The organism is Microbacterium sp. MM2322 (assembly GCF_964186585.1).
Classification (GTDB): Bacteria; Actinomycetota; Actinomycetes; order Actinomycetales; family Microbacteriaceae; genus Microbacterium.
On record NZ_OZ075067.1, the window covers coordinates 2943590 to 2998414 of the forward strand.

The 54825-nt window shown below is 70.0% G+C and carries 61 protein-coding genes (2 of these 61 only partly in view); 23 read left to right on the top strand and 38 right to left on the bottom strand.

Translation table 11 applies throughout. The features are described from left to right. The 7 genes in view from ABQ271_RS14270 to ABQ271_RS14300 are tightly spaced (at most 37 nt apart) and all read right to left on the bottom strand, a layout consistent with a single transcriptional unit that may run on beyond the window. Positions 1-1222, bottom strand: the 5' portion of a protein-coding gene (locus ABQ271_RS14270; RefSeq protein ID WP_349309390.1) for a hypothetical protein. The gene continues 167 nt to the left of window position 1, outside the view; the window shows 1222 of its 1389 coding nt (coding positions 1-1222); the start codon lies at positions 1220-1222; its stop codon lies off the left edge, out of view. Further along, entirely contained in the window at positions 1212-1973 is a 762-nt protein-coding gene (locus tag ABQ271_RS14275; protein WP_349310913.1) for a TIGR03943 family putative permease subunit, read from the bottom strand. The genes ABQ271_RS14270 and ABQ271_RS14275 overlap by 11 nt, the downstream gene beginning before the upstream one ends. Before the next feature lie 4 nt (positions 1974-1977). Next, positions 1978-2961: a permease gene (locus ABQ271_RS14280; RefSeq protein ID WP_349309391.1), complete on the bottom strand. Its 984-nt coding sequence runs from the start codon at positions 2959-2961 to the stop codon at positions 1978-1980. A gap of 37 nt (positions 2962-2998) precedes the next feature. Beyond that, positions 2999-3439, bottom strand: a complete 441-nt coding sequence (locus ABQ271_RS14285) for a Fur family transcriptional regulator (RefSeq protein WP_060916212.1) — start codon at positions 3437-3439, stop codon at positions 2999-3001. Positions 3440-3448: 9 nt separating this feature from the next. Further along, positions 3449-4348, bottom strand: coding sequence for a metal ABC transporter permease (locus ABQ271_RS14290; protein WP_060916213.1), 900 nt, complete (start codon positions 4346-4348; stop codon positions 3449-3451). Next, entirely contained in the window at positions 4345-5157 is an 813-nt protein-coding gene (locus ABQ271_RS14295) for a metal ABC transporter ATP-binding protein (RefSeq protein WP_060916214.1), read from the bottom strand. The genes ABQ271_RS14290 and ABQ271_RS14295 overlap by 4 nt, the downstream gene beginning before the upstream one ends. Further along, a complete protein-coding gene (locus ABQ271_RS14300) occupies positions 5154-6104 on the bottom strand; it encodes a metal ABC transporter solute-binding protein, Zn/Mn family (protein ID WP_349309392.1) in 951 nt (316 codons plus the stop codon). The genes ABQ271_RS14295 and ABQ271_RS14300 overlap by 4 nt, the downstream gene beginning before the upstream one ends. A 190-nt stretch (positions 6105-6294) precedes the next feature. Here ABQ271_RS14300 and ABQ271_RS14305 point away from each other — a divergent pair, with 190 nt between their 5' ends. Then, the gene (locus ABQ271_RS14305) at positions 6295-6723 is read left to right on the top strand and encodes a BLUF domain-containing protein (protein ID WP_349309393.1); all 429 of its coding nucleotides are present in this window, start codon (positions 6295-6297) and stop codon (positions 6721-6723) included. 16 nt (positions 6724-6739) lie between these two features. Here the strand turns inward: ABQ271_RS14305 and ABQ271_RS14310 are convergent, their stop codons facing one another. The 3 genes from ABQ271_RS14310 to ABQ271_RS14320 are packed head-to-tail and all read right to left on the bottom strand — an operon-like array spanning position 6740 to position 10219. After that, positions 6740-8074 (bottom strand): dihydrolipoamide acetyltransferase family protein, encoded by a 1335-nt coding sequence (locus ABQ271_RS14310; RefSeq protein ID WP_349309394.1) that lies wholly within the window; start codon positions 8072-8074, stop codon positions 6740-6742. 25 nt (positions 8075-8099) lie between these two features. Continuing rightward, complete coding sequence (locus ABQ271_RS14315; protein WP_349309395.1) at positions 8100-9083, bottom strand: alpha-ketoacid dehydrogenase subunit beta; 984 nt, start codon at positions 9081-9083, stop codon at positions 8100-8102. Beyond that, positions 9080-10219 (bottom strand): thiamine pyrophosphate-dependent dehydrogenase E1 component subunit alpha, encoded by a 1140-nt coding sequence (locus ABQ271_RS14320; RefSeq protein WP_349309396.1) that lies wholly within the window; start codon positions 10217-10219, stop codon positions 9080-9082. Before ABQ271_RS14320 ends, ABQ271_RS14315 begins: the two co-directional genes overlap by 4 nt. A 177-nt stretch (positions 10220-10396) precedes the next feature. On the opposite strand from ABQ271_RS14320, the gene ABQ271_RS14325 reads away from it, so the two are divergent. From ABQ271_RS14325 to ABQ271_RS14335, 3 genes are all read left to right on the top strand, one after another. Next, the gene (locus ABQ271_RS14325; RefSeq protein ID WP_349309397.1) at positions 10397-11074 is read left to right on the top strand and encodes a response regulator transcription factor; all 678 of its coding nucleotides are present in this window, start codon (positions 10397-10399) and stop codon (positions 11072-11074) included. 4 nt (positions 11075-11078) lie between these two features. Then, the gene (locus ABQ271_RS14330; RefSeq protein WP_349309398.1) at positions 11079-12383 is read left to right on the top strand and encodes an ATP-binding protein; all 1305 of its coding nucleotides are present in this window, start codon (positions 11079-11081) and stop codon (positions 12381-12383) included. 62 nt (positions 12384-12445) lie between these two features. Beyond that, on the top strand, positions 12446-13189 hold the full coding sequence (locus ABQ271_RS14335) for a hypothetical protein (RefSeq protein WP_349309399.1): 744 nt from the start codon (positions 12446-12448) through the stop codon (positions 13187-13189). 250 nt (positions 13190-13439) lie between these two features. Here the strand turns inward: ABQ271_RS14335 and ABQ271_RS14340 are convergent, their stop codons facing one another. Further along, positions 13440-13712: a hypothetical protein gene (locus ABQ271_RS14340; RefSeq protein WP_349309400.1), complete on the bottom strand. Its 273-nt coding sequence runs from the start codon at positions 13710-13712 to the stop codon at positions 13440-13442. 354 nt (positions 13713-14066) lie between these two features. On the opposite strand from ABQ271_RS14340, the gene ABQ271_RS14345 reads away from it, so the two are divergent. Further along, complete coding sequence (locus ABQ271_RS14345) at positions 14067-15476, top strand: carboxylesterase family protein (protein WP_349309401.1); 1410 nt, start codon at positions 14067-14069, stop codon at positions 15474-15476. 18 nt (positions 15477-15494) lie between these two features. On the opposite strand, the gene ABQ271_RS14350 is transcribed toward ABQ271_RS14345, so the two are convergent. Next, the gene (locus ABQ271_RS14350) at positions 15495-16073 is read right to left on the bottom strand and encodes an NAD(P)H-dependent oxidoreductase (RefSeq protein WP_349309402.1); all 579 of its coding nucleotides are present in this window, start codon (positions 16071-16073) and stop codon (positions 15495-15497) included. Positions 16074-16525: 452 nt separating this feature from the next. Here ABQ271_RS14350 and ABQ271_RS14355 point away from each other — a divergent pair, with 452 nt between their 5' ends. Next, positions 16526-16957: a GIY-YIG nuclease family protein gene (locus ABQ271_RS14355; protein WP_349309403.1), complete on the top strand. Its 432-nt coding sequence runs from the start codon at positions 16526-16528 to the stop codon at positions 16955-16957. Positions 16958-16964: 7 nt separating this feature from the next. Here the strand turns inward: ABQ271_RS14355 and ABQ271_RS14360 are convergent, their stop codons facing one another. After that, positions 16965-17720, bottom strand: a complete 756-nt coding sequence (locus ABQ271_RS14360) for a hypothetical protein (protein ID WP_349309404.1) — start codon at positions 17718-17720, stop codon at positions 16965-16967. Between the two features lie 125 nt (positions 17721-17845). On the opposite strand from ABQ271_RS14360, the gene ABQ271_RS14365 reads away from it, so the two are divergent. Then, positions 17846-19306, top strand: coding sequence for a sugar porter family MFS transporter (locus ABQ271_RS14365; RefSeq protein ID WP_349309405.1), 1461 nt, complete (start codon positions 17846-17848; stop codon positions 19304-19306). A gap of 106 nt (positions 19307-19412) precedes the next feature. Here ABQ271_RS14365 and ABQ271_RS14370 read toward each other — a convergent pair whose 3' ends face one another. Further along, entirely contained in the window at positions 19413-20477 is a 1065-nt protein-coding gene (locus ABQ271_RS14370) for a histidinol-phosphate transaminase (protein WP_349309406.1), read from the bottom strand. A gap of 1412 nt (positions 20478-21889) precedes the next feature. Here ABQ271_RS14370 and ABQ271_RS14375 point away from each other — a divergent pair. Next, positions 21890-22282 carry a phage holin family protein gene (locus ABQ271_RS14375; RefSeq protein WP_349309407.1) on the top strand — a complete coding sequence of 131 codons (393 nt, stop codon included), beginning with the start codon at positions 21890-21892 and terminating at the stop codon, positions 22280-22282. Here ABQ271_RS14375 and ABQ271_RS14380 read toward each other — a convergent pair. Beyond that, complete coding sequence (locus ABQ271_RS14380) at positions 22254-23546, bottom strand: hypothetical protein (RefSeq protein ID WP_349309408.1); 1293 nt, start codon at positions 23544-23546, stop codon at positions 22254-22256. The two genes, ABQ271_RS14375 and ABQ271_RS14380, sit on opposite strands and share 29 nt — an antisense overlap. Continuing rightward, positions 23547-23840, bottom strand: coding sequence for a hypothetical protein (locus ABQ271_RS14385; protein WP_349309409.1), 294 nt, complete (start codon positions 23838-23840; stop codon positions 23547-23549). It lies immediately after the preceding gene. Positions 23841-23980: 140 nt separating this feature from the next. Here ABQ271_RS14385 and ABQ271_RS14390 point away from each other — a divergent pair, with 140 nt between their 5' ends. Beyond that, the gene (locus ABQ271_RS14390) at positions 23981-24454 is read left to right on the top strand and encodes a low molecular weight protein-tyrosine-phosphatase (protein WP_349309410.1); all 474 of its coding nucleotides are present in this window, start codon (positions 23981-23983) and stop codon (positions 24452-24454) included. 26 nt (positions 24455-24480) lie between these two features. Continuing rightward, on the top strand, positions 24481-25863 hold the full coding sequence (purB, locus tag ABQ271_RS14395) for an adenylosuccinate lyase (protein WP_349309411.1): 1383 nt from the start codon (positions 24481-24483) through the stop codon (positions 25861-25863). Between the two features lie 72 nt (positions 25864-25935). Here the strand turns inward: purB and ABQ271_RS14400 are convergent, their stop codons facing one another. Next, positions 25936-26298, bottom strand: coding sequence for a hypothetical protein (locus ABQ271_RS14400; RefSeq protein ID WP_349309412.1), 363 nt, complete (start codon positions 26296-26298; stop codon positions 25936-25938). Further along, entirely contained in the window at positions 26295-26936 is a 642-nt protein-coding gene (locus ABQ271_RS14405) for an acyl-CoA synthetase (RefSeq protein ID WP_349309413.1), read from the bottom strand. Before ABQ271_RS14405 ends, ABQ271_RS14400 begins: the two co-directional genes overlap by 4 nt. Before the next feature lie 96 nt (positions 26937-27032). Here ABQ271_RS14405 and ABQ271_RS14410 point away from each other — a divergent pair, with 96 nt between their 5' ends. Continuing rightward, a complete protein-coding gene (locus tag ABQ271_RS14410; protein ID WP_349309414.1) occupies positions 27033-28169 on the top strand; it encodes a PQQ-dependent sugar dehydrogenase in 1137 nt (378 codons plus the stop codon). Here ABQ271_RS14410 and ABQ271_RS14415 read toward each other — a convergent pair. The 4 genes from ABQ271_RS14415 to ABQ271_RS14430 all read right to left on the bottom strand — a co-directional run bounded on the left by ABQ271_RS14415 (position 28144) and on the right by ABQ271_RS14430 (position 31391). Next, positions 28144-28596, bottom strand: coding sequence for a hypothetical protein (locus tag ABQ271_RS14415; protein WP_349309415.1), 453 nt, complete (start codon positions 28594-28596; stop codon positions 28144-28146). The two genes, ABQ271_RS14410 and ABQ271_RS14415, sit on opposite strands and share 26 nt — an antisense overlap. A gap of 209 nt (positions 28597-28805) precedes the next feature. Further along, positions 28806-29798: a DUF2332 domain-containing protein gene (locus tag ABQ271_RS14420; RefSeq protein ID WP_349309416.1), complete on the bottom strand. Its 993-nt coding sequence runs from the start codon at positions 29796-29798 to the stop codon at positions 28806-28808. Positions 29799-29949: 151 nt separating this feature from the next. Then, positions 29950-30747 (bottom strand): alpha/beta hydrolase, encoded by a 798-nt coding sequence (locus ABQ271_RS14425; protein ID WP_349309417.1) that lies wholly within the window; start codon positions 30745-30747, stop codon positions 29950-29952. Positions 30748-30776: 29 nt separating this feature from the next. Beyond that, positions 30777-31391, bottom strand: coding sequence for a MerR family transcriptional regulator (locus tag ABQ271_RS14430; protein WP_349309418.1), 615 nt, complete (start codon positions 31389-31391; stop codon positions 30777-30779). A gap of 68 nt (positions 31392-31459) precedes the next feature. Between ABQ271_RS14430 and ABQ271_RS14435 the strand changes: the two genes are divergently transcribed. Beyond that, entirely contained in the window at positions 31460-31927 is a 468-nt protein-coding gene (locus tag ABQ271_RS14435) for a DUF4188 domain-containing protein (protein WP_349309419.1), read from the top strand. 153 nt (positions 31928-32080) lie between these two features. On the opposite strand, the gene ABQ271_RS14440 is transcribed toward ABQ271_RS14435, so the two are convergent. Continuing rightward, positions 32081-33592 (bottom strand): MATE family efflux transporter, encoded by a 1512-nt coding sequence (locus tag ABQ271_RS14440; protein ID WP_349309420.1) that lies wholly within the window; start codon positions 33590-33592, stop codon positions 32081-32083. 129 nt (positions 33593-33721) lie between these two features. Then, a complete protein-coding gene (locus ABQ271_RS14445; RefSeq protein ID WP_036311430.1) occupies positions 33722-34552 on the bottom strand; it encodes an aldo/keto reductase in 831 nt (276 codons plus the stop codon). A gap of 128 nt (positions 34553-34680) precedes the next feature. Here ABQ271_RS14445 and ABQ271_RS14450 point away from each other — a divergent pair, with 128 nt between their 5' ends. The 3 genes from ABQ271_RS14450 to ABQ271_RS14460 all read left to right on the top strand — a co-directional run bounded on the left by ABQ271_RS14450 (position 34681) and on the right by ABQ271_RS14460 (position 36551). Continuing rightward, complete coding sequence (locus ABQ271_RS14450; RefSeq protein ID WP_060916227.1) at positions 34681-34926, top strand: hypothetical protein; 246 nt, start codon at positions 34681-34683, stop codon at positions 34924-34926. Further along, the gene (locus ABQ271_RS14455) at positions 34923-35861 is read left to right on the top strand and encodes a Clp protease N-terminal domain-containing protein (RefSeq protein ID WP_349309421.1); all 939 of its coding nucleotides are present in this window, start codon (positions 34923-34925) and stop codon (positions 35859-35861) included. The genes ABQ271_RS14450 and ABQ271_RS14455 overlap by 4 nt, the downstream gene beginning before the upstream one ends. Before the next feature lie 99 nt (positions 35862-35960). Further along, positions 35961-36551, top strand: coding sequence for a sigma-70 family RNA polymerase sigma factor (locus ABQ271_RS14460; RefSeq protein WP_349309422.1), 591 nt, complete (start codon positions 35961-35963; stop codon positions 36549-36551). A 94-nt stretch (positions 36552-36645) separates the two neighbouring features. Here the strand turns inward: ABQ271_RS14460 and ABQ271_RS14465 are convergent, their stop codons facing one another. The 5 genes from ABQ271_RS14465 to ABQ271_RS14485 all read right to left on the bottom strand — a co-directional run bounded on the left by ABQ271_RS14465 (position 36646) and on the right by ABQ271_RS14485 (position 41884). Next, positions 36646-38298 carry an FAD-binding dehydrogenase gene (locus ABQ271_RS14465; protein WP_349309423.1) on the bottom strand — a complete coding sequence of 551 codons (1653 nt, stop codon included), beginning with the start codon at positions 38296-38298 and terminating at the stop codon, positions 36646-36648. 174 nt (positions 38299-38472) lie between these two features. Beyond that, positions 38473-39333, bottom strand: a complete 861-nt coding sequence (locus tag ABQ271_RS14470; RefSeq protein ID WP_349309424.1) for an SDR family oxidoreductase — start codon at positions 39331-39333, stop codon at positions 38473-38475. Beyond that, positions 39330-40124, bottom strand: a complete 795-nt coding sequence (locus tag ABQ271_RS14475) for a thioesterase family protein (protein WP_349309425.1) — start codon at positions 40122-40124, stop codon at positions 39330-39332. The genes ABQ271_RS14470 and ABQ271_RS14475 overlap by 4 nt, the downstream gene beginning before the upstream one ends. 57 nt (positions 40125-40181) lie before the next feature. After that, the gene (locus ABQ271_RS14480) at positions 40182-41189 is read right to left on the bottom strand and encodes an SDR family oxidoreductase (RefSeq protein ID WP_349309426.1); all 1008 of its coding nucleotides are present in this window, start codon (positions 41187-41189) and stop codon (positions 40182-40184) included. A gap of 170 nt (positions 41190-41359) precedes the next feature. Then, positions 41360-41884, bottom strand: a complete 525-nt coding sequence (locus tag ABQ271_RS14485) for an RES family NAD+ phosphorylase (RefSeq protein ID WP_349309427.1) — start codon at positions 41882-41884, stop codon at positions 41360-41362. A 233-nt stretch (positions 41885-42117) separates the two neighbouring features. Here ABQ271_RS14485 and ABQ271_RS14490 point away from each other — a divergent pair, with 233 nt between their 5' ends. Continuing rightward, on the top strand, positions 42118-43446 hold the full coding sequence (locus ABQ271_RS14490) for a DUF222 domain-containing protein (protein ID WP_349309428.1): 1329 nt from the start codon (positions 42118-42120) through the stop codon (positions 43444-43446). A 103-nt stretch (positions 43447-43549) separates the two neighbouring features. On the opposite strand, the gene ABQ271_RS14495 is transcribed toward ABQ271_RS14490, so the two are convergent. Next, a complete protein-coding gene (locus tag ABQ271_RS14495; protein ID WP_349309429.1) occupies positions 43550-44800 on the bottom strand; it encodes an FAD-binding protein in 1251 nt (416 codons plus the stop codon). A gap of 41 nt (positions 44801-44841) precedes the next feature. Then, positions 44842-45423 carry a M15 family metallopeptidase gene (locus ABQ271_RS14500; protein WP_349309430.1) on the bottom strand — a complete coding sequence of 194 codons (582 nt, stop codon included), beginning with the start codon at positions 45421-45423 and terminating at the stop codon, positions 44842-44844. Positions 45424-45509: 86 nt separating this feature from the next. Between ABQ271_RS14500 and ABQ271_RS14505 the strand changes: the two genes are divergently transcribed. Then, on the top strand, positions 45510-46175 hold the full coding sequence (locus ABQ271_RS14505; RefSeq protein WP_349309431.1) for a response regulator transcription factor: 666 nt from the start codon (positions 45510-45512) through the stop codon (positions 46173-46175). Continuing rightward, entirely contained in the window at positions 46172-47254 is a 1083-nt protein-coding gene (locus ABQ271_RS14510; RefSeq protein WP_349309432.1) for a HAMP domain-containing sensor histidine kinase, read from the top strand. The genes ABQ271_RS14505 and ABQ271_RS14510 overlap by 4 nt, the downstream gene beginning before the upstream one ends. Positions 47255-47263: 9 nt before the next feature. Here the strand turns inward: ABQ271_RS14510 and ABQ271_RS14515 are convergent, their stop codons facing one another. From ABQ271_RS14515 to ABQ271_RS14530, 4 genes are all read right to left on the bottom strand, one after another. Beyond that, entirely contained in the window at positions 47264-47917 is a 654-nt protein-coding gene (locus ABQ271_RS14515; RefSeq protein WP_349310914.1) for a cation transporter, read from the bottom strand. Next, the gene (locus ABQ271_RS14520) at positions 47914-48249 is read right to left on the bottom strand and encodes a metalloregulator ArsR/SmtB family transcription factor (protein ID WP_349309433.1); all 336 of its coding nucleotides are present in this window, start codon (positions 48247-48249) and stop codon (positions 47914-47916) included. Before ABQ271_RS14520 ends, ABQ271_RS14515 begins: the two co-directional genes overlap by 4 nt. A 36-nt stretch (positions 48250-48285) precedes the next feature. Next, positions 48286-49656 (bottom strand): APC family permease, encoded by a 1371-nt coding sequence (locus ABQ271_RS14525; protein ID WP_349309434.1) that lies wholly within the window; start codon positions 49654-49656, stop codon positions 48286-48288. Between the two features lie 85 nt (positions 49657-49741). Continuing rightward, positions 49742-50206: a DUF2975 domain-containing protein gene (locus tag ABQ271_RS14530; protein ID WP_349309435.1), complete on the bottom strand. Its 465-nt coding sequence runs from the start codon at positions 50204-50206 to the stop codon at positions 49742-49744. 88 nt (positions 50207-50294) lie between these two features. Here ABQ271_RS14530 and ABQ271_RS14535 point away from each other — a divergent pair, with 88 nt between their 5' ends. Together ABQ271_RS14535 and ABQ271_RS14540 are read left to right on the top strand one after the other, a co-directional pair. After that, entirely contained in the window at positions 50295-51110 is an 816-nt protein-coding gene (locus tag ABQ271_RS14535; RefSeq protein WP_349309436.1) for an EI24 domain-containing protein, read from the top strand. Next, positions 51110-52045: an aldo/keto reductase gene (locus ABQ271_RS14540; protein WP_349310915.1), complete on the top strand. Its 936-nt coding sequence runs from the start codon at positions 51110-51112 to the stop codon at positions 52043-52045. The genes ABQ271_RS14535 and ABQ271_RS14540 overlap by 1 nt, the downstream gene beginning before the upstream one ends. A gap of 10 nt (positions 52046-52055) precedes the next feature. Here ABQ271_RS14540 and ABQ271_RS14545 read toward each other — a convergent pair whose 3' ends face one another. The 3 genes from ABQ271_RS14545 to ABQ271_RS14555 form a co-directional block, all read right to left on the bottom strand. Then, a complete protein-coding gene (locus ABQ271_RS14545; RefSeq protein WP_349309437.1) occupies positions 52056-52394 on the bottom strand; it encodes a DUF6804 family protein in 339 nt (112 codons plus the stop codon). Next, positions 52391-53671: a Na+/H+ antiporter NhaA gene (gene nhaA, locus ABQ271_RS14550; protein WP_349310916.1), complete on the bottom strand. Its 1281-nt coding sequence runs from the start codon at positions 53669-53671 to the stop codon at positions 52391-52393. Before nhaA ends, ABQ271_RS14545 begins: the two co-directional genes overlap by 4 nt. 69 nt (positions 53672-53740) lie before the next feature. Next, positions 53741-53902 (bottom strand): hypothetical protein, encoded by a 162-nt coding sequence (locus ABQ271_RS14555; RefSeq protein WP_349309438.1) that lies wholly within the window; start codon positions 53900-53902, stop codon positions 53741-53743. A 145-nt stretch (positions 53903-54047) separates the two neighbouring features. Here ABQ271_RS14555 and ABQ271_RS14560 point away from each other — a divergent pair, with 145 nt between their 5' ends. The 3 genes in view from ABQ271_RS14560 to ABQ271_RS14570 are tightly spaced (at most 49 nt apart) and all read left to right on the top strand, a layout consistent with a single transcriptional unit that may run on beyond the window. After that, positions 54048-54506 (top strand): Asp23/Gls24 family envelope stress response protein, encoded by a 459-nt coding sequence (locus tag ABQ271_RS14560; protein ID WP_349309439.1) that lies wholly within the window; start codon positions 54048-54050, stop codon positions 54504-54506. A 2-nt stretch (positions 54507-54508) separates the two neighbouring features. Continuing rightward, positions 54509-54724, top strand: a complete 216-nt coding sequence (locus tag ABQ271_RS14565; RefSeq protein WP_349309440.1) for a hypothetical protein — start codon at positions 54509-54511, stop codon at positions 54722-54724. A gap of 49 nt (positions 54725-54773) precedes the next feature. Beyond that, positions 54774-54825: the 5' portion of a GlsB/YeaQ/YmgE family stress response membrane protein gene (locus tag ABQ271_RS14570; RefSeq protein ID WP_349309441.1), read on the top strand. Its footprint extends 218 nt past the window's final position; the window shows 52 of its 270 coding nt (coding positions 1-52); the start codon lies at positions 54774-54776; its stop codon lies beyond the right edge, outside the window.

Below are 54825 nucleotides of genomic sequence, written 5' to 3' on the forward strand. Positions count from 1 at the left end.
ACCGGCCGCTCGGCGACACGCAGGTCTGCAGCAAACCGTCCGCGGGGTCGACCTCGGCGACGACGCTGGTCTTGCCGGCGGCATCCACTCGCGTGACACTCGTCGCCAGCGGGGTCATGCCGTCGAAGGGAGTGAGGGCGCGGAGTGTCGACCCGTCCGACATCGCGAGGACGGACCCGGTCTGTCCGAGCTTCTCCGGAGTCGGCGGGAGGGCCTTCTCCTTCGCCGAGGCGAGGTCGACGACCGCCGGTCCGTTGATGCGTTCGATGTAGGCGGTCGTGCCCGAGATGTCGTCGATGCCCGCCGCGTTGCCGAGCTCGACGGGGGCGGCGCCCGCGGACGAGACGAGGCTCAGCGCGCCATCGAAGGTGAGCATGAGGATCGTGTCGGTCCCCGGCACGAACCGCCAGTCCTCGACGCGCGGGTCGGCACCGGTGACCGTGATCTCGGCCGGCTTCGCGGTCGGGTCGGCGGTCGACCCGGTGAACAGGAGACTCTCCCGTCCCCCGGATGCCGAGATGTCGGCATCCGTGAACGTGTAGCCGATCGTGTTTCCGCGCTCGGCGCTCTGCAGGTTCGTCACCACGCCCTTGCCGGGGAGGGTGAGCTCCTGCGGCTTCGAGCCGTCGGTGCGGGTGACGATCAGATGCGAAACGCCGTCCTCGAGCGTCGAGACGACGAGGTGCGCGGCGGTCGCACGGAAGTCCTCGATGTGCTCGTTCTCGAAGACGGGCTCGTTGTCGCCGTCGAGGCCGACGCGGTAGATCTTGTCGCCGCCGGAACTGCGCTGCAGGACGTAGGAGTGCAGCTTCGGCGTCGTGAACGACTCCTCGAGCGTCGAGGTGGGCCCGCCGCCGAGCCCGGCGAGCCGATCGATGCGGATCGAGTACCTCGTCTCGTCCCAGAGCGGGTCGGCAAAGCGGATGCCGACGCTTCGACCCGACGTATCGACGGTGAACTTCGCCGCCGGCGTCACGGTGACCTGGGCGGCATCCACCTTCTTCAGCGACTGCGTCGTCTCGAAGATGAGTCGAGAACCGGCGGAGCCGACCGCGGCCGTCACATCGGACTGCACCGACGTGACCCGCGGGCCCTGCAGGGTCGTGACGACGCCGCCGCCGAGCGCGACCACTCCCAGCACCGCGACGACAGCGAGCACCCGCACCGAGAAGCCGCGCGCCTTTCGCCGTTGGCGTTGTGCGCGCCGACCGTCAGAACTCATACGGATCCTTGGGCTGGTCGACGGGTTTCACGGATGCCGCTTTCACCTGCAACTGCCCGTCCACGTCGCGGATGGTGCCCGTCACCGTGACCCACTGGCCGTTGCTCGGAATGTCGTCGGCCGCGACCGGCAGGCTCGCCGGCTGCGCGTCGATCACGCAGTGCGTGATGATCAGGCGGGTCAGATCGAATCCGCCCTGACCGCGCGCGACGAAGCCGGTCAACGAGATCTCGGTGCCGTCGAACACTTCCGGGTCGGTCGCCGTGGCGAACACGCTCGCCCAGTCGCCGATCCCGAACGACGCGGTGTCTCCCGTGATGGCGAGCGCGACGGTGTCGGCGCCCTGGAACAGCGGCGCAGCCCCGGTGTTGCGCGAGGCAGCCAGCTCGGCCGACAGGGTCGCGGGCGGCACGGCGAGCATCGTCCCCGCGACGCCGAGGGCGAGCACCCCGCCCGCGATCGTCGCGGCGGTGCCGACGAGCTGGCGCGCCGTGCGCGGGTCGGGGTGATGCGCGTGGTCGTGCTCGGCGGGCGCCGGCGCGTCGCCGTGATCGTGCCCGTGGTCTTCCGCCGCGCCCAGGGGCAGCAGGACGCTCAGGACCGAGCCGATGAGCGCGAGCACCGCCATCGACACCGCGAACCACGACGACTCGGGGTTGATGTAGAGGCTCAGCCGGTCGGTGAGCGCGAGGGCGATGGTCAGGGCGGCGATGGATGCCACGGCGCCGACGCCCAGCATCCGGAACCACACGTTGTCACGCAAGGAGGTTCACCACCCCTCCGATGGCGGCCGCCGCGAGGACGACTGCGGCCACGAGGACGCCGAGCACCCGGCCGCGGAAGGTGGTGCGGAGGAGTGCCAGCATCTTCACGTCGACGAGGGGCCCGACGAGGAGGAAGGCGACGATCGCGCCGGGCGTGAAGGTCGACGCGAACGACAGCGCGAAGAAGGAGTCGACGTTCGAGCAGATCGACACGATCATGGCGAGCATGATCATGGCCGCGATCGACAGCGCCGGGTTCGAGCCGATCGACAGCAGCACGTCGCGCGGCACGATCACCTGGACGGCGCCGGCGACGGCCGAGCCGATGATGAGGGCGGGCATGACGGCCCGCAGCTCGACGACGAACTGGGCGAGGCTCCGCCGCCCGCGGTCTCCGGTCACTCCCTGCTCGGCGAGGCACGCGTCGCGGAAGCGGTCGGTGATCAGAGCGTCGGGGTCGGGATGCCGGCTGTACAGCCATCCGATGACGTTCGCGATGAGGTACCCGCCCAGCAGGCGGGCGACGAGGATGCCGTCGTCGAAGCCGAACGCCTGGTGGGTGGTGATGATGACGATCGGGTTGACGATGGGCGCCGCGACGAGGAAGGTCAGCGTCTCGGCGACCGAGAAGCCGCGCATCATCAGCCCGCGGGCGAACGGGACGTTGCCGCACTCGCACACCGGGATGAGCATGCCGAGCAGCGACAGGACGGCGCGGCGACCCCAGGGGTTCCGCGGCATCCAGCGTTCGATGACGCCCGGCGGAACCCACACCTGCACGACGATCGACAAGATGACGCCGAGCATGACGAACGGCAGCGACTCGATGAGGACGCTGAGCGCGAGGGTCAGCCCGTCCTGAGCGCGGGTGGGAAGCTCCGGCGACGGGCTCCAGAGCGCAACCCCGACGAGCGCGAGGACGGCGATGAATCCGAGGCCCAGCGCGAGAGCACCTCGGCCGGCCGACCCCCGCACGGGGCCGGACGACGAGCGAGGTGCCGCGGGGCGGACCTCAGTCCGCACGAGCCCCGGGCGCCGCGGGTTCGCGCCCCGCAGCGTGCGTCGCGAGTGCCGCGCACTCCGCGCAGGTGCCGAAGATGTCGACCACGTGCTCGGCGTCGGTGAATCCGTTCGCCGCTGCGGTGCGCTTCGCCCAGGTCTCGACCTCGTCGGCCTGGATCTCGACGGCCTTGCCGCACACGCGGCAGATCAGGTGGTGGTGGTGGCCGGTGCTGGCGCACGCGCGGTAGATCGCTTCGCCCTCGGGCGACTGCAGCTGGTCGGCCTCTCCGCTCGCGGCGAGGGTGGCGAGGGCGCGGTAGACGGTCGCGAGACCGATGCCGGTGTTCTCATCGCGGAGCGCGGCGTGCAGATCCTGTGCGCTCACGAATCCCGGGGCGTCGGACAGTGCGGAGCGCACGCGCTCGCGCTGCCAGGTGTTGCGCTGGGCCATGGCCGGATTCTACGCGCGCACGCTAGCGACCGGCTGGGTGCGGCGGGAGGCATCCGTCCGCTGCACCCGACCCCGACGGTCGCCGACGATGCGGCAGACGAGGTAGATGACGAACGAGATCGTCGTGATGTACGGGCTGACGGGGAGGGTGCCCGCGACGGCGAGCAGGATGCCGCCGACCGCCGAGACGAACCCGAACGTCGCCGCCAGCAACGGCACCGCGACAGGACCGTTCGCGATGCGCACGGCTGCGGCGGCAGGCGTCACCAGCAGTGCGAGGACGAGGAGCGCGCCGATGATGTGCACCGCGACGGCGACCGCGAGCCCGAGCAGCAGCATGAAGGCGAGCGAGATCAGCCCGGTGGGCACGCCGCGGGCGGCGGCGGACTGCGGGTCGAGGGAGTCGAACCTCAGGGGCCGCCAGATCATCAGCAGCGCGACCAGCACGATCGCCGAGATCACGACAAGCCAGGTGAGCTGGTCGGATTGCACCGAGACGATCTGGCCGGTCAGCAGGCTGAACCGGTTGGCGCTCCGCCCGTTGTAGAGCGCGAGGAAGAGGATGCCGAGGCCCAGGCCGAACGGCATGAGGACGCCGATGATCGAGTTGCGGTCCCGCGCGCGCGCACCGAGCCATCCGATGAGGGCGGCGGCGATCATCGAGCCGACGATCGAGCCGGTGACGACGTCGGCGCCGACGAGGAGGGCAGCGGCCGCTCCCGCGAACGAGAGCTCGCTGATGCCGTGGACGGCGAACGCCATGTCGCGCTGCAGCACGAAGACGCCGATGAGCCCGCCGACGAGACCGAGGATGGCGCCGGCCCAGACCGAGTTCTGCACGAGCGCGAGGATCTGCCCGTACACCGGCACCCCGCCGAACATGGCATCGGCGATGTCGTCCCAGTTCATGCGTGGTCCTCGTGGTGATGGTGGGATGCCTCGGCATCGGGGGCGCCGACGACGACCAGGCGGTCTCCCGCCTCGAGCACGAAGACCGGTGCGCCGTACAGGTCGGTCAGCACCTCGGACGTGAGCACGTCCTTCGGCTTGCCGAGGGTGAAGCGGCCGTTCACGATGTAGAGGATCCGGTCGACCTTGTCGAGGAGCGGGTTGATGTCGTGGGTGACGAGGAGCACTGCGGCGTCGCTCCGGCGGTGCCGGTCGATGAGCCCGACGACGGCCTGCTGGTTGGCGAGGTCGAGGCTCGTGAGCGGTTCGTCGCACAGCAGCAGGCGGGGGTCGTCGGCGAGCGCCTGCCCGACGCGCAGGCGCTGCTGCTCTCCGCCCGACAGGATGCCGACGGGTCGGTCCGCGAACTCGGTGGCACCGATCGCCGCGATCAGCTCGTTCACGCGTTCCCGGTCCTTGCGGCGCGGGATGGGCGGACCGAAGCGGTGACCGTTGACGCCGAGGGCGACCAGGTCGCGCCCGCGGAGCGCCGTGTCGCGCGGGAGCGGCCGGGTCTGCGGCAGGTAGCCGATGCCCCGGTTGCCGGCGCGGTGGACACGCTTGCCGTCGACCTCGATCGTTCCCTCGCTGAGGTCCTCGAGCCCGAGGATCGCGCGGAGGAGGGTCGTCTTGCCCGAGCCGCTGGGCCCGAGGACCGCGATCAGCTCGCCCGGTTCGACGGTGAGGTCGAGTCCGCTCCAGAGCTCGCGCCCACCGCGACGGAGCGCGGCACCCCGGATCTCGAGCGGAGGTGTTGCGGGCCGGGTCACCGGGTCAGCGTACCCGCCAGCTCGTCGATGTTCTGCTGCATCCACTCGACGTAGGTGAGCCCATCGGGAACCAGCTCGGTGAACTTGAGCACCGGGATGTCGTTGACCTTCGCGAGCTTCTCGACCTCGGTCGTCTCAGCCCCACCGGTCTGCGCGTTGACGATGACGGTGCGGACGTCACCGGACTCGAGGATCTTGGTCGCTTCGAGGAGCGTGGCCGGCGGGACATCCTGGCCCTCCTCGACGGCTTCGCTGAACGCCTCGGGGGTCGCGTTCTCGAGGCCCGCGGCAGCGGCCAGGTAGAGGGGCACGGGCTCGGTCACGAAGACCTTCTCGCCGGCGTACTTCGCCTTGAGGCCGTCGAGCGAGGTCTCGAGACCGGAGATGCCCTTGATGAGGGAGTCGGCGTTCTTCGTGAAGGTCTCGGCCTTGGCGGCATCCAGCGTGCCCAATTCCTTGGCGATCCCGGTGATGAAGTCCTCCATCGTGTGCGGGTCGTACCAGACGTGCTCGTTGAAGCCCTCGATGTGGCCGTGACCGTGGTCGTCGGCGTGGTCCGGGTCGGCCTCTTCGTAGGCGTGCGAGTACTCGACGGCAGTGAGGACCGGCGCCTTCGCGCCGCTGGCCTCGACCAGGGAGTCGAGGAAGCTGTCGTACCCGGCGCCGTTCTCGAGGATCAGGTCGGCGTCGGAGATGGTCAGCTGGTCACGAGCGGATGCCTCGTACGAGTGCGGGTCCTGCGAGAGCGAGTGGACGATCGAGGTGACCTCGACGTCCTTGCCGCCGATCGCCTCGGCGATCGAACCGTAGACGTTGGTCGACGCGACGACCTTCAGCGGCGTCGCGTCACCGGAGGAAGCCGCAGGGCTGGTCGCCGTGGCGCAGCCGGCGAGGACGAGGACGGATCCGGCCGCGAGGGCGAGGAGAGCGGGCACACGAGAGGTCATGCGCTGAGTGTACGTCCTGTTGATAACGGTTCTCAAACTCAGCCCAGGGACACTCAGCGGACTCCTCAGATCGGCGACCCGTCCATCGGCCCGCGCGAGGCGCCGGAACACCGTCCCACCGGGTGTTACTGTCGTCGAGTCGGACAGCACCCGCACCCTCCGGCGTCAACACCCTTGGGGGGTTTCGAGCGTGACCGAGCAGCTGACCTTCATCGTCTACGCGAGCCGCGCGGTCGAGCCGTTCGACCACGCCCGCCTCGTCGATCTGCTCACCGAGAGCCGGGCGAACAACTCGCGCGACGACATCACGGGCATGCTGATCTACCGCGACCTGGACTTCATCCAGATCCTCGAAGGTCCGGATGCCGCGGTTCGCGCACTCCTGGAGCGCATCGGCCGCGACCCGCGTCACACGCACGTCCGCATCCTGCTCGAGGAGCAGACGTCCGAGCGCAAGTACTCGACCTGGTCGATGGGCTACGAGCCGACCGTGCCGGGGGACGCATCCGACGACGCGGTCGACTCTCTCGCTGCCCCAGGCGACGACGAGTCGACGCGCGAATCCGCCGACGCCCTCGGCGACTGGTTCCACGACAAGGCCGGCGCCGCACGCGACTGACGGCCCGCGTCGGATCTCAGTCGAGGAGGAGCGCCGGCTCTTCGAGCACGGACGCGACGTCGGCGATGAAGCGGCTGATGCCGTCGCCGTCGATGACGCGGTGGTCGAACGACCCCGACACGGTCGTCACGAAGCGGGGACGCACCTCGCCGTCGACGACCCACGGCTTCTGACGGATCGTGCCCATCGCGATGATGCCGGATTCGCCCGGATTGATGATCGGGGTCCCGGCATCCATCCCGAAGACACCGATGTTCGTGATCGTGAACGTGCCGCCCTGCTGGTCGGCGGGCGTCGTCTTGCCGTCGCGCGCGGTGGCGGTCAGCTTCTCGAGCGCACGCGCGAGACCGCGCATGTTGAGGTCCTGCGCGTCCTTGATGTTCGGGACGAGCAGGCCGCGCGGCGTCGCGGCGGCGATGCCGAGGTTGACGTAGTGACGCACGCGGATCTCGGCGCCGTTCTCGGTCTCGACCCACGCCGCGTTGATCATCGGCGTGCGGCGGAGCGCCCAGATGACCGCGCGCGAGAAGATCAGCAGGGGCGAGATCTTGACGTCGGCGAAGTCTGCGGAGGCCTTCAGCCGCTTGACGAGCTCCATCGTGCGGGTGGCGTCGACGTCGGTCCACACCGACACGTGCGGCGCCGTGTAGGCGCTCGAGGTCATCGCGTTCGCAGTCGCCTTGCGGACGCCCTTGACGGTGATGGCCTCTTCACGCGCGTCCGCGGGCGGGGCCGCCGGAGCGGAGACGGATGCCGGGGCCGCGGCGACCGGGATCGACAGCTCCCGCTCCTCGGGAAGGTCGGGGGTCGCGATGTTGCGGAAGACCGAGGCCTGCTCGGCGTGGCGGACGACGTCCTCGCGGGTGACCTCGCCGGCGGTGCCGCTCGGCGACACGTCGGCCAGGTCGACGCCGAGGTCGCGCGCGAGCTTGCGGATCGGGGGCTTCGCGACGACGCCCACGGCACGGGTCACGGGCTTCTCGGCAGGCTTGCGGCGACGCGACTTGACCTCGCCACCGGTGCCGTAGCCAACGAGCACCGAGCCACCGGGCTCCTCGGCGGGCTTCTCACCATGCTCGGAGCGGCCGATGTCGGCATCCGGCTGTCCCTCGCCACCGGCGATGGTGATGATCGCGGCGCCGACCTCGACGGTCGCGCCCTCGGCGGCGAGGATGTCGCCGACCGTGCCGCTGAACGGCGACGGGAGCTCGACGAGCGACTTGGCCGTCTCGATCTCGACGAGGACATCGTTGACGTCGACGGTGTCGCCGGGCGCGACGCGCCACTGCACGATCTCGGCCTCGGTCAGGCCTTCGCCGACGTCCGGCAGGTGGAAGGTCTGCGTGCTCATCGGTGCTCCAGTCAGGTGGGCGGAATCAGTAGGCGAGGACGCGGTCGACGGCCTCGAGGATGCGGTCCGCGTCGGGGAGGAACTGGCCCTCCAGCTTGGCGGGCGGGAACGGCACGTCGAAACCCGACACCCGGAGGACGGGTGCCTCGAGGGCGTAGAAGGCCTTCTCCATGACGGTCGCCGCGACCTCGGAACCGACCGACACGTTGCCGGGCGCCTCCTGCGCGTAGATCATGCGGCCGGTGCGGCGGACGGATTCGAGGATCGGCTCGTAGTCGATCGGGGCGAGCGAGCGCACGTCGATGACCTCGCACGAGGTTCCCTCGCCCTCGGCGAGCGCGGCGGCCTGCAGCAGGGTCGTGACCATCGCGCCGTGGCCGACCAGGGTCACGTCCGTGCCGCGGCGGACGACGCGGGAGGCGTGGAGCGGGAGGGCGCGCTCAGCGACATCCACCTCGCCCTTCATCCAGTACTTGGCCTTGGGCTCGAGGAAGATGACGGGGTCGGGCGATGCGATCGCATCCTGGATCATCCAGTAGGCGTCGTTCGGCGTCGACGGCGAGACGACCCGCAGACCCGGGGTGTGCGCGAAGTACGCCTCGGGGCTCTCCTGGTGGTGCTCGACGGCGCCGATGTGCCCGCCGTAGGGGATGCGGATGACGACGGGGAAGTTCGCGGTGCCCTCGTGACGGTTCGTCAGCTTCGCGAGCTGCGTCGTGATCTGGTCGAAGGCGGGGAAGACGAAGCCGTCGAACTGGATCTCGATGACGGGACGGAACCCGGCCATCGTGAGACCGATCGCGGTGCCGACGATGCCGGACTCGGCGAGCGGGGTGTCGAGCACGCGCTGCGAGCCGAACTCGGCGTGCAGGCCCTCGGTCACGCGGAAGACGCCGCCGAGCGGTCCGATGTCCTCACCCATGAGGAGAACGTGGTCGTCCGCGGCCATCGCTGCCCGGAGGCCCGCGTTCAGGGCCTTCGCGAACGGCAGGGTCTGGATGTCGCTCACGCGTTCCCCTCCTCGAACGACGCTTCGTACTCGGCGAGCCAGCGCTGCTGCTCCTGCACGCGCGGGTGGGCGTCGCCGTAGACGTGGTCGAACATGATCTCGGTCGGGATGTCGCCGAGGGCGTTGGTGCGCACGCGCACGTCGTCGGCGTAGGCGGCGGCGGCGGCATCCACCTCGTCGAAGAAGGATGCCGGGGCGCCACGGTTCTGCAGGAACGCCCGCATGCGCGCAATCGGGTCGCGCTCGGCCCAGGACTGCTCCTCGTCGCTCGTGCGGTACTTCGTCGGGTCGTCGCTCGTGGTGTGCGCGCCCATCCGGTAGGTCAGCGCCTCGATCGCGCGAGGGCCGGCGCCGGAGCGGGCCTCATCGAGCGCGAGCTTGCTGACCGCGTAACTGGCGAGCACATCGTTGCCGTCGACGCGGACCGACGGGATGCCGTAGCCCTCGCCGCGGCGAGCGAGCGGCACGCGCGATTGGGTCGACACGGGGACCGAGATCGCCCAGTGGTTGTTCTGCAGGAAAAAGACCTGCGGGGTGTTGTAGCTCGCCGCGAAGACCATCGCCTCGTGGACATCGCCCTGGCTGGAGGCGCCGTCGCCGTAGTAGACGATGACCGCCTCATCCTTCTCGGGGTCGCCGGTGCCGGTGCGTCCGTCGAAGACGAGACCCATGCCGAGGCCCGTCGCGTGCAGGGTCTGCGCGCCGAGGACGAGGGTGTAGAGGTGCGTGTTCTGGTGCTCGGCCGGGTTCCAGCCGCCGTGCGTGAGGCCACGCATCAACCGGATGATGTCGATCGGGTCGACGCCGCGCGTCGTCACGACGACGTGCTCTCGGTACGACGGGAAGACGTGGTCATGTGCGCGTGCCGCCCGCACCGAGCCGACCTGCGCGGCCTCCTGCCCGAGGGACGGCGGCCACAGCGCGAGCTGGCCCTGCCGCTGCAGGTTGGTCGCCTGCCGGTCGAAGGCGCGCACCACGACCATGTCGCGGTAGAACGTCTCGAGCTCAGCGTCGGTGAGCGCGTCGATCAGCGGGAGGTAGCGCTCCGCCGTCGGGGAGGGGGCGTACGAACCGTCGGCGGCGAGGACGCGGACGACGTCGGATGCTTCGGCCGGAGCCTCGAACGAGGGGGTCACCCTCCCACGCTAAACCCCGACGCATCCCCGGTTCTGCATGAGGTCGACAACGGATGCCGCGATTCGCGGTGCGTTCGGGACAACGAGCGCCGCGCGGGGCGGCATCCGTCGCCGCGGCGCGAGGCCCGCGGGCGGGGCTTCAGCGCGGCTTCAGCGCGGGCACGTCACACTGGGCGCATGCGAGTTCTGGTGGTCGACGACGAGGTGCGCCTGGCCGACGGCGTGCGACGTGGCCTCGAGGCCGAGGGTTTCGCGGTCGATGTCGCGCACAACGGCGTCGACGGACTCTGGCGCGCGCGCGAGACGACCTACGACGCGATCGTGCTCGACCTGATGATGCCGGGGATGAGCGGTTGGAAGGTGTGCGAAGCACTCCGCGCGGAGGAGAACTGGACGCCCGTCCTCATGCTCACGGCGAAGGACGGCGAGTGGGACCAGGTCGACGCCCTCGATGCCGGTGCCGACGACTACGTCACGAAGCCCTTCTCCTACCCCGTGCTCGTCGCGAGGCTCCGAGCTCTCATCCGCCGCGGCGGAGTCGAACGCCCGGTCGCCCTCGAGGCGGGCGACCTGCACGTGGATCCGGCCGCGCGCCGCGTGCGCCGCGGTGACACCCCGATCGAGCTGACGTCCCGCGAGTTCGCGGTTCTCCTCCACCTCATCCGCCACAAGGGGCAGGTCGTCTCCAAGCGCGACCTCATCGCGGGAGTCTGGGACGACGATTTCGAGGGCGACCCGAACATCGTCGAGGTGTACGTGGGGCATCTGCGCCGCAAGCTGGACCGCCCGTTCGAGCGGAACGCGATCGAGACCGTGCGCGGCGCCGGTTACCGCCTGGCGGCCGACGGTGGCTGAGCGGATGCCGTTCCTCAGGTCGCTGCGCGCCCGGATCACCGCCGCCGCCACCCTCATCGTCGCCGTCGTGATGGTGCTCGCGTCGGTCGGGTTCAGCGCCGTGCTGAGCGCGGAGGTACGGGATGCGACCGTGCGCGCGGCGGAGACCCGGGCGACGGAGCTCGCGCAGCGCGTCGAGGCATCCGGGACGGCAGGCATCGCCGACCTCGATGACGACATCGTGCAGGTGATCGACGACTCCGGACGGGTGGTCGCCGCATCCGAGGATGCGGAGGACGGCACCCTTCCCGCCGATCGCGAGGGGCAGGTCGTGACGTACGACGGCGAGCCCGTCGTGATCGTCGTGGAGGACGTCGACGACGACGCGGACACCCGGATCGTGCTCGCCGCCTCGGTCGACGGTGACGAGGCGACGCTGGCGACGGTGGCGTGGCTGCTCGCGGCATCCACTCTTCTCGTCGTCCTCGTCGTCGCGGCCGTCACCTGGTGGGTCGTCGGCCGTGCACTGCGGCCGGTCGGCCGGATCCGCCGGGAGGTCGACGACATCACCGCCGATCGACTCGATCGGCGTGTGCCCGAACCGTCGTCGGGCGACGAGATCGCGGCGCTCGCGATCACGATGAACCGCATGCTCGACCGGCTCGACGCGTCCGCGACGGCGCAGCGGCGATTCGTCTCGGATGCCTCGCACGAACTGCGCTCGCCTCTCGCCACCATGCGCCAACACGCCGAACTCGCGCGGGCTCACCCCGACGCGACGACGCTCGACGATCTCGCCGAGGTGGTCGCCGAGGAGGGCGTGCGGATGCAGGACCTCGTCGACGGCCTGCTCGTGCTGACACGGCTCGACGAACAGGGGCCGCAGCGCCGGGGAACCGTAGACCTCGACGATCTCGCCCTCGCCGAGGTGTCGCGCCTGCGCGCCGCGGGCGTCACCGTCGACGGTTCCGCCATCAGCGCGGCGCAGGTCTCGGGCGACGAGCGCCTGCTCGGGCGGATCGCCCGCAACCTCGCCGACAACGCGGCCCGACACGCGGCATCCCGCATCGCGATCGGGGTCGCCCGCGACGGCGACCACGCGGTGCTGACGGTCGACGACGACGGCGGCGGCATCCCGCCCGAGGAGCGGGAGCGCGTATTCGAGCGCTTCGTGCGCCTCGACGAAGGACGGGCGCGGGATGCCGGGGGCAGCGGCCTCGGCCTCGCGATCGTCGCGGGCGTGGTGCGAGCCTCGGGCGGCACGGTCTCGGTCGGCGAGTCGCCGCTGGGCGGCGCGCGCTTCACCGTGCGACTGCCGGCATCCGACTGAACCTGAACGGCGCTTCAGGTCGCTTCAGGTCAGCTTCAGTACCCGCTCGGCACTCTGGGGTCATGAGCGAGAACAACACCACCCCCGACCGCACGCCCACCACCGACGCGACCGTTCCGATGACGCCCATCGCCGAGGCTCCGGCTGCCGCTCCGAAGCGGCGCGGACGCACCGCCCTGGTCACCGGCGGCGCTGCGTTCGGCGCGCTGCTGCTCATGGGCGGCGGCGTCGCCGCAGGCTCCGCCATGGCGGACGACCGCGACGACCAGCTCGACAGCGTCTCCTCGAGCCAGCGTTCCGACGTGGCCTCGACCGGCAGCACCACGACGACCGACGTGTCCGACGACACCGAGACCGACGACGACGTTCCCGCTGCGGCATCCGGTGACTTCGGCGCCGCGAGCGCGAGCGACCTCTCGGCGATCGCCGATGCGGCCACGGGCGTCGCGAAGGGCGCGCCGACCGGAATCGACGCGAACCGCGACGGCAGCTGGGACGTCTCCCTGACCGCCGCCGACGGCGCCGAAACCGAGGTGCGCGTGGGCGCCGACGGCACGGCCGTCGTCAGCGAGACCGAGCCCGCCGAAGCAGGCGACCGTGCGCCGAAGAACGTGCTCGACGCGACGACGCTCTCGACCATGATCGACGCGGCGCTCGCGGAGCAGCCGGGACGAGTCATCGACATCGACGCGGACGACGACAACCGTTCACCGTTCGACGTGTCGATCCTCACGGGCGACCGCAAGATCGTCGAGGTCACCCTCGACGCCTCCGGAAAGGTTCTGGCGACCGAACTCGACGACTGACCGGATGCCGCCGCGCGGCATCCTCGCTCCGGGCGCGGGTCCTTCGGGATCCGCGCCCGCGCGCGTTCCCGGTGCGACTGCCCGCTGGCGAGATCCACCGCCGGCGGGTGTCGTGCATCCGCCGCCGCGGCGCGAGGCGCCGGCGGGCTTCGCCTGTCGCAATGTGCAACGCGGGGCGGCGTGTTGCGACAGGGGAACGGCGGGCAGAGCTGGGCGCACCGCTCGCCTGCCGCGATGTGCGGCGGGCGGGTCAGGCTCCGCCGCGGGGCTCGCGGGCGTTCGCCCATTCGTCGAAGTCGTCAGGGTCGGGCATCGCGCGAACGACGGCAATTGTCGCGGCAAGATCCGGGGTCAGCAGACACTGCAGCTGATCCATCCCATCGGCATTCTTCGGGTCCTGCATCGGGATCACGAGATACCACTGGTCGTCCGGTCGGAGGGCGACGCGCATGTTCTCGGGCGTCAGCTCTGACCGGTCGATCTGCGCGGCGGGCCCTGGACCTGACGCGGCAGCCTTCGCCATGCAGTTCTCCCTCGCGCTCTGCCTGTCGGCGGCGCTGAGCTGCGGAGGAGCGGGCGTTGCCGACGGTGTCGCACCGGGCTTGGGAGCCTCGACAGAGGCGGAAGGCGTCGGACCCGCGGCTTCCTGGCCGCCGGGGGTGCACCCGGTTAGCGCCAGCGCAGCGGCGGTGAGGATAAGAAGAAGAGAGCGTCGTCGCATGTTCGGACGCTAGCAGTCGCAGACCGCTCGACGACGGCGCATCGATGGATTCCGTTGCATCCCGCCGTGAAAGCACCGCGGCCGGCCCGGCCGCATCGGCTCGAATGTCACGATGAAATCCGCGCCACTCTCGGGCGCGGTCTCGGAAGGATGCGGATGCCTGACCTCTCCCCCCACGTCACCCTCACGACGGGTACCGTCGCCGGCGCGGAGACCGACGGCATCCGCCGCTTCCTGGGCATCCCCTATGCGGAGCCGCCGTTCGGAGAGCGCCGCTTCGCCGCACCCGCGCCGGTGCGGCCCTGGGACGGGGTGCGCGATGCGACGTCATTCGGGCCGACCGCGCCGCAGAGCCCTTATCAGGGGGAGGCGGCGAAGCTCTTCAGCAGCGTCGAGATCGCGGGCGACGACATCCTGACCGTCAACGTCTGGGCCCCCACCGATGCAGAGTCAGCGCCCGTCGTGGTGTGGGTGCACGGCGGCGCCTTCGAGCGGGGCACCGCTGCCCTCGAGGGGTACGACGGCACGACCTTCGCCAACGACGGAGTCGTCTTCGTGTCGCTGAACTACCGCCTCGGCGCGGAAGGGTTCTCGGTGCTCGACGGAGTTCCCCGGAACCTGGGGCTGCTGGACGTCGCCGCCGCGATCGAATGGGTCCACCGCGAGATCGAGGCGTTCGGCGGCGATCCGGAGAGGGTCACCCTCATGGGCGAGTCGGCGGGTGGCGCCCTCGTCGCCGCCGCCCTGGCGCTCCCCCGGATCGGCGAGCGCGTCCAGGGCGCGATCATCCAATCCGGTCCGCTCGATGCCTCCTCGCCGGAGCGGGCCGGCCGCGTCACCCGGGCGATCGCGAAGCACCTCGGCATCCCGGTCACCCGTGAGGCGTTCGCTGCGGTCAGTCCGCAGCGGCTGGTCGACGCGCGGCTGGAGCTGGCGCGGAGGTCATCGCCGGTGCCGACGGGCGGCTTCGCGCTCAGTCTCGATGCGGACTCGGTGCCTCGCCTGCCCGAGGAGGCGTTGGCGGATGTCGCGGCTCCGATCCTCATCGGGACCAACACCGACGAATACCGACTGTGGCTGAGCCCGACCGCGCTCGCCGAACTCGGGCCCCTGAAGGTGGCCGGCCTCAGCCTGCTGGCCCGGATCCCGCCTGGAGCGATGCGTTCAGCGCGGGCGGCCGGGTTCCGCGGGGCCGAAGCTCTCGGCCAAGCGCTGAGCGACAAGATTCTCCGGGCGCCGGCGACGCGTCTCGCCACGGCCCGCCCCCGCCGGACGTTCGTGTACGAATTCGCGTGGCAGAGCCCGGTCCGTGACCTTCTCGCGGCGCACGCCGTCGAGATCGCCTTCGCGTTCGGCCGCGTGAACGGTCCCGACGCGGAGTCGCTTTCCGGTACCGACGCCCCTCAGGACCTCGCTGCCGAGATGCACAGCGCGTGGGTGTCGTTCATCCGGACGGGCGACCCCGGCTGGGCGCCGTTCGGTGGGTCTCGCACGACCCGCGTGTTCGACGCCGTGTCGCAGACGGCGCCCCAGCGCCGCGCGGAGGTCGTCGACGCGTTCCGCTGAGCGGATGCCGCCGGTCGCTCAGCCGCGGATGGCAGCCGCGACCCGCTCGACCACGGTGTCGATGTCGGCGTCAGAAGCCCCGGCATCCGCGTCGTAGAGGAACTCCGTCAGCCCGCGCTGGATGCCGCAGTAGTCGAGGATGCCGGTGCCGATCTGCGTCTCCACGGAGACGTGGTAGCCCCGCCGGTCGTAGAGGCCGGCGTCGGATCCCGCGAGGAGGACGAGGTGCGCGGTGAGATGCCCGAGGCCCGGACGGATGCCGCTCCCCTCGCCGACCCCGAAGGCCCAGCCGTTGGCGAACACGCGATCGATCCACCCCTTCAGGAGTGCGGGCATCGACCACCAGAAGACGGGGAAGACGAGGACGAGCTGGTCGGCGCGCTCGACACGCGCGATCTCTCCCGCGACGTCGTCGGGGTACTCCCCCGCGACCCGGAACGAGTGTCGGTCCGCGAGCGTGAACCGGGGGTCGAACCCCTCGGCCGCGAGGTCCGCCAGCTCGACCTGGTCCGACGGAAGTGCGCCCACGAGGCGCTCGGCGACGCTGTGGGTGAGAGAAGTCGGATCGGGATGTGCGACAACGATCAGCGTGGACATCCGTCCATTCTCCAACGTGCGGAGAGCGCCTCCGCCGGGCGGCGGGAACTTTTACCACATCACCCTTGTCCCCCGAAAGGGGGACAAGGAGCCACGCGGGTCGGCCTAGATTGTGCGTTGCTGTAAACCAACAGTTGGGGAGCTGGGAGAGCCCGCACCCGGCTGGTTTCTGGGGGATTCCAGGCGTTCCTGCGTGCGGGCACATTACAGCGCGACGACCCGGCTGGGGTCAGGGGAAACCTCACCCCAGCCGGGTTCGCCATTCGAGGCTTCCGCTCCGACGGCCGCGGGCGTATCGTTCCCGGCAACCCAGCCCCCGGGTGTCGGTGCGGGATCGCTTCTCCGTTCGTCACGGCGATGCATCCGAGAGCCCCGGGCCGTTGAGCCGCCCTCCCCCCGCGGTTCCGGCCCGGGGACTCATCCGTGTCGGTGACGGCGACGAGGATGGGCGCGTGCCCGCATCCCTTCCGTTCCCGTGTCGCGTCTGCGCGGGTGAGTCCGGGGAGCGGCAGAGTGGCGCCTGGCACTGCGACCGATGCGGGTGGCGGCTCGGCGACGCACCCGACGCCGACCTCCCCCGCCCACGCATCGACGTCGTCTACTACCTCCGCTATCGGGACCGCGTGAAGATCGGGACCTCGGCGACTCCGCGGCGCCGACTGGCCGCGATCATGCACGATGAGTTGCTCGCCTTCGAACCCGGCGATCGCCGCGTGGAGCACGAGCGCCACGTCGAGTTCGCCGACCTGCGCGAGGGCGGCGAGTGGTTCACCCTCACCGGCGCGCTGGCCGCGCACGTCGACGCCGTACGAGCCCGGGTCGGTGAGCCGTGGGCGGCGTACGACCGGTGGCTCGGCGACGCGTACCGGCGCCTGTCTTCATGACAGCGCGTCAGCCGCGGTCGAGGAAGACGCCCAGGCGATCGCCGTCGAGGACGAACTGGATCGCGCGGCCGTCGGGGAGGTCCGCCTCCGGAGCGCCTTCGCCGGTCAGGGGAACAGCCGCCGAAGCAGGGAAGGCGCCGACGGCGCAGCCACCCCAGAGGTTTCCTTCGTACGACCACCCGTCCGTGTCAGTGAATTCCTCCGGATCCGGGATCAACCGGGTCTCGAAAACCCGGATGCATGATGCGCCCTCGGCACTGCCGCTGTAGAAGCCGTACGGCGTCTGGACGACGGTGAGGCCCTCGTACTCGAACGCAAGCCCATCCTCTTCCCATCCGAAGTACCCGGGTGGGATCTGCGGTGTCACACTCGGACTGAGGGTCGCGATCTGGTCGGCGCCCGACGACGTCGACACCGGGGTCATCGCGACCACGGAGTAGGCGAGGCCTGCACCGAACAGGGCGGCAACGACCACGGCTGCGGTCCACACCGCGGTCCGGACCCGTGGGCGGCGCCAGAAGGCCGGCTCGGCCTCCGCAGGCGGCACGACACCGGGCTCGCTCGGTGACGCAGCGGCATCCTCTTCGCGGACGGGTTCTTCGACGGGTGGCACCAGGGGAATCTCCCGGACCGCCGCGGGCCGACCCGCCTCCTCGAGTTCCGCCAACCGGCGCATCGCCTCCGGATCGAGGTGGATGTCGGCGGCCGGCCCGTACGCGCGGGCGCGCAGCGCGCGGAGCTCGTCACTGATCGGAATCCCCATTCGAGCATCGTGACACACCGGGGATCCGTGGCCCGCCTGCATCCATCGATGCCGTCCTTTACTCCATTTCGCGGCTCGCGCAAGTCCACCCTCGACCTGTGCGAGCGGGGGTAGCCTCGTCCCTCATGAGCACTACCGGCACGATTCCCGCGGACGCATTCTCGATCAAAAGCCCCTACGGGCGACGAGCGATCGGGCTCTCGATAGCCGCGGCGGTCGGTGGCTTCCTCTTCGGCTTCGACTCGTCCGTGATCAACGGCGCAGTCGACGCGATCGAGGGCAACTTCGAGCTCGACAAGGTCCTCACCGGCTTCGTGGTGGCCGTCGCTCTCCTCGGCTGTGCCGTCGGCGCGATCCTGGCGGGGACCCTTTCGGACCGCTGGGGCCGCCTCAAGACGATGATGCTCGGCGCCGTCATGTTCCTCGTGTCCTCGATCGGATCCGGCCTGACCTTCAGCGTCCCCGACCTCATCGTCTGGCGCGTCATCGGCGGCATCGGCATCGGCATCGCCTCGGTCGTCGCCCCGGCCTACATCGCCGAGATCGCGCCGCGGCAGATCCGTGGCAGCCTCGCCTCACTCCAGCAGCTCGCGATCACCCTCGGTATCTTCGCCGCGCTCCTCTCCGACGCGGTCCTCGCCAACAGCGCCGGCGGCGCCTCAGAGCAGCTGTGGCTGGGCCTCGAGGCCTGGCGCTGGATGTTCCTGGTCGGCATCGTCCCGGCGGCGGTCTACGGCATCCTGGCCTTCACGATGCCCGAGTCGCCGCGCTTCCTCCTCGCGAAGGGACGCAACGACGAAGCGCGCGAGGTCTTCTCCCGACTCGTCCCCGAGGCCGACCTCGACAAGTCCGTCAACGAGATCCGCTCGGCGATCGACGAGGACCGCAAGAGCAAGAGCGCGTCGCTTCGCGGACCGGTCCTCGGCCTGCAGGGGATCGTCTGGGTCGGCATCATCCTGTCGACGTTCCAGCAGTTCGTCGGCATCAACGTGATCTTCTACTACTCGACGACCCTCTGGAAGGCCGTCGGTTTCGACGAGAGCAACTCGCTGACGATCAGCGTAATCACCTCGATCACCAACGTCGTGGTCACCCTCATCGCGATCTGGCTCGTCGACCGTGTCGGACGCAAGCCGATCCTGCTCACCGGTTCGGTGCTCATGACCCTGTCACTCGCGACCATGGCCCTGGCCTTCGCGTTCTCGGTCACGGTCGACGGCGAGGTCTCGCTGCCCGGTGCGTGGGGCCCGATCGCGCTGGTCGCGGCGAACCTGTTCGTCGTCGGATTCGGCGCCTCGTGGGGCCCGCTCGTCTGGGTGCTCCTCGGCGAGATCTTCCCCAGCCGCATCCGCGGCAAGGCACTCGGCGTCGCCGCGGCCGCGCAGTGGATCGCGAACTTCCTGATCACGGTCTCGTTCCCGGCGATGTCGGGCTGGTCGCTGCCGCTCACCTACGGCATGTACGCCCTGTTCGCGGCGCTGTCGTTCGTGTACGTCGCCTTCCGCGTGCCCGAGACGAAGGGCATGGCGCTCGAGCAGACCGAGACGCTGTTCGTCCGAAAGCCGAAGGACGGCGCGAAGCGCTGACCCACCGCGCGCTCCCGGGACCCGAACTGCCCCCGGAACCGCGCACGACCGACGGGACGCGTCCCCGGAACGCCCGCGCAGGGCACCGGGGACGCGTCGTTCGTCGTCAGGACACGACGGATGCCGCGACCTCGACCACGCGGTCGAGGGACTCCTCCTCGCCGACCGACACCCGGACGCCCTCGCCAGCGAAGGGCCGGACCACGAGGTCGGCGGCCTCGAACGCCGCGGCGACCTCGAGCGACCGGTCGCCCGCGGGCAGCCAGACGAAGTTGCCCTGCGCGGTCGGGACGTCCCACCCGATCTCGCGCAGCCGCGCGACGAGCTGGTCACGGCGCTCGGCGACGATCGCCACGCGCTCGCGCAGCTCGTCCTCGGCGTCGAGGCTCGCGATAGCGGCCGCCTCGGCCTGGGCGGTGACCGACAGCGGGATGCCGGCGCTGCGGGCCACATCGAGGATGCGGGGGTGCCCGACGGCGTAGCCGATGCGCAGACCCGCGAGCCCGTAGGCCTTCGAGAAGGTGCGGAGGATCACGACGTTGTCGTGCCCGGCGGCGATGACCTGCTCGCCCTTGACCGCTGCGGCATCGGTCACGAATTCGACGTACGCCTCGTCGAGGACGATCAGCACATCCGAGGGGACGGCCGCGACGAACGCGTCGAAGTCGGCCTGGGTCACGACGGCGCCGGTGGGGTTGTTGGGCGTGCAGACGAAGACGGCGCGGGTGCGGTCGGTGACGGCCGCCGCGAGCGCGGGAAGGTCGACGGCGGCGGCGTCGTTCAGCGGCACGATGACGGGGGTCGCGCCCGTGACCGTCACGATGCCGGGGTACGCCTCGAAGGAGCGCCACGGCAGGACGATCTCGTCGCCGACGGATGCCGCGGCCTGAGCGAGCTGATACAGGATCGACACGGAGCCCGCGGCGATGTGGATGCGGTCGTCACTCACGCCGAACCGCTCGGCGAGCCGGGCTCGGAGCCGGCCGGCGAGCGCGTCGGGGTAGCGGTTGAACGCGACCGTACCCCGCACCGCGGCGACGACGCCGGGCAGGGGATCGAACGGGTTCTCGTTGCTGGAGAGCTTGTAGGCGGTGGCGCCGGCCTGTTTGCCCTGCTTGTAGGAAGGCAGGACGGCGATCTCAGGGCGGACCCGGATGGGGATGTCGGTCACGCGACGAGTCTACGAGCGGCGTGGGGACCCCTCCGCGATACCGAGTGCGATGTCGCTCAGATGATTCGTCACGAACGCCACAACCAGGACCACAGCGATGCCCACTACAGGAACCACCCAGCTGAGCCGATGAGAGCGCAAAACGAAGAGAAGAATGGTCGCGATAGCAACCGCACCGAAGCCTACGAGAGCGCAGAGCATGCTCGCCATCTGCAACATCTCGAAGTCGCACGATTGACTGCACCGGGGAATGCTGATGACTCTGAACCACACCAGAAAGCTCGATACAACGGCGACGACCAGCAGGACCGCCCAGAGAACCCATGCCAACCTGGCATGAGGCCCGCGAACCGCGCGCTCAGTCACGCTTTCACTCCTGGTTACTCAGCGTGTAGTCCATCCACTGATACGCATCGTACGCCCGCAGCGCGCCATAAGAGTTGTGAATTGACATTGCTTGAGAACCAGTACCGGATGCGCAGAAGTAATCCCCTGCCAGGCAGTATGACCGCACCGCTTGAACCCACCCCATCTTGGTACTGCGGTACGGCCACCCCCAAGTGCTTCATCGCGTTGAGTTGATCCCAGTAGCTTTGCGGCATTGGCCCCATGAATCCAGCCGTCGAGTTTTGCGAGCCAGGAGCGTTCACCGGCTGTCCCGGCTTGTAGTTCGGATCACCGAAGAGAATTGCCGCTCGAATGATTTGTCGTGCTCGGGTCGATAGGTTGACGTAGTTTGCTCCGAAGTCGACAAGCGCAGTCCGCACTACCGCTGCTCCCTGAGAGTGACCAATCAGCACGACGGCAGGCGAAATCGACCCGCATTTAGTGGCGACGTAATTCAGCTCATTGACGAGGTTGGTTCTGCCGGTCGCTACGCTCGTAAGGTAATCCAATCCCCCGGCTGGGTATGCGAGACCATGATAGTAGTAAGGAAATGGGTCACTTTTTATCAGGTTGATGAATGGAGCAATTTCCGGGCCCCATCCTCCCGTACTGTAAATACGACCGGAATGCAGCGTTCCGCCGGTTCCGGGCGGGACATCTGTTCCTCGCACTGCAATTACGACCGCATACTCACACATATCTCCATATGCTGCGCTGGCAGGTGTCGGGCTCACTCCAACCAGGAGGAGGCCAACCGAAACCGCCGCTGTCGCAGACAGTAGCGCCTTCTCAATGCGAGAGCGGATGCGCGCTCGTACTCGGTACTTGTCTTCGCTGTCTGGTCGCCTTGCAACTCGATCGCGCATTTCTCCCCCTAACAGCGCGACCCATCTATGTCGCCCTGGTTGTTTGCAGCATTGCACACCGATCCCCTTCGTTCCTAGAACAACGGGGCACGAGCCTACGAGCACGGGAGAGAGCACGTTCTTCCCCCGGCGCACGGACGTGCGTGCCAGACTGCGGGCATGCGCTTCATCATCCGCGTCGTCATCAATGCGTTCGCGATCTGGGTCGTCACCCTCATCGAGCCGCTGCGCGTCGAGGTCACCCCGTTCGCGCCCGGCGAGACGCTGCAGCTCGTGCTGTCGCTGATGGCAGTCGCCGCCGTCTTCGCCATCGTCAACACGGTGATCGGCACGGTGCTGAAGATCCTCGCCTTCCCGCTCTACATCCTGACCCTGGGCCTCATCTCCCTCGTCATCAACGGGTTCCTGTTCTGGCTGACCGGATGGTTCACCGCGTGGTGGGGCTGGGGCCTCACGGTCGAGTCGTTCTGGCTGGGCGTGCTCGCGGCGCTCCTCATCTCGATCATCAACTTCGTCTTCGGGATCATCCTGCGTCCGCAGACGAAGGCGTGACGCCCTCCTCGGTGTCGTAGACGAAGACCTCGACCGATTCGGCCTGACTGAACTCGGCCAGGCGCTGCCGCACGGCATCCATCCGCGGATCGGACGAATCGTCGAGCATCTCTGCGGTTTCGGTGTACGCGTCCATCTGGTGGGAGTCGAGCCACGGCCAGGGGTTGACGTTCCGCTCGACGACCATGCTCCCCGTCGCGCCGATGGAAGCGTCGTGTCCTCCCGCGGCCAGGAGCGGCACGAAGTCATCGCTGTGACGGAAGTCCACTTGGAGCGTGTCGGCACCCACGTCCGCCTGCACGGGGTTCCCGAAACCGACGAGCATCGGCACCTCGTACTCCTCTTCGAGTGCGAGGCGGCTTGCGATCATGGCCCCCTGCGAATGACCGCTGACCATGACGGAATCGCCCGGCTTCGCGCCTGCCTTGTCGAGGGCGATGCGCGCGGACTCGTAAGACGACGACGCGGCCCCGAGGTACAGCGGCAGATTCGAGGCCATGCTGAAAGCCCCGTCGTCGTCCTTGTCCCGTGTCCCCGAGACGTAGAGCGCGAACCGCTGATGACCGTCGGGCATCGTGTACCGCTCGACCCGGATGTCGCCGGGACGCTCCGTGGACGGCTGACGCCTGGCAAGGGCAGCCATCGAGTCGGGCGCCGTGCCCTCTCGGAACGTGATCAGCCGGACCGTCGGCGTCCTGGGCGTTCCGACGAGTCTGCTGCCGTCAGGAATCGCCCCCTTCCCCGCGGACCGGATCGCGTGCGCTCCCGCGCCGTACAGACCCAACACCGAACCGCCGAGTGGGGCGACCAGAATACCCGCCCAGGCCAGCTCGCCGCCCACCGTCGCGAACGGGTTGGGGGCATCGGCGAGCGCCTGTTCCGCGAGCTCGGCGGCTTCGGGAGAGGACGCCTCGAGCTCCTCGATGCGTCGGGCCAGGAGCACTGCATCGCGTCGATCCTCCGCGTCGCCCGCGGCCGCAGCGACCTGGCGAGCCTGCAACTCGACGAGCTCATACGCCGTGGCGGTGTCGCGGAGGGCCGTGACGAGCATCCCACCCTGCTCGCAGATCGTCGTCGCGACGGTGACCGGGTGCGCCGCAGTGCCTCCGATCATCGTGATACCGAGCAGCTGATCGACCTGCTTCAGCGTCGCGCGGAGGGTCTCCGCTTCGGCGACCGCCAGGTCCGCCCGGGCGGCGGCGTGACGCAGTGTCTCGGTGTCGACGGCGACGACGCGCCCGCTCCGGATCTCGAGGTCGCCCACTCACCCCACCGCCTGCATCCATTGGCGATCGCGCTGCGTCTGATCGATCACCGACGGGATCGTCGTCGTCAGGCGGACGATCTCGCTCTCCCAGGCCGAGACCGCGGCGCGGAACGCGTCAGCGGCGGATGCGCTCCAATCGACGACCGGCGCCAGCCGGCGGACGTCGTCGAGCAGCCGCAGGGCCTGTCCATCGGCGGCGCGCAGGAGAGCAAGCGCCTGATCGAGGGTGGCAAGGCGCTCCTCGAGGGGAGCGCCCCAGAGATAGGGGGATGGCGCAACGACATCGGACATGCGTCGAGGGTGGCCCGCGGCATCCGCTTCTGAACGGCGTCGGGGAAGGGCAGTGGATGCCGCGCGCGGCCTCCGGTCTGTGCAGAAGGCCTTTCGATCAGCACAATGGAGGAGTGCCCGCGCCCGATGATGCTTTTCGCGTGGTTTTCGTGTGCACCGGGAACATCTGCCGCTCCCCGATGGCGGAGGTCGTGTTCCGGTGGTTCGCCGATCAGGCGGGACTCGGCGACCACGTCGTCTCGACGAGCGCCGGCACGGGCGAATGGCACGTGGGCGAGCGCGCCGACAGCCGCACCGTCGACGCTCTCAACCGGCGCGGCTACGACGGGACCCGCCACCGGGCGAAGCAGTTCTCCCGCGAGGACTTCGACAGCAACGACCTCGTCATCGCCCTCGACCGATCGCACGAGCGGATCCTCTCGGAGTGGGCGCGGAGCCCCGCCGACGTCGACAAGCTCGCGCTGCTGTTGAGCTTCGACTCGCGCGGCGACGGCGTGCTCGACGTGCCCGACCCCTACTACGGGGGGCCCGCGATGTTCGACGAGGTGCTCGGTATGATCGAGAGCGCCAGCCGGGCCCTGTTCCGGCAGCTCGAACCCGCGCTTCGCCGGTGAGCGCATCCCCCACCGAACGGAGTCGCGTGTCCTCCCTGCCCTCGATGTCGCTGAGCCCCCTCGACGGGCGCTACGCCCCCGCTGTCGCCCCCCTCGCCGAGTACCTCTCGGAGGCCGGCCTCAACCGGGCCCGCGTCGAGGTCGAGGTCGAGTGGATCGTCGCGCTCACCGACCGCGGCCTGTTCGGGTCGTCGGCGCTGACCGACGCGCAGAAGGAGTCGCTCCGCGCGCTCTACCGCGACTTCGGGGCTGAGGAGATCGGCTGGCTCGCCGAGAAGGAAGCCGTCACCCGCCACGACGTCAAGGCGATCGAGTACCTCGTGCGCGACCGGCTCTCGACGCTCGGTCTCGATGCCATCGCCGAGCTCACGCACTTCGCCTGCACGAGCGAGGACATCAACTCCGCCTCGTACGCCCTCACGGTGCAGCGCGCCGTCGAGCGCGTCTGGCTGCCGAAGCTGCAGTCCGTGATCGCCTCGCTGACGGCCCTGGCCGACGAGCACCGGGATGCCGTCATGCTGTCGCGCACGCACGGGCAGCCCGCGACGCCCTCGACGATGGGCAAGGAGCTCGCCGTCTTCGCGTGGCGCCTGCAGCGCGTCGCCGATCAGATCGCCGGCGGCGACTACCTCGCCAAGTTCTCGGGCGCGACCGGCACCTGGTCGGCGCACCTCGCCGCCGAGCCCGACGTCGACTGGCGCGCGCTGTCGCGCGAGTTCATCGAGGGTCTCGGCATCGGCTTCAACGAGCTGACGACGCAGATCGAATCGCACGACTGGCAGGTCGAGCTCTACGACCGCGCGCGGCACGCGGGCGGCATCCTCCACAACCTCGCGACGGACGTCTGGACCTACATCTCGATGGGCTTCTTCGCCCAGATCCCCGTCGCCGGGGCCACCGGATCGTCGACGATGCCGCACAAGATCAATCCGATCCGCTTCGAGAACGCGGAGGCGAATCTCGAGATCGCGGGCGGCCTGTTCGCGACGCTGGCGGCGACCCTCGTGACGTCGCGTCAGCAGCGCGACCTCACCGACTCGACGACGCAGCGCAACATCGGCGTCGCGTTCGGGCACTCGCTGCTCGCCCTCGACAACCTGCTGCGCGGACTGACGGAGATCTCGCTTTCACGCGGCGTGCTGCTGGCCGACCTCGACGCGAACTGGGAGGTCCTCGCCGAGGCGATCCAGACCGTCGTCCGCGCCGAGATCGTCGCGGGTCGCTCGCAGATCACCGACCCCTACGCGCTGCTGAAGGACCTCACGCGCGGCCGCCGCGTCGGTGCACCGGAGCTCGCCGAGTTCGTGCAGGGTCTCGACATCGGGGATGCCGCGAAGCAGCGCCTGCTCGCGCTCACCCCCGCCGGCTACGCGGGGCTCGCCGACCGACTGGTCGACCTGCTCGGCTGAGCGGGGGCGCGCCGCGGGCGTGCGGCGTGCGGCGTGCGATGCCTTCTCGCGACCGGGATGCCGCGAGTCGGGTCAGTGGCCGGGCGGCGGGGCGTGGCCGCGACCGGCGCCACCCTCGGCCGCGTCGGCGGGGGTCTCGTCCTCCGGGTCGAGCAGCAGGCCACGATCGACGGGCCGCGCGACCTTCGCCGGGTCGACGGCGAGCAGCGACAGCGCCATGATCACGAGCGTCGCGATGAACGTGATCCCCGCGACGATGGCCGCCACGACCCAGGCGCGGAGATGCTGATCGACGGTGCTGCCCGGCCGCTGGTCCTGCAGGACGCCCATCGACACGAGGGTGACGACACCGGCGAACACCGCCGCGAGCAGTGCGAAGCCCAGCAGATGGACGGGACGCATCAGGTCGCGACGGGTGGGGTTCTTCTCGCTCATGCGTGGCCTCCAGCGGCATCCGTGTCGACCGTCTCGACGGCAGTGGCCGTCTCGGGTCGGGGCGAGAACGCCGCGATACCCAGGTATACGGCGACGATCGCCGCATAGCCGCCCAGCACGCCGACGCCGATCGTGATGCCGGTCAGGGTGAAGGACCGACGCGCCTGGTCGATGTAGTACTCGAGCAGGTAGTCGCGAGGGATGAAGGCCAGGGCGATGCCGAGGATCACCGTGAGGCCGCCGACGAACACCGCCTCGCGCGCGGCGGGATTGCCCCGACGCCGTCCGACGATCCCGATCGCGAGTTCCGCGACGCCCGTGACGAGGGCCCAGACGAGGACCGTCGTGAAGAAGCCGTCGTCGGTGCGGAGCGGGGGGAAGCTCGCGATCATGCCCGCGACGACCGTGAGGATGCCGAGGAGCACCACCTGCCACCGGTCGCCCGCCGGGAACACGAGCCACGCCGACAGCAGCAGAACCAGGGCGGTCGCGATGGCGAAGCCGCTGAACACCGACATCCCGACCTGCGCCGAGTGATCGACGGAGAACGTGATCATGATCGCCGCCAGCGCCGCGAAGAGGGCGCGACCCATCTGCAGGTGTCGCACCTCGAAGGAGCGGGGGGCAGCGTCAGACACAGGCGTGTTTCTCACAGACAGGAACGGGGATGCCCCCAGTTTAGGTCGTTCGCCTGGGCTCGTCCTCCGCGGGCCGGGATGCGGTTGACTGGGCGCATGTCCTCGCCTCGCCGCAGTGCCGCTTCGATCGCCGGGGCGGGCGTCGCCGCGGTCCTCCTCCTGAGTGGGTGCTCGGCACCGGAAGATCCCGCCGCCGAGTCGCCGACCCCGTCGCGGACGCCCTCCGCGAGCCCGACGCCGACACCCACCGCCACGCCGACGCCGACCCCGGTGCCGAAGACGCCGCGGACGGTCGCGAGCGGACTCGACGCGCCCTGGTCGATGGCGGTGCTCGACGAGACCGTCTTCGTCAGCGAGCGCGACACCGCCCGCATCCTCGAAGTGGCTCCGGACGGCGCGACCCGCGTCGTCGACACCGTCGCCGGAGTGGTGCACAGCGACGAGGGCGGGCTGCTCGGGCTCGCGACCGACGGTGATGCGCTCTACGTCTACTCGACAGCCCGGAGCGGCAACCGGGTGGAGCGGTATGCCCTCTCGGGCGCGGCAGGGTCGTACGGCCTCGGCGAGCCGACGCCGGTGATCGACGGGATGCCGTCCGGAACCCACCACAACGGCGGTCGCATCGCGTTCGGCCCCGACGGGATGCTCTACATCGCGAACGGCGACACGAGTGATGAGCCGGCCTCGCAGGACTCCGGATCGCTCGCGGGAAAGATCCTGCGCATCGCGCCCGACGGCTCAGTGCCTGCCGACAACCCCGACCCGACGTCGCCGGTCTACAGCCTCGGGCACCGCAACGTGCAGGGCTTCGCGTGGGCGCAGGACGGCACCATGTTCGCGAGTGAGTTCGGTCGCAACTACCGCGACGAGCTCAACGTCATCGAACCGGGCGGCAACTACGGCTGGCCGTACGTGGAAGGCACCGGCGGCGAGGATGACGGGTTCATCGACCCCGTCCAGACCTGGTCGACGGATGCCGCCAGCCCCAGCGGCATCGCGATCGTCGACGACACGATCCTGATCGCGAACCTCCGCGGCCGGGTGCTGCGCGCAGTGCCCGTGGCCGACCCGTCGTCGTCGACGGAGCTGTACGCCGGCGAGTACGGCCGGCTCCGCGACGTCACGGTCGGGCCGGACGGGACGCTGTTCGTCCTCACGAACAACACCGACGGACGCGGCTCACCGCAGCAGGGCGACGACCGGATCGTCAGTCTCGCGGTGCCGCAGCCCTGACGAGTTCGCGGATGCGCTGCTCCACGGCATCCGTCATGTCGATCACGGCGAACGAGACGGGCCACATCGGACCGTCGTCGAGCTGTGCCGTCTCGTCGAAGCTGACCGTGCCGTAACGCGTCGAGAACTTGGATGCCGGCTGGTAGAAGACGACGACCTTGCCGTCCTTCGCGTAGGCCGGGAACCCGTAGAACGTCTTGGGGTTCAGGTGGGGCGCCTCTTCGAGCACGATGACGTGGACCCGCTCGCCGATGAGGCGGTCGGTGCCCTCGAGCGCGGCGATGGCGTCGAGGCAGGCCTGGTTCTCCTTCTCGATCTTCGCGAGCCCCTTGAGCCCCTTCATCGACTTGAGCTCGTCGGCGCGCTGCTTCATCGCGGCTTTTTCGGCGTCGGTGAAGCCTGCGCCCTCGCTGGTCTTGCCTGCCATGGTGTGGTTCCTTCCGGTTGTGATGCCGATGTTGCCAGGTGCCGGGGCGCGCGGCGAGGGGGGTTCGTCGGGTTCCAGGGACGCGACGTGTCGTTCGGAGTTGCTCGAGGCGACACGTGGCGTCCCTGGAGCGGAAGCCGGCTCGGTTCCAGGGACGCGAAGTGTCGCCCGGCGTGGACGCGAGCGGCATGTCGCGTCCCCGGAGCGGATCACAGGGCGCGGTAGCTGCGGCCGTGCGGATGCGTCAGCGCCACCGGCTCGCCGTCGACCGCGAGGACGAAACGGTGCCGCTCCGCCGGCGGCACGACGCCCTCGAACTCGGGGAACACCCCGAGCCCCTCGTTCGAGAGCCAGACCGCATCCGTGTCGACCATGGTGCGTCGGAAGCGCTCGCGGTCCTCGGGACTGAGGTAGGCGAGCACCGCGGTGTGGAACACGACGAGCGTCGCGTCAGCGGGGGCGGATGCCGCGGCATCCGCGATCAGGTCGTTGAGGTCGCCGGCGCGGATCGGAGCGGGAGCGGATGCCGCCACTGCGGCGGCGGCGCGCAGCCGGGTGCGCCGGTCGTCGTGCTCGGGCCACACGAGCGCGTCGAGCCACGCGAGCGTCTCGGGGTCGGCGGGGTCGAGCGGGTTCAGATCGATGCCGCCGCGCCAGACCACCTCGGGCAGGCGCGTGGGTGGCGCGGCGTTCTCGATTCGGCACTCGATGACGACGTCGGTCGGGGTCGCCGGGTCGAGCGCGGTGACGGTGCCGTCGTCGTCGGTGTAGCGGTACGCGTAGCGGTCGGGGTAGAGGCAGAGTCCCGCAGAGGCACCGACTTCGAGGAGAGCGAGCGGGCCCGGTACGCGGGCCAGCTGGGGCAGGAGCACGGCGCAGCGGGCGGCCTCGTTCGTCTGCGTCGCGTGCGTGAGGGCGATGTCGCGGATGCGCGGCCACTGCGCGATCGCCTCACGACGGGCATCCGTCCACGGCGCGACCGGCACGCCCGCGACGCGCATCGCGGCGAAGACGAGGTTCGCCTGCCGCTTGGCGCGCGGGAGCTCGTCGATCAGCTCGAGCATCTCGGCGTCATCCGCGACCCCGAGCGCCCAGTCCTCGTACGCCGCGGACGAGCCGCGAGCCTCGAGTGCGCCGAAGGTGCGGTAGTGCCGCGCCGTCGGGGAGTCGGACGCGACGCCCCACGACGGAAGGTCTGTCATGGGGTGAGCGTAGTGCGGCGGCGCGGATTCGGAGATGTGCCGCGGATTCGGATGCGTCAGCGCTTGCGCGTCCGAATCCGGCGCTGCTCTCCGAATCCGCGAGGGATGTGGGATGCCGCTGGGTGAGCGGCGGCGCGGGGCGCGACCCGGCCTACTCGGCGAGGAACGCGAGCGCGGCCTCGCGGAACGCGCGGGAGCCGGGCGCATTGAAGTGGTGGCGGTCGGGGATCTCCACGAAGTGTCCCTGCGGGGTCGCCGCGGCGAGTGAGCGGGAGCCCTCGATGATGCCGTCCTTCGTTCCCGTCGCGAAGAGCACCGGCTGGGCGGGTGCCTTGCCGGGGTCGGGATCGACGGTGCCGGTCGCGCGCATGCCGCGGGCGATCGCCAGCAGGGCGCGCAGGTCGTTGCCGGGCACGCGCTCGGTGAGGGAGATGTAGTTGTGGGTCACGGCATCCGTCACCGGGGTGCCCTCGTCGACGTAGGCCTGCACCTGATCGAGGTCGAGGCGTCCGAGCGGCACTCCGTCGGGCACGCCGCCCAGGACGACGCGCGGGATGCGGGGTTCCAGGTCGCGGGCGACCTCCCACCCGACGCGCGCGCCGAGGGAGTATCCGACGTACAGCGCTTCGTCGACGAGGTAGGTGTCGAGCACCGCCTCGACGTCGGTGACCATCGTGCGGAGGGCGTAGGCCTCGGCCACGTGGGGCTTGTCGCTCGCGCCGTGACCGCGCTGGTCGACAGCGAGCACGCGGTATCCGGCGCGCAGCAGGTCACGCACCCACCCGGTGTTGACCCAGTTGTCGCGCGCGCTCGAGGCGAACCCGTGCACGAGGAGCACCGTCGGGGCATCCGCCGGTCCCCACTCGTACGTCGCGATCCGGTACCCGTCGCCGACCATGACGAACTGCGGATCGGGAGTCTCGGTGAGCGCGGGGAAGACGGTGGTCATCCCCCGATTGTGCACCCCTCAGGTTCCTCTCAGGAACCCGAGCCGCCGAACCTCTCGCCCGAGACGAACTCCTCGGCGACGCGGCGGAGGGCCAGGAGCAGCGGTTCGACGAGCACCGTACCGAGCACGACGTAGCGCACCGCTGCATCCGACGACGTCGTCGGGATGGCGTCGATCTCGGCCTCGACCATCCGACGGATGCCGGCGAGGTAGGCGTCCATCGTGGGGTCGGGCACCGTGAATCCCGCCCGGTCGAGGGTGTCGAGGGCGCGCGCGACACCGGCGACCTGCTGCGGGTCGCAGGCGTCCGGCATCCACCCCCACCGGACGATCAGCGCTTCGGCGGCGGAGAGGTCGAGGCCCGCGTCGACGGGCGGAGAGACGGCGGCATGCGCCACGCCGAGAAGGTGGTTCGGGTTGGCGGGCGGGTCGTCGAGGGCTGCGATGACCCGGCGGGATGCGGCGATTCCGACCCCGGAGTCGACGAGAGCGCGGATGAGCCGCAGCCGCTCCACGTGGGCGGGGCGGTAGACGGCCTGCGTCGCAGACGTCCGCTCACCCTCGGGGAGCAGCTTCTCGCGCAGGTAGTACTTGATCGTGGCCACCGGGACACCCGTCTCGGTGGCGAGTTCTGAGATCCGCATCGATTCCCCCTTGACATCGATAGTACCGCTATCCATTCTAGATAGCGACACTATCGAAAGGCGTCGACATGGCTCGCATGACCCACTCACACGACGGTGAACTCGTCGTCTTCCACATCGGCATGACGATCAAGAAGTGGTGGCGACCCGATCTCTGGATGCCGATCTCCGCGGTCATGCCCAAGATGCTGACCGAGCTGTTCAGCGACCCCGAGTCGGGCCTGCTCGGCTCGACGATGCTCATCGGACGCCGCGGGCCCTACCTCGTGCAGTACTGGTCGTCGCTCGAGAAGCTGTACGCCTACGCGTCGGCGCCCGAGCAGGCGCACCGCCCCGCGTGGACGAGCTTCAACCGCAACGCGCGCAAGCACCCCGGCGCGATCGGCGTGTGGCACGAGACGTACCAGGTCGCGGCCGCGGAGTCGATCTACGTCGACACTCCCCCGATGGGCCTCGGCGCCGCGACCGGCCTGGTCGAGATCGGCCGCCGGCACGACCGGGCGCGGGCGCGCATCGCCGATGGCGCGACTGCGTGAGGCCGCGAGGGGCGGGCGGCGGGGCGGGGGCGCGGGGTGACGCTCGAGGTCCCGATCCGGCCGGGAATGGGGGGCGCAATCCCGGCCGAAGTGGGACCTCGGCGTCAGCGCCGGCACGCGCGAGGCCTCGGCCCCATCGCGCAGGACTCGGCGTCAGCGCTTGCGCGTGAGGCGGCGCCGGGTGGTCGAACGCCGTCGAAGGACCTGACGCATCCGTGACGGGTATGCGGGCAGCGGCACCGGCTGGGTGACGACGGTCTCGACCGTCATCGACCCGTCGACCGGCCCGATGACCGCGATCGGCGTCGTCGGCGTGATCGTCATCGGCGCCATCGGCATGGTTGCGAGCCGCCGGTGCGCACGGATGTAGGACGGGATCAGGATGACGGCGGCCGAGATCCAGGCGAGCGGGTTCGACCACGCGACGCCGATGAAGCCCATGAACGATCCGAGCAGGATCGCCGCCGCCGCGCGAGCGATGAGCTCGACGACGCCGGTCACGGTCGGGATCATGGCATTCCCGAGACCCTGCAGCGCACCGCGCGTCACGAAGAGCACACCGAGCGCTGTGTAGCTGAGGCCGTTGATCACGAGCATCGAGACCGCGAGGTGCACGACCTCATCCGCCCCATCCCCGACGAAGATGCGAACGATCGGACCGCCGAACGAGATGAGCAGGATGCCGAGGCCCACCGCCGTGCCGATCGCGATCCACGTGGCCTGCACCACACCGCGACGGATGCGGTCGGGGCGGCCGGCGCCGTAGTTCTGCGCCACGTACATCGAGACCGCGAGCGACATCGACTGGAGCAGCGCGACCGCGAGGCCGTCGACGCGGGATGCCGCGGTGTACGCCGCGATCGCTTCGCCGCCGAGCGTGTTGAGCGCGACTTGCACCGTGAGCGCACCGATGGCGATGATCGACGCCTGGAAGCCCATCGGCAGGCCGAGACGCAGGTGCCGGACGACGTCGACCCGGGTGATGCGCCAGTCTTCGCGGTGGAGGTGCAGCTCGGGGATGCGGCGACGGACGAACTCGAGGCACAGGAGCACCGAGACGGCCTGCGCGATCACGGTCGCGAGCGCGGCCCCGGCGACGCCGAGCCCCAGCCACGCGATCGCGGCGATCACGAGAACGACGTTGAGGCCGCACGAGACGATGAGGAAGATGAGCGGCGTCCGGGAGTCGCCGATCGCACGGATGACGGCGGACAGGAAGTTGAAGAACATCAGTGCGCCGGCGCCGAGGAAGCTGATCTGCGTGAAGATCGTCGCGTCGGCGAGGAGCTCCGGCGGGGTCTGCAACAGAACCAGCGCGGGGTGGGCGAGGAGCGGCGCACCGATGGTCAGGAGCACGGTCGTGATCCCGCTGAGCACGGCGCCGGTCGCGACGGAGCGGCGGACACCGGCGGCATCCATCGCTCCGTAGGCCTGCGCGGTCGGGATCGCGAAGCCGGAGGTCAGGCCCCACGCGAAGCCGAGCAGCAGGAACAGCAGACTCCCCGTCGCGCCGACGGCGGCGAGCGCGTCGACACCGAGTAGCCGACCCACGACGATCGTGTCGGCGAAGTGGTACAGCTGCTGCACCACGTTGCCGATCATGAGCGGCAGGGTGAACAGGAGGATGACGCGCCAGGGGCGGCCCGTCGTCAGGGAGGTGGCCATGCGGGCTTTCGGGGATTTCGAATCGATTCGAGGACGATCGATTGTACCGATCCCCACCTGAGTGCCGAAAGGGGGTCAGACGAAAAAGAGGGGCACCGATTTCTCGGCGCCCCTCTCTCGCGGAGTGGATCAGAACGTGGCGGTGTCCGGGTCGGCACCGACGCGCTGACCGCGGTCGAGTGCGCCGATGGCCGATACCTCGTCGGCGGTCAGCTCGAAGCCGAACACGTCGAAGTTCGTCACGATGCGCTCCGGGGTGGAGGACTTGGGGAAGACGATGAGGCCCTCCTGCAGGTGCCAACGGATGACGACCTGAGCCGGGCTCACGCCGTGGGCGGCGGCAGCATCCGCCACGGCCTTCTCGCCGAACAGGTCGTACTTGCCCTGGCCGAGCGGACCCCACGACTCCGTGAGGACGCCCTTCGGTTCCTGGAAGGCGCGAAGCTCACGCTGCGCGAAGGCCGGGTGGAGCTCGATCTGGTTGACCGCAGGCACCGTGTCGGTCTCGTCGAACAGGCGCTGGAGGTGCGGCTGGTGGAAGTTCGAGACACCGATCGAGCGCGACAGGCCCTCAGCCTGGAAGGTCTCGAGCTGCTGCCAGGTCTCGACATAGCGATCCTTGTCGGGGCGCGGCCAGTGGATCAGGTACAGGTCGACATAGTCGAGCCCGAGCTTCTCGAGGCTCGACTCGATCGCCGGGCGAGCGGTGTCGCGGCCCTGCTCGGAGTTCCACAGCTTCGTGGTGATGAAGAGCTCGTCACGCGGGACGCCGGAGGCGGCGATCGCGCGACCGACACCCTCTTCGTTGCCGTAGACGGCGGCGGTGTCGATGTGGCGGTAGCCGGCTTCGAGGGCGACGCTGACGATGCGCTCGGCCTCGGCCGGGTCGACCTGGAAGACGCCGAAGCCCAGCTGGGGAATGGTGTGTCCGTCGTTGAGTGTGAGTGTGGGAACGGTCATGGCTTCAGCCTTCCACCGCTGGATGAGCGATCCCTATGCCTTGACGAAACGTGACGGATGCGGCAACGGGCGCGGCGGCGAGCAACAAAGGTTGACAAAGCGGACGCCTGTCAACCAAGGTTGCTTTCATGAGAAGTCCCGGTGCTATCGAGGTCGCGAGCGACACCTCCGACCCGAAGGCAGGGCTGCGAGCTGTCGCTTCACTGCGGGTCTTGGCCGACACCCTCGAGCTCCGGCAGGTCGAGGCGGCGCTCCGAGCCGGAATGACGTGGCAGGGCGTCGCCGATGCACTCGGGGTCACGCGCCAGGCCGTGCACAAGAAGTACGCGAAGCGGATCGACCCGTCCATCGAGGTACCCCGGAGGCGAGCATGAGCAAGATGACGACCGCGATCGGGAACGCGCATCGACTGACGCAGTACGCGATGGAGGAGGCATCCCGCGTCGACCGTCGCGAGCTCGGTGTCGAGCATCTGCTCCTCGCCCTCACCCTCGACGCGTCGGATGCCGGCCAGGTGCTGCGGGCGTCCGGAGTGACCGTCGCCGCGGTTCGCTCCGCTGTCGCTGCCGAAGAGGCCGAGCAGCTCTCGTCGCTTGGGATGACCGGCGCGCAGATCACGCCCGGACCGATTTCCATAGGCCCCGGAGCGGGCTGGACCTGGACGCCTGTCGCCGAGAAGCTGCTGACGGCATCCGGCGACGGGACGACCGCCGGCATCCTGCGTCGCGTGCTGGCAGAGCCGAGCGGAGCCATCGCATCGCTGTTGCGTCGGATGGACGTGTCGGCGGAGGAGCTGCGGGACCGTCTGGACGCTGCAACCGCGCTGCCGCCCGCGGTATCGGTTCGACGGCCGCACCCGCTCGCCCGATCCGCCGCCGCTTTCGTCGCAGCATCCATCCACGACACGTGGGCGCTCATCAGCAGCGCGGAACGCCTGCCCGAGTGGGAGGAGTCGGTCGGTCATGTCACCGGAGATTCCGGGGGTGGGTGGATCGGGTCCCCTCGCGACGAGGTGACGGCGAAGCCCGCGTTCCGCCGTCTGCAGATCGCGCTGACGAGGAATGTCGACGCGCACCGCGTCAGCTGGACGTTCCGCTACCCCGACGCGCCGCGGGCCAACGAGCGTCGCATCAGCCTCCGGCTCGAGCCCGCCGCGGGCGGGACGATGGTGCACATCGACTACGCCTGGGAGCGCCCGCAGCGCCGACGGCGAGCTGCGCTCGGACCGGTGATGGCGCCGGTGTACCGCCTCGTCGTGGCCATGCAGGTGGCACGACTGGGCGCCTCCATCGGCGCGGCGTTGCGCTGACAACAGGTGAAGCGATTCACATGAATGGATTCGCCTAGCACTGCGTCCGCTCCTCGGCAAGCGTTCGTGGCCGAGCCTGCGAAAGCGCACCATTCAGTCATGTCGGAAACACCCGTGTCCGCGACGGATGCCGAGCTGGTGCGACTCCTCGCCCAGACGGCAACCGGTGACGTCGCCTCATTCGCCCGCGTGTACGACGCGACATCGGCGGCGGCCTTCGGCCTCGCCGTGCGCGTGACGGGCGACCGAGATCTCGCAGAAGACGTGCTCCAGAAGGCTTTCGCGTCGGTGTGGACTGACGCGCAGCGGTACAGCGCGCGCCGGACGCCGCCTCGCACGTGGATCCTCGCGATCGCGCACCGCCACGCGGTCGAGCGTCTGCGCGCAACCCGTGCGGAAGCCCCAGGGGCATCCGCGGTGCACGAGCCGAACCGCACCGCCGCCAGCCACCGGCAGCTGCGAAAGCTGCCCGACGACCAGGAGCGCGCGGTTGCGCTCGCCTACCTCGGCGGGTACACCCAGCCCGAGATCGCCGCGATGACCGAGGCTCCGCTGAGCACCGTGAAGTCGCTGACCCGCAGCGCCCTCGATCAGCTGCGTGACGCCGCTCGGCCGGTCACGGCCGCGATCACCCTGCCGCTGACGGGGTCGTTTCCGATCCAGCCGCCACCCACGGGAGCGGTCGCTTAGCGGCATCCGTCGGCGTAGCGGCATCCGTCGGCGCTCACCCGTCGCGAACTGCGGCACCTGACGGCGTGTTGCGACAGCAGAACATGCGCGGCGCCTAGACCGCGGCGGCCATCGCGCGGCCGGCGGCGCGGCCCGAGAAGATGCAGCCGCCGAGGAAGGTGCCCTCGAGCGCACGGTACCCGTGCACGCCGCCCCCGCCGAAGCCGCTCGCCTCACCTGCGGCGTACAGGCCCGGGATCGGCTCCCCCGAAGCGGCGAGCGCACGACCGGACAGGTCGGTCTCGATGCCGCCGAGGCTCTTCCGCGTGATGACGTGCAGCTTCACCGCGATGAGCGGTCCGTTCTTCGGGTCGGCGATCGGGCCCGGTGTCGCGACGCGCAGCAGCTTGTCGCCGCGGTAGCGCCGCGCCTGCCGGACCGCGGTGACCTGCGCGTCCTTCGTGAACGGATTCGTCATCTCGCGGTCGCGGCCCTCGAGTTCGAGGCGCACGCGATCGATGTCGAGCAGAGCGGATGCCGCCCGCATCCGCTCGAGCAACTGCGAAACCGTGTCGGCGACGATGAAGTCCGCGCCGCGCTCCTTGAACGCCTCGACGGGTGCCGTCGCCCGGTCGCCCTTCAGCCGCTGCGCGAGGAGTCGCACATCCTTCCCGGTGAGGTCGGGGTTCTGCTCGCTGCCAGACAGCGCGAACTCCTTCTTCAGGATCGCCTGGTTGAGCACGAACCAGCTGTGGTCGTGACCTCCCCGCACGATGTGTTCGAGCGTGCCGATCGTGTCGAAGCCCGGGAACAGCGGGGTGGGCAGGCGGTGACCGGTGGCATCCAGCCACAGCGACGAGGGACCCGGCAGGATGCGGATGCCGTGGCGCGGCCACACCGGGCTGTGGTTCTGGATGCCCTCGACGTAGTGCCACATGCGGTCGCCGTTGATGAGGTGGGCTCCGGCGGTCTCGGCGACCCCCAGCATCCGTCCGTCGACGTGGGCGGGAACGCCGGAGAGCATCGACTCGGGCGGGCGTCCCATGCGGGCGGGCCACTGTGCGCGGACGAGGTCGTGGTTGCCGCCGATGCCGCCGCTCGAGACGAGGACCGCGCCGGCGCGGAACGAGAACTCGCCCGTCTCGTCGCGGTTGCTCGGGGCGCCGCGCTCGGCGGAGTCGGGCGCGAGCACGGCGCCGCTCACGCCGACGACCGCGCCGTCCTCGACCTCGAGCCGGTCGACGCGGTGCCGGAACGCGATGCGCGCGCGGCCGGTCGCAACCCCCTCGAGCACTCGGTGGACGAAGGGGTCGAGCACGCCGGGCCCGGTGCCCCACGTGATGTGGAACCGCGGCACGGAGTTACCGTGCGCCGTCGCGCGGTCGCCGCCGCGCTCGGCCCATCCGACGATCGGGAAGAAGCGGATGCCGCGCTCCCGCAGCCATGCCCGCTTCTCGCCGGCGGCGAACTCGAGATACGCCTCGGCCCATGCGCGGGGCCAGCGGTCCTCGGGGCGGTCGAAGCCGGCCGAGCCGAACCAGTCCTGCCGCGCGAGTTCGAGGGAGTCCTTGACGCCCAGTCGGCGCTGCTCGGCCGAGTCGACGAGGAACAGGCCGCCGAACGACCACCAGGCCTGACCGCCGAAGCTCGCCTCGGGTTCCTGCTCGACGATCAGCACACGCTTGCCCGCGTCGAGGAGTTCGGAGGCGGCGACCAGCCCGGCGAGTCCGGCTCCGACGACGATCGCGCCCGCGGCATCCGTTGTCATGCGCTGTCTCCTTCGACGGGCCCGTCCACCGTGACGAGCGCTGAAGCGACTCTAAGCCGCCTCGACGCTCCCGATGCCGTGACAGATGCACGACCGCTGGGGCGGGTGACTACTCGCGGGCCGCCCGAGGCGACTCCTGCACCAGCCGTCGTGCAAACGTCACCCGAAGCGCCGTTACAGGCTGAAGCCGCCGTCGCTCGTGAGCACCTGCCCGACGATCCAGGCGCCCTCGGCGGTCGAGAGCCAGCCGATGAGCGCGGCGGGGTCGGTCGGCACGCCGACGCGGCCGAACGGCGTGGACCGCATCCAGTCGTCGAGGCCCTCGGTGTCGCGGTCGGCGGTGTCGGGGTCCAGGTAGCCCGTGTTCACCGGACCGGGGTTGATCGTGTTGAGCACGATGCCGAGTTCGAGGAGTTCCGCCGCAACCGTGCGAGTAATGCCGGCGAGGGCCGCCTTGCTCGTCGCGTACGCGACCTCGCCTCGCATCGCGCCGTGACCCTGGCCGGACGTCATCCAGAACACGCGACCGGTCGGCTCGGCGTACGGCTTCGCCCCCTCGATCGCGTCGCCCGGCCGGCGCTGGCCGGACTGCGGGGGCGCGAGGCGGCGAGCGAACTCCGCCGTGAGCAGCAGAGTCGAGCGGGCGTTCGTGTCCCAGAAGGCGTCCAGTCGCTCCGCCGTCATGTCGAGGATGCTGCCGTCATCGCCGCTCTTGGCGTGATTGCAGACGAGGATGTCGAGGCTTCCGGTGAGCCCAGCGGCGGCGGTGATGAGGGACGGGATGGCCGCGGCATCCGTCAAGTCCGCCTCGGCGTCACCGAACGTCGCACCCGTGACGAGCGATGAGCGGATGCCGTCGCGCACCGCGTCGAGGTCGTCGCCACCCCACGGCTGGTCGAGGTCGTGGGGGCGCCAGTGCTGCACGAAGACGCTCGCGCCGAGCTCGGCGAGGCGGGACGCGACGGCGAAGCCGATGCCGCGACGGCGCGAGACGCCGGTGATGAGAGCGGTCTTACCGGCGAGGGGAAGGGTCATCGGTTCGGCCTGACGGTGAGGGATTGGACGACGGAGCCGACGACGCCGCGCTCGTCGTGGAGGACGGTGTGGGTCGTGCCGAGGCCCGACGCGCCGAACGTGACCGTGGTGTCGAATCCGATCCAGCCGTCCTCGGGTTCGCGTACGAGATGCAGGGTGAGGTCCAGGTTCGGGAACGCGACCTCGCGCGGGTCGGCGCGCGGCGTGATCCCGTTCGCGATGTCGATGAGCGAGGCGAGGCGGGCGGTGGTCGAGACCGGTTCGCCATCGAGGAGCGGGATGGCGGGGAGGATCCACGTCCACGCCCGGCCGGGCTCCTCCTGGCGGCGGCGCACCTCGCCTACCGTCGCGATGAACTCGCCCGGCCACGCCGACGAGGGGTCGACCGGTTCGAGAGCGTCGCGCGGCGGCATCGCCGGGTGCCCGGAACCAGCAAGGGCGTCGGTGTCACGGGTGTGCAGCAGCCAGGCGCGCGCCACGAGCGCGGGTCGGCCGGCCTGCGCGAGGGTCGCCTCGACGAGCTCGATGCTCCGTCCCGGTCGCAGCACGCGGCAGGTGATCTCGACCTCGTCCATCGCGATGACACCGAGGATGTCGACCGAGAGGCGCGACAGCTGCATCCGCTGCGGGCTGCGCGCGGCGTGACCGACCTCGATCGCGTGGGCGAGGAGGCCGATCGGCGGCGCGACGTGCAGCTCGGTGACGTTCCAGGCTCCCCCGGTGAGCGGGGTCGGCCGGAACCTGGTCGCATCGGTGCGTTCAGAATCGATGCGATCGAAGTAGGAGGGCACGAGTAGGGATGCTACCCGCGGCCCCCCAACGGCGCAGGAGGTCAGCGCCGCAGGAGGTCAGCGGCGCAGGAGCTTCACGACTCCGGCGAGCGCCGCGACGCCGGCGACGGATGCCGCGGAGTACAGCCCGAGCCGGTGCCGCAGTGCGCGGGTCTGGATGCTCTCGCCGCGCGCCCGGTCGTCGAATGCGCCGTGGGCGCCATGGTCTCCGGGGACCGGTTCGTACAGGTTCGGGGGCGTGGTCGACGATCCCTTGTCGGGGGCGAACTGGCCCTCCCACGCGTTCTTCGCGAGGTACCAGTCCATGAACCTGCCCGCGACGCGGGTGCCGAGCACGAGGCCGACGGTCGACTCCCCCACCCAGGTGCGACGGCGCGGCTTGTCTGCCACGTCGCCGACGGCGCGGGCCCCGACCTCGGGCTGGTAGATCGGGGGCACCGGCTGCGGGTGCGTCGGGAAGGGCGACTTCACCCAGCCGAACTGGGTGGTGTTGAGCGCCGGCATGTCGACGATCGAGACGGCGACGGCACTGCCCTCGTGTGTGAGCTCGGAGACGACCGAGTCGGTGAAGCCGTGGACGGCGTGCTTCGAGCCGCAGTAGGCCGCCTGGAGAGGGATGCCGCGGTGCGCCAGAGCCGAGCCGATCTGGATGATGTGACCGCGGTCGCGGTGCCGCATCCGGGTCAGTGCCGCGCGGGTGCCGTTGACGGTGCCGAGGTAGGTGACCTGCGTCGCCCGCTCGTAGTCCTCAGGAGTGGTATCGAGGAACGGGGCGATGGCGCCCGACATGACGTTGTTGACCCACAGGTCGATCTCGCCGAGCTCTGTTTCGACCTCGGCCGCAGCGGCGTCGACGGCAGCGTGGTCGGCGACGTCGACCGAGACCCCGTGGGAGCGGCGACCCTTCGCCCGGACCTCTGCGGTGGCGGCATCCACTCCGTCACGGCCGCGGGCGAGGACGGCGACATCCCAGCCACGGTCGGCGAGTTCGCGGACGATCGCCCGACCGAGTCCTGCGCTGCCGCCGGTGACGACGGCGACGCCTCGAGATGTGGTGCTGCTCACGGCGACTCCTCCGCGGGGCCCGACCGGGCACGAGGTGCCCGCGGAGTCGAGCTTCGACCGCTTCGGCCATCCTTCGGTCGGCGCAGACCCCGGGATATCCCGTTGCCAGGGGGGCGGCGATGGGGTACGGGCCGCGCCGCGAACCCACCCTCTGCTCGCGAACCCACCCCTTAGGCGAGCGGACCAGCGGGTGGGGTCGGGCGGAAGGGGTGGGGTCGGACAGTCGGGGCGCCGACATCGTTCCATCGGAAGAGGACGAGATGCCAGAGTCCCGGGCTCTTGCGCGAGGGGTCGATGAGGCCGTTCGCGCCGAGTCCGACGAGACGATCGCGGACGATCCATGACCTCGGCGTCTCTCCGGCAGCGACGACCTCCTGCCACGGGGCGACCGCGTCAGCGAGGTGGATGCCTGCCGCCTCGAGCGCGTGCGCATCGCGGAGGTCGACGATGCCCGGGGCCTCGACCTCGACCTCGACGATCTCCCGCGCGGCGGCTCGGGCACCTCGATGAGCGATCATCGCGGCTTCGACGCCATCGACCGACGAGCTCAGGTACAACGTCGGCTGATCAGCTCTGGAGTAGCGGCCAGGGGAACGCGATCCTGCGAGCGCTGCATCGCGGAAGGCGGGATCGATGGCCCGGTAGAACGTACCTCGGACCGTGGGGGCGAAGATCGAGGGGATGCCTGTCACCATGTCACCTTCTCATCCGACGAGCGGAGCGGCGGCGGCGGATGTCGGGATGCCGCTGCCGTCGGTGCTCATGGAGGTCATCCGGACGCGTTCGCACAGCGCCCGCGATGAGGTGTCGGCTACGTCAGCGAGTGCCGCGAGGCCGCGGATCGCGAGTACGACGGTAGTCGTCGGCGCCGTTCTCGAGGCGCGGCGTCAGCCGGGGCGATGTCGGAGGTTGGTGCAAGAGTGAAGGTATGACCGAACCGATGGAAACCCCCGGTGGCGATGACTATCTCGCCACACTGGCGGGCATCGTCTCGGACGTATCGGATGCCGCCCGCCAAGTCGCCGCGGCGCAGATCACCGAGCTACGGGTGCTGGCCGCGGCTGGGCGCCTCGCCGAGGAACAGGCCGCACCGAGGAACGCGAAAGTACGGCTCCACGACATGGCGCTTCGATCGATCGCGGCGGAGGTCGGCGGGGTTCTCCGAGCGACGGATCGGACCGTGCAACGACGGATCGGGGAAGCGCGGACGATCATCGAGGGGTTTCCCGCCGCGGTGGTGGAGTGGGAGTCGGGGCGGATCGTCCGCGAGCACGTACGGGCGATCGTCGACGCGGGAACGACTCTGCCCGCCGAGATGTGGGGCGAGTTCGAGGCGATCGCGATCGAACGGTGCGAGCGGGACACCCCGAACCGGGTGCGGGGCGAGCTGGAGATCCTCGCCCTCCGGATGCACCCGCGGACCTTCGCGGAACGACACGAGGAGGCTGCCGCTTCGCGATGCGTGCGACTGGTGCCCGGGCGGGACGGGATGAGCGATCTGATCGCGACCTTGCCGACAGTGATCGCGGAGGGGATCCACGACCGGCTCACGCAGCAGGCACGGGCGATCGTCGACACACGCGAGGAGCGCGCGGCGGGCGGCGGCGAAGCGGCTGAGGTCGTCGCAACCGACGCGCGCACGACCGACCAGGTGCGGGCCGATGTGTTCGCCGACCTGCTGCTCGCCGGAACCCCGGCGCTCGACGACACCCGCGACACCAGCGCAGGGCCGCTCGGCGCGATCCGCGCGCGCGTGCAGGTGCTCGTGCCCGCGAAGACGCTCACCGGGGACGATGACGGGCCGTGCGACCTCGGCGGTCGCTCCGCCATCGACTCGGCCAGCGCACGCACACTCGCGGGAGACACCAGCGTCTGGGAACGCCTCTTCCACGACCCGACCACCGGCGTCACCGTCTCCACCGACTCGTACCGCGTCCCCTCGAGGATGCGGCGGTCCCTGCAAGCCCGCGACCAGCACTGCCGATTCCCCGGATGCCGCGTCGCCGCCATCCGCTGCGAAGTCGACCACACCCACGACCACGCCCTCGGCGGCAGGACTGAACTCTCGAACCTCGCCCACCTGTGCCAACGGCACCATTCGATGAAGCAGTTCACGAGGTGGAGAGTCCGACAACTCACGGGTGGTGTCCTCGAATGGACTTCACCCCTCGGCAGGACCTACCGCGAAGACGCCCCCACCCCGGCCGTCGCGTTCACCCCTGCCGCAACGTCATCTGGATCAGACGCACCGTTCTAGAGAGCGTCTCGATCGACCTGACTTCGCAGCCGCCTCGGGCGCGCTCCGCACGAGCCCAGCCGCGCTGCCAGCGCCTACCGCTCAGGCCAGCCGCCCGCCCGCGCTACAGCCCGAGCGCCCGCAGGTAGTCGTTCACGAACGCACCCCGGGGGTCGAGCCGGCGCTGCAGCGCCACGAATTCCGCCCACCGCGGGTACAGCTCCGCCGGGTCCCGCGGCGTGAAGACCTTGCCCCAGTGCGGCCGCGCGTCGAACCGCGCGAGCGCGGCCTCGAGTTCCGGCAGCACCTCGGCGACGCCGGCCTCATCCGCGGTCCACGTGAAGTGGAAGGCCACCGAATCGCGGCCCGAACTCGGCGACAGCCACAGGTCGTCCCCCGCGATCGTCCGCACCTCGCACACCTGCAGCACCGGCTTCAGCCGATCCGCGAGCTCGTGGACGGCGTCGAATGCACCCACGGCATCCTCGAACGGCACCAGGAACTCCGACTGCAGCTCCTCGCCGTTCGACGGGGTGAACTCCAACCGGAAGTGCGGCAGCCGGTCCAACCACCGCCCCGCCTTGCCACCCTGCACCGTGCACGACGCCGCAGACACCCCGGGCAGCGGATGCAGCGCCCCGGCCGCCTCGCGATCGCGCAACGCTGCCGGAATCGGCGTCGCCGCGGCATCCGTCCGTTCCTTCCGCCACACCTGATCGACGTACATCTCGTCGCGGAACGTCGTGAAGAACGAAACGCTGTAGGCCGACCCGGCGATCACGTCGAACGCCTTCCGGACCGCCTCGAGCGGCACGTTCTCATAGACCGTCTGCGCCACCTCGAACGTCGGCTCGATCGCGAGCTCGACGGTCGTGACGATCCCGAGCGCCCCCAGACCGACCACGACGCCCGCGAGCTCCTCGTCGTCCTCGCCGATGCGCACCAGGTCACCCGTCGACGTGACGAGATCCAGGCCCGTCACCGCCGCCGCCAGCGACCGGTTCGCGACGCCCGAACCGTGCGTGCCCGTACTCACCGCACCGGCGACCGAGATGTGCGGGAGCGACGCGAGGTTCGCGAGCGCCCAGCCCTGCCGATCGAGCTCCTGCGCCAGCTCGCCGTAGCGGACACCGCCGCCGACGCGCACACGCTTGTGCGCGGCATCCACTTGGATCGGCAGGTCGAGCTCCGCCGTCGACACCAGCGTCCCGCCCGTGTCGGCGATGCGGGTGAACGAATGACGCGAGCCGAGCGCCTTCACCGAATCGGATGCCGCGACCACCTCGCGCAGCTCGTCGACCGTCCGCGGCGCGACCAGCCGCGCGGCCGAATAGCGGATGTTGCGGGACCAGTTCTCTCCGGCGACGTCGCTCATGCGAGCCAGCCTACGGGCGCCGAGCCCGACCGGATCGGGGTTCAGCCCGCCATCCGCGGATCCTCCGTGGGGTCGAGGTACATCCGCGGACACCCGGCTGTCGGTGCGTCCGGCCGGAGCTCGAAGTGCCACGGCTCGTTCACGTAGATGCGGCACAGCCCGAACGCCTCTCCGTGACGGTCGAGCCAGTCCGCGCCGTCCCACGGGCCCACATCGACGGCATCCCCCGACACGTGCGCGGACGTCTCCGGCGTCGCCACCCAGCGCGCCGCCTCTTCGAGCGACCCGTAGGTCCCCACGGCGTCGCGCAGAAGGCGTTCCTGCAGGGCGGGCGAGCGCCACCCGCTGTTGACCCGCAGCATCTCGCCGTCGTCCGCTGCCCGTTCGGTCGCAGCTCGCAGTGCCTCCCGCAACGCCGGGTCGAGGTGTGCGACCGCAGGCACGTCGTCGTCGAACACCGTCGTCCCCTCGGGGACCTCTCCCTCGTCGATCGGAGAGACGACAGTGTGGATGCCGGGCGCCCCCTGCCGGCCCTCGGCGGCGCATCCCGCCGCACACACGACGACCACGCTCAGCACGATGAGGAGCGAGGCGATGTGACGAGGGCGAGCGAGGATTCTCATGCCCTCATCCGACCGAGACCGATGTTGCGGCAGCGTACGCAGAAGTCGATACGCGGACGATACGGCGGGGTTCGTACGATCAGAGGGTGCGCGTGCTGATCGTCGAGGACGAACCCCTGATGGCGGGTGCCATCCGCGACGGTCTGCGCCTCGAAGCGATCGCCGCCGACATCGCCGGCGACGGCGACACCGCCCTCGAGCTCCTCTCCGTGAACACCTATGACATCGCGATCCTCGACCGCGACATCCCCGGCCCATCCGGCGACGACGTCGCCCGCTCGATCGTCGACTCGGGCAGCGGCACCCCGATCCTGATGCTGACCGCCGCCGACCGTCTCGACGACAAGGAGTCAGGGTTCGAGCTCGGCGCGGACGACTACCTCACGAAGCCGTTCGAGCTGCGAGAGCTCGTGCTGCGTCTGCGGGCCCTCGACCGTCGCCGCGCCTCGCACCGTCCGCCGCTCCGCGAGTTCGCGGGCCTCCGCGTCGATCCGTTCCGACGCGAGGTCTACCGGGACGGCCGGTACGTCGCACTCACCCGCAAGCAGTTCGCCGTCCTCGAAGTGCTCGTCGCAGCGGAAGGGGGCGTCGTCAGCGCCGAATCCCTGCTCGAGCAGGCGTGGGACGCCAACGCCGATCCGTTCACGAACGCCGTCCGCATCACGGTCTCGGCGCTGCGCAAACGCCTCGGCGAACCGTGGCTCATCGTCACCGAGCCGGGCGTCGGCTACCGCATCGAGGCCGCCACGTGACGCGTCCCCGCGGACTCAGCGCCCGGGTCAAGCTCACGCTCAGTTACGTCGGACTGGTGCTCGTCGCCGGCGCGCTGATCCTCACCGTCGTCTGGCTGTTCCTCCTGCGATACGTCCCCGACGAGCCGCTCTTCAGCGACACCGGGTTCGCGCCGAGCCAGCGCGACCTGCTCCGAGCCTTCGCCCCTCCCGCCGGCGCGGCGATGCTCATCCTCCTCGCCGTCGGCGCGATCGGCGGCTGGTTCCTCGCCGGCCGCATGCTCGCACCACTGTCGCAGCTCACGGCGGCGACAAGGCAGGCGGATGCCGGCGACCTCGCCACACGAGTGCGGATGCCGGGCCGCCGAGACGAGTTCCGGGAACTCGCCGACTCCTTCGACGGGATGCTGGAACGCGTCGAATCCCAGGTCGAAGAGCAACGGCGGTTCGCCGCCAACGCCTCACACGAGCTCCGCACCCCGCTCGCGATCACGCGCACCCTGCTCGACGTGGCCCGGTCCGACCCGGAGCGCGACGTACCGGAACTCCTCGAACGGCTCGCCGCCGTGAACGACCGCGGAGTAGAACTCCTCGAAGCGTTGCTGCTGCTCGGCCGGGTCGACCGCGGCGGGTTCCCGCAGGCATCCGTCGACCTCTCCCTTCTCGCCGAGGACGCCGTCGAGACGCTCCTTCCCCTCGCCGAGGTGCGCGGCGTCGACCTCGTCGTGCACGGCGAGGCGGCGACGACGTTCGGATCGCCGAGCCTGCTCGGGCAGGTCGCGCTGAACCTCTTGCAGAACGCGCTGATCCACGGGGATCCCGCCGAGCCCGTCACCGTCACGACGCACCTCGACCACGACTCGGCCATCCTCATCGTCGAGAACGGCGGCGAACGGATCGACCCGGCGGTGGTCGCCACGCTCGCCGAACCGTTCCAGCGCGGCACCGCCCGCATCCGTCGTTCGGATCAGGAACGGAATGGCCTGGGGCTCGCCATCGTCTCGGCGATCGTCGGCGCACACGCGGGGAGCCTCACGCTCGCGGCGCGGTCCTCGGGGGGACTGCGCGCGACCGTGCGCGTCCCCGCCGAGATTCACTGACGGCAGGTGTCAGTGGTGGTGATCGGTCTCGTCCTCCAACAGCATGCCCACTGATGTCGCGCAGGCGTCGCCCCGCCACGCGTCGACGCCTTCCCGCACGGCGAACACGGCGATGACCACACCCGCGACGGCGTCCGCCCACCACCAACCGAATGCCGTATTGAGGACCAGACCCACGAGGACGGCAGCCGAGAGGTAGGTGCATATGAGGGTCTGCTTCGAGTCCGCCACGGCCGTCGCCGACCCGAGCTCCCGGCCCGCGCGACGCTCGGCGAGCGAGAGGAACGGCATGACGACGACGCTCACCGCTGTGAGGACGATTCCGACCGGCGACGCCTCGGGCTCGGTACGGAGGACGAGCGCAGCCGCGGACGTCACGGTGACGTACGCGGCGAGGGCGAAGAACGCGACGGCGATCACCCGCAGGGTTCCCCGCTCCCACCGCTCGGGGTCGCGGCGGGTGAACTGCCACGCCACCGCCGCCGCCGACAGCACCTCGATGGTCGAGTCGAGACCGAACCCGATCAGGGCAGCGGAAGATGCGATCGTCCCCGCGGTGAGCGCCACCACCGCCTCGATCAGGTTGTACGCGATGGTGGCGGCGACGATCCAGCGGATGCGGCGCCGCAACACGTCGGTGCGCTCGGCGGCGACGGCCGTCACGCGCAGCACCGGCATCCGTCGATCGCGCACTCTTCGCCGGTATCGACGGCGACGACGGCGTCGAGCAGGTGCGCGAGCCCTTCGGTCAGGTGCGGGTCGGCGATCTCGTACCGCGTTCGGCGACCCTCGGGCGTCGCCACGACGAGCCCGCAACCGCGCAGGCAAGCGAGGTGGTTGGAGACATTCGTCCGGGTCAGCTCGAGGTCACGAGCGAGGTCGGCGGGGTAGCCCGGGCGCTCGAGGAGCGACAGCAGGATGCGGGAGCGGGACGGGTCTGCCATCGCCCGCCCCAGGCGATTCATGACGTCGAGACGAGACGAAAGGGTCAGCACACGCTGACTATACAGCGCACGCTGACCCTTTCGCTGTCAGGAGCCGACGATGTCGATGGCACCCGTCCGCTCGGCGATCTTGCGGTCGCCGTGACGGCGCCCGGCGCGCGCGATGAAGAACAGGACCGTGCCGACCGCGACATACACGGCGGTGCCGATCCAGACCGGGCCTTCCTGCTGCGTCAGCAGCACGATCGACGCGATGATCGCGAGGACCGGGACGATGCGCGGCACCGAGAAGTGCGCGTGCTCGACCTTGTCCTTCTTCAGGACGAGGACGCTGACGTTCGCCGAGATGAAGACGAGCAGCAGCAGGAGCACAGTCGTGTTCGCGAGCGTCCCGATGTCACCCACGACGCTGAGAAGCATCGTGGCACCCGCGACGACGATGATCGAGACCCACGGCGTCTGGCGCTTCGGAAGCACGGCGCCGAACGCGTGGGGCAGCAGGCCCGACTCGGCCAGGCCGTAGCCGACGCGGCTGGCCATGACCATGAACAGCAGCGCGCCGTTCGCGATCGCGATGAGAGCGATGACGCTGAACAGCCACGGCGGCAGTGCGGCACCGCTCGCCTTCACGACCTCGAGGAGAGGAGCCGACGAAGAACCGAGCACGGTCGGGTCGACCACGATGACGGCGCCCACCGCGATGAGCAGATATACGACGGCCGCTGTGAGGATCGCGCCGAACAGTGCCCGCGGGTACGCCCGCGACGGGTTCTTGACCTCTTCGGCCATGTTCGCCGCCGCCTCGAAGCCGAGGAACGAGAAGAACGCGACGATGGATGCCGCGAACGCACCCTGCAGCGGGGCGACATCGGGCGCGAACTCGAAGATGCGCGACGGCTCACCGCCGCCGCTGCCGAAGACGATTCCCGCGATGACGATGATGATGATGAGGCCGGTGACCTCGATCATCGACGCGACCATGTTCGCGGCGAGCGACTCTTTGACACCGCGGAGGTTGATGAGCGTCAAGACGACGATGAACGCCAGCGCGACGGGGATCGGCGGGAGATCGAAGAGGGCCTCGAAGTAGTCACCGGCGAAGGCGTTCGCGAGCGCCGCGGCGGTCGTGATGCCGGAGGCCATCATGAGGAAGCCGACCAGGAACGACAGGAACGGGCGACCGAACGCCTTGTCGACGTAGCGTGCCGCCCCACCCGCGTGCGGGTACTTCGTGATGAGTTCGGCGTAGGTGCCGGCCGTCAACAGCGCGACGACGAGGGCGATGAGCAACGGCAACCAGATCACGCCGCCGACGTTTTTCGACATCGTCCCGACGAGGGTGTAGATGCCTGCACCGAGCGTGTCGCCGACGATGAAGGCGAAGAGCAACCAGGTTCCGACGGCGCGCTTCAGACCGGGCTTTTCCTGAGCAGGTGGAGCTGACGTGTCGTTTGTCATCGCACCACTTCAGCCAACACGAGCGTCTGACGCAACCTCTGGCGCGCACTTGACGAGCGTGCTTGCGGGGTGCAAGGGGCGTCGATCACGCGTGCGACGCGACCTGATCCTGCAGGAGAACAGCACGCCGGAGCACCTCGCGCAGCGCCCCGAGGAGGAGCGCGATCGCCAGGCCCAGGGCCACGGCGAGAACACACAGGACGAGGATGAACGGGCTCCCCGCCCCGGCCTCGCCGATGACCCCGCATCCCACGACAACGAGGACCATCGCCGCGCCGACGCATCCGATGATCGCATCGACCCAGCGGAAGGACCGGTCCTCGAAGAGTCGCCCGTCACCCGCGAGTGCCAGCAGCCGCCACACGCACAGCAGCGCGAGTTGGACGCAGAGCAGCAGGATGCCGACCAGCGCAACGCCGGGCGTGCGCAGGCCTTCGAATTCCGGTGCGATCTCCGCGAACCCGTCCGCGACGTTCGGCACGACCCACGCCTGCAGGCCGAGGAGTGCGGCGAGGAGGATGCCGACACCGGCTTGGGCAGCTTTGATCATCCGCGTTCCAATCTATCGAGTATCGATACATGTATATCGATAATCGGCGTCAGCGTCGACCCACGTGACCGCACGGCAGGATGGGGGCATGACGACTCTCCCGCCCGCGCCGCGTCCGGTCGCCTCGTTCTTCCGCGGCGTTGCCGACCTCGGCCGCGGATTCGCTTTCTGGGGGCGGCTCCCCGGCGCCATGGCGCTCGGCCTGATCCCGGCGGCGATCGTCGGCATCCTGCTCCTCGCCGGGATCATCACCCTCGTCGTCTTCCTCGGTGACATCGTCACGGCGCTGACCGGGTTCGTCGACGGATGGAGCGACCTCGCTGCTTCGCTCGTGCGCTTCGGCATCGGCGCGGGCATCCTCGGCGGCGCGATCGTCCTCGCGGTGGTCTCGTTCACGGCGCTGACCCTGCTCGTCGGCGACCCGTTCTACGAGCGCATCTGGCGCGCCGTCGAGGCGCATCTCGGCGACGCCCCGCCCGAATCGGACTACGGGTTCTGGCGGTCCGTCGGCGACAGCGTCGGCCTCATCCTCCGCGGGCTCCTCGCGGCGATCGTCGCCGGTCTGATCGGTCTGATCCCGCTCGTCGGCACGGCGCTCGGCGCCGTCGTGGCCGCGTTCCTCACGGGGTGGCTGCTCGCCGACGAACTCACCTCGCGCGCCTTCGCGGCGCGGGGGCTGGATGCCGTCGCCCGCCGCGACCTGCGACGCACGGACCGCGCGCGGGTGCTGGGGTTCGGCGTCGCCACGCAGCTCTGCTTCCTCGTCCCGCTCGGCGCCGTCATCGCGATGCCCGCCGCCGTCGCCGGGTCGACGGTTCTCGCGCGGACCCTCATCGACGCGAAGGCCGCCATCGGACAAGCTGGTGACACCACCGCGCCGCGTCGGCGCAGAAACGGAGCATGATGCGCCTCGTCCCCTTCGGACCCACCGACCAGCAGGTTCCCAACGTCGTCGCCGGGATGATGCGCATCGAGGAGATGTCGGACGAGGCGATCCGCGACCTCTACCAGTCGTGCCGGGCGTCGGGAGTCGACTTCTTCGACCACGCCGACCTGTACGGCAGCAGCCGTCACGGCTGCGAGCGCCGTTTCTCCGAGGCGCTCCGCCTCAGCCCGGCCGAGCGCGACGAGATCACCCTGCAGACGAAGACCGGCATCGTGGCCGACGAGTGGCACTTCGATCACTCGTACGAGCACATCGTCTCCTCGGCCGAGGAGTCGCTCGAGGCGCTCGGCACTGACCGCCTCGACGTCCTCCTGCTCCACCGCCCCGACGCACTCGTCGAGCCCGACGAGGTCGCCCGCGCCTTCGACCACCTCGAATCGTCGGGCAAGGTCCGCGCCTTCGGTGTCTCGAACCACACGCCGCGGCAGATCGACCTGCTGAAGACGGCGGTCACGCAGCCGATCGTCGCCAACCAGGTGCAGCTGTCGATCACGCACTCGACGATTGTGGCGCAGGGCCTCGCGTCCAACATGGCGGGCGAGGACGACTCGATCACGCGCGACGGCGGCGGGCTCGTCGACTACTCGCGCATCAACCGCATCACCCTGCAGGCCTGGTCGCCGTTCCAGAAGAACTTCTTCGACGGCGTCATCTTCGGCGCGCCCGAGTACCCGGAGCTCAACGAACTCCTCGACACCCTCGCCGCGAAGTACGACGTGACGCCGACCGCGATCGCCACGGCCTGGATCACGCGGCATCCCGCGCACATGCAGGTCGTGCTCGGGACGACGAACCCGCACCGCCTAGCCGACGCCGCAGCCGGGTCGGACATCCCCCTCACCCGCGCCGAGTGGTACGGGCTGATCACGGCGGCCGGGCACAAGGTGCCCTGACCCCGCTGGTTCAGACCTGTCGTCGAACCTTGATCGTCGCGCCGGCCGCGAGGAAGACGACGGCAGCAGCGACCTGCGCCGCGCTCCAGAGGGGGCCCGAGAACTCGAACGGGAAGATCGGGTTCCAGATCACCGCGACGGCGAGCATGACCGGCAGCCACCACCAGTGCTTCGCCTGGAACGCGAACCACCCGATGATGAGCGCGAAGATCGTCGCGACGAACCGCACGGTGAGCAGCCAGTCGCTCTCGATGAGGGCGGGAGCGACGAACAGGACCGCGGCGGCGAGCAGGCTCGGTGCGAGGGCGTTCCGCTGGTACGTCGCGGGCGTCGGCGGCGTGCGGCTCACGAGGCTCCTTCGGATGGGGGTGTCGTCTCAGTCTGACGCACGCGCCGAGAGCGCACCGCGAGCACGGCACCGCCGAGGATTGCGGCGATCACCGACCCGGCGAGGATGCCGATCTTGGCGTGATCGTCCTCGAGGGAGCCGACCCCGTACGAGAGTTCGCCGACGAGCAGTGCGACCGTGAACCCGATGCCGGCGAGCAGGCCCACCCCGACCATGTCGCCCCAGCGAAGATCGAAGGTGCGCCGCACCGCGGGAATGCGGGTCAACAGGAACACCGCGAGCAGGATGCCGACCGGCTTGCCCAGCACGAGCCCGACCAGGATGCCGAGGGTCACCGGGTCGGCGAACGCGGCCGTCAACCCGTCCCAGCCGCCGATGGTGACGCCCGCCGAGAAGAAGGCGAACACGGGCAGCGCGATCAGGGTGGAGATCGGCCCGAAGCGGTCGGCGAAGTGAGCGGTGAGCGCATCGTGGATGGGTGCGCCGTCGGCATCCGTCCCCACCGTCACCCGAGCACGCGGCGTGACGGTGGCGGGAACGGTGACGGCGAGGAGAACGCCGGCGATCGTCGCGTGCACGCCCGACGCGTGAACCAACCCCCACGTGGCGAGGGCGAGTGGGAGCAGCACCCACCAGTGACGGATGCCGCGGCGCACCGCGAGCCCGAAGAGCACGAGCGGAACGGCGGCCGCCGCCAGCCACAGCGGCTGGAGGTCGTCGGTGTAGACGGTCGCGATGATGGTGATCGCGAAGAGGTCGTCGACGACGGCGAGGGTGAGCAGGAACACGCGGAGGGCGGGCGGCAGCCCCTTGGCGACGACGGCGAACACCGCGATCGCGAAGGCGATGTCGGTGGCGGTGGGGATGGCCCAGCCGCGCACGGCATCGCCCGGCACGGTCGCGGTGAACGCGACGAAGACGATCGCCGGAACGATGACCCCGCCGAGCGCTCCGATGACGGGGACCGCTGCGACGCGCGGCGAGCGCAGTCGACCGGCGACGATCTCCTCTTTCAGTTCGAGACCGACGACGAAGAAGAAGATCGCGAGCAGCCCGTCGGCCGCCCAGTGGGCGACGGTCAGATCGAGATGGAGCGCCTCGGGCCCGAACGAGGTCTCGCGGACCCCGACGTACCAGGGCGCCGCGGGCGAGTTGGCGAGGACGAGGGCCGCGATGGTCGCGACGAGCAGCAGGACGCCGCCGAAAGCGTCGGTGCGCACCGTCTGACGGATGCCGCGCCAGATCTCGTGCGGAGCGGTACGGGAGGGAGGGGAGATGGACATGACGGATCGCTTTCCGCGTCGGGGATCAAGGGTCGCTGAGGACGCACCGACGAGCGGTGCGGGTCAGCGCCGTGACGGCGGGCAGCCGGCGATCTCGCCGTGCGCGTTCGTCCCCCACTCGCTCACCCAGCCGTTCGTCCCGGGATGCTGCGGCGCGGTGAGCGTGCGAATACCGATCGCCGACGGCAGCGCTCGCTCGAGGCGGTAGCGTGCCGTGATCGTCATGCGACGAGCCTATCGCCGACGCGCGCAAAGTCTTTTGTGACGTTTTCCCGCTGACGACCCTCTTATGTGTGAGGGCGGAACCCACGCCCTCCGGACGCGGCCTCCTGGGCGCGCCGGAAGAGACGACACAGTGAGGGACATCCCCATGGCTGAGAACAAGACCACCACCCCCGCCACCGCGACGCGCGTGGACCGCTCCGCATCCACTCGCGGCACCGACGACCAGGCGGTCGCCGGCCGGATCACGATCACCGACGGCGTGGTCGCGAAGGTCTCGGGCATCGCGGCCCGCGAGGTCACCGGCGTGTACGCCCTCGGCGGCGGCGGCGCACGTGCGCTCGGCGCGATCCGCGACGCGGTGAACGCGACCGATCTCACGCAGGGCGTGAAGGTGGAGGTCGGCGAGACGCAGGCCGCCGTCGACCTGAAGGTCGTGGTGGAGTACCCCGCACCGATCGGGCGCGTCGCCGACGACGTCCGCGCATCCGTGGCCGGCGCGATCGAGCGTTTGACAGGTCTCGACGTCGTCGAGGTCAACGTCGAGATCCACGACGTCCACATCGCCGACGATGAGGACCACCACGCCGAACCCCGCGTCGCCTGAGCATGCGCAACAGGATCCTCCTTCTGGGCGCGATCGCCTTCGTCGCCTACGTCGTCGGCAGCCGGTCGGTCACCGTGAAAAAGTCCGAATCCGTGCCCCATCAGCTCGTGCGCATGCGCGATGAGCGAAAGACCAAGAAGGCACGCGAGCGGAAAGCGAAGAAGATCGCCGCCGCGGTCAAGGGCGTGGCGAAGGATGTGCGTCAGCGACTGAGCTGACCGCGGCATCCGTCACCACTCACACCATCAACAGCAGTAAGGAATCATCATGGGCTTTTTCGGTTTTCTCATCCTCGGCCTGCTGGCCGGCGCCATCGCGA

Coding starts and splice junctions, on each gene's coding strand:
- ABQ271_RS14285 (WP_060916212.1), bottom strand. CDS start 3,439: ATGGCCCAGCGCAACACCTGGCAGCGCGAGCGCGTGCGCTCCGCACTG.
- ABQ271_RS14290 (WP_060916213.1), bottom strand. CDS start 4,348: ATGAACTGGGACGACATCGCCGATGCCATGTTCGGCGGGGTGCCGGTG.
- ABQ271_RS14300 (WP_349309392.1), bottom strand. CDS start 6,104: ATGACCTCTCGTGTGCCCGCTCTCCTCGCCCTCGCGGCCGGATCCGTC.
- ABQ271_RS14310 (WP_349309394.1), bottom strand. CDS start 8,074: ATGAGCACGCAGACCTTCCACCTGCCGGACGTCGGCGAAGGCCTGACC.
- ABQ271_RS14325 (WP_349309397.1), top strand. CDS start 10,397: ATGCGAGTTCTGGTGGTCGACGACGAGGTGCGCCTGGCCGACGGCGTG.
- ABQ271_RS14330 (WP_349309398.1), top strand. CDS start 11,079: ATGCCGTTCCTCAGGTCGCTGCGCGCCCGGATCACCGCCGCCGCCACC.
- ABQ271_RS14335 (WP_349309399.1), top strand. CDS start 12,446: ATGAGCGAGAACAACACCACCCCCGACCGCACGCCCACCACCGACGCG.
- ABQ271_RS14340 (WP_349309400.1), bottom strand. CDS start 13,712: ATGGCGAAGGCTGCCGCGTCAGGTCCAGGGCCCGCCGCGCAGATCGAC.
- ABQ271_RS14345 (WP_349309401.1), top strand. CDS start 14,067: ATGCCTGACCTCTCCCCCCACGTCACCCTCACGACGGGTACCGTCGCC.
- ABQ271_RS14350 (WP_349309402.1), bottom strand. CDS start 16,073: ATGTCCACGCTGATCGTTGTCGCACATCCCGATCCGACTTCTCTCACC.
- ABQ271_RS14360 (WP_349309404.1), bottom strand. CDS start 17,720: ATGGGGATTCCGATCAGTGACGAGCTCCGCGCGCTGCGCGCCCGCGCG.
- ABQ271_RS14365 (WP_349309405.1), top strand. CDS start 17,846: ATGAGCACTACCGGCACGATTCCCGCGGACGCATTCTCGATCAAAAGC.
- ABQ271_RS14375 (WP_349309407.1), top strand. CDS start 21,890: ATGCGCTTCATCATCCGCGTCGTCATCAATGCGTTCGCGATCTGGGTC.
- ABQ271_RS14385 (WP_349309409.1), bottom strand. CDS start 23,840: ATGTCCGATGTCGTTGCGCCATCCCCCTATCTCTGGGGCGCTCCCCTC.
- ABQ271_RS14400 (WP_349309412.1), bottom strand. CDS start 26,298: ATGAGCGAGAAGAACCCCACCCGTCGCGACCTGATGCGTCCCGTCCAT.
- ABQ271_RS14410 (WP_349309414.1), top strand. CDS start 27,033: ATGTCCTCGCCTCGCCGCAGTGCCGCTTCGATCGCCGGGGCGGGCGTC.
- ABQ271_RS14415 (WP_349309415.1), bottom strand. CDS start 28,596: ATGGCAGGCAAGACCAGCGAGGGCGCAGGCTTCACCGACGCCGAAAAA.
- ABQ271_RS14420 (WP_349309416.1), bottom strand. CDS start 29,798: ATGACAGACCTTCCGTCGTGGGGCGTCGCGTCCGACTCCCCGACGGCG.
- ABQ271_RS14425 (WP_349309417.1), bottom strand. CDS start 30,747: ATGACCACCGTCTTCCCCGCGCTCACCGAGACTCCCGATCCGCAGTTC.
- ABQ271_RS14430 (WP_349309418.1), bottom strand. CDS start 31,391: ATGCGGATCTCAGAACTCGCCACCGAGACGGGTGTCCCGGTGGCCACG.
- ABQ271_RS14435 (WP_349309419.1), top strand. CDS start 31,460: ATGGCTCGCATGACCCACTCACACGACGGTGAACTCGTCGTCTTCCAC.
- ABQ271_RS14440 (WP_349309420.1), bottom strand. CDS start 33,592: ATGGCCACCTCCCTGACGACGGGCCGCCCCTGGCGCGTCATCCTCCTG.
- ABQ271_RS14445 (WP_036311430.1), bottom strand. CDS start 34,552: ATGACCGTTCCCACACTCACACTCAACGACGGACACACCATTCCCCAG.
- ABQ271_RS14450 (WP_060916227.1), top strand. CDS start 34,681: ATGAGAAGTCCCGGTGCTATCGAGGTCGCGAGCGACACCTCCGACCCG.
- ABQ271_RS14455 (WP_349309421.1), top strand. CDS start 34,923: ATGAGCAAGATGACGACCGCGATCGGGAACGCGCATCGACTGACGCAG.
- ABQ271_RS14460 (WP_349309422.1), top strand. CDS start 35,961: ATGTCGGAAACACCCGTGTCCGCGACGGATGCCGAGCTGGTGCGACTC.
- ABQ271_RS14465 (WP_349309423.1), bottom strand. CDS start 38,298: ATGACAACGGATGCCGCGGGCGCGATCGTCGTCGGAGCCGGACTCGCC.
- ABQ271_RS14470 (WP_349309424.1), bottom strand. CDS start 39,333: ATGACCCTTCCCCTCGCCGGTAAGACCGCTCTCATCACCGGCGTCTCG.
- ABQ271_RS14485 (WP_349309427.1), bottom strand. CDS start 41,884: ATGGTGACAGGCATCCCCTCGATCTTCGCCCCCACGGTCCGAGGTACG.
- ABQ271_RS14490 (WP_349309428.1), top strand. CDS start 42,118: ATGACCGAACCGATGGAAACCCCCGGTGGCGATGACTATCTCGCCACA.
- ABQ271_RS14495 (WP_349309429.1), bottom strand. CDS start 44,800: ATGAGCGACGTCGCCGGAGAGAACTGGTCCCGCAACATCCGCTATTCG.
- ABQ271_RS14500 (WP_349309430.1), bottom strand. CDS start 45,423: ATGAGAATCCTCGCTCGCCCTCGTCACATCGCCTCGCTCCTCATCGTG.
- ABQ271_RS14525 (WP_349309434.1), bottom strand. CDS start 49,656: ATGACAAACGACACGTCAGCTCCACCTGCTCAGGAAAAGCCCGGTCTG.
- ABQ271_RS14530 (WP_349309435.1), bottom strand. CDS start 50,206: ATGATCAAAGCTGCCCAAGCCGGTGTCGGCATCCTCCTCGCCGCACTC.
- ABQ271_RS14535 (WP_349309436.1), top strand. CDS start 50,295: ATGACGACTCTCCCGCCCGCGCCGCGTCCGGTCGCCTCGTTCTTCCGC.
- ABQ271_RS14540 (WP_349310915.1), top strand. CDS start 51,110: ATGCGCCTCGTCCCCTTCGGACCCACCGACCAGCAGGTTCCCAACGTC.
- ABQ271_RS14555 (WP_349309438.1), bottom strand. CDS start 53,902: ATGACGATCACGGCACGCTACCGCCTCGAGCGAGCGCTGCCGTCGGCG.
- ABQ271_RS14560 (WP_349309439.1), top strand. CDS start 54,048: ATGGCTGAGAACAAGACCACCACCCCCGCCACCGCGACGCGCGTGGAC.
- ABQ271_RS14565 (WP_349309440.1), top strand. CDS start 54,509: ATGCGCAACAGGATCCTCCTTCTGGGCGCGATCGCCTTCGTCGCCTAC.